The sequence below is a fragment of the Kitasatospora sp. NPDC057692 genome, from assembly GCF_042799475.1.
Taxonomy (GTDB): domain Bacteria; phylum Actinomycetota; class Actinomycetes; order Streptomycetales; family Streptomycetaceae; genus Kitasatospora.
Genome location: NZ_JBHVIV010000006.1, coordinates 106,722 through 159,619 on the forward strand (window position 1 = coordinate 106,722; position 52,898 = coordinate 159,619).

General features: G+C 72.8%; 65 protein-coding genes and 1 pseudogene (1 of these 66 only partly in view). 16 read left to right on the top strand and 50 right to left on the bottom strand.

Annotated features, from left to right (window positions below; genetic code table 11):
- The 5 genes from ACFVFS_RS05655 to ACFVFS_RS05675 all read right to left on the bottom strand — a co-directional run.
- A protein-coding gene (locus tag ACFVFS_RS05655; RefSeq protein WP_380620500.1) for a hypothetical protein crosses the window boundary here: on the bottom strand, nt 1–405 show its 5' portion. The gene continues 51 nt to the left of window position 1, outside the view; 405 of the gene's 456 nt are visible here — the first part of the coding sequence; the start codon lies at nt 403–405; the stop codon falls past the left edge of the window.
- A gap of 366 nt (nt 406–771) precedes the next feature.
- A complete protein-coding gene (locus ACFVFS_RS05660) occupies nt 772–975 on the bottom strand; it encodes a hypothetical protein (RefSeq protein ID WP_380620502.1) in 204 nt (67 codons plus the stop codon).
- Nucleotides 972–1,295: a hypothetical protein gene (locus ACFVFS_RS05665; RefSeq protein ID WP_380620504.1), complete on the bottom strand. Its 324-nt coding sequence runs from the start codon at nt 1,293–1,295 to the stop codon at nt 972–974. The genes ACFVFS_RS05660 and ACFVFS_RS05665 overlap by 4 nt, the downstream gene beginning before the upstream one ends.
- Nucleotides 1,288–1,608, bottom strand: coding sequence for a hypothetical protein (locus ACFVFS_RS05670; RefSeq protein ID WP_380620506.1), 321 nt, complete (start codon nt 1,606–1,608; stop codon nt 1,288–1,290). The genes ACFVFS_RS05665 and ACFVFS_RS05670 overlap by 8 nt, the downstream gene beginning before the upstream one ends.
- Nucleotides 1,605–1,988, bottom strand: a complete 384-nt coding sequence (locus ACFVFS_RS05675) for a holin (RefSeq protein WP_380620508.1) — start codon at nt 1,986–1,988, stop codon at nt 1,605–1,607. Before ACFVFS_RS05675 ends, ACFVFS_RS05670 begins: the two co-directional genes overlap by 4 nt.
- A gap of 53 nt (nt 1,989–2,041) precedes the next feature.
- Between ACFVFS_RS05675 and ACFVFS_RS05680 the strand changes: the two genes are divergently transcribed.
- Entirely contained in the window at nt 2,042–2,362 is a 321-nt protein-coding gene (locus ACFVFS_RS05680; RefSeq protein ID WP_380620510.1) for a hypothetical protein, read from the top strand.
- A 35-nt stretch (nt 2,363–2,397) separates the two neighbouring features.
- Here ACFVFS_RS05680 and ACFVFS_RS05685 read toward each other — a convergent pair whose 3' ends face one another.
- The 30 genes from ACFVFS_RS05685 to ACFVFS_RS05830 all read right to left on the bottom strand — a co-directional run bounded on the left by ACFVFS_RS05685 (nt 2,398) and on the right by ACFVFS_RS05830 (nt 16,857).
- The gene (locus tag ACFVFS_RS05685; protein ID WP_380620511.1) at nt 2,398–2,706 is read right to left on the bottom strand and encodes a hypothetical protein; all 309 of its coding nucleotides are present in this window, start codon (nt 2,704–2,706) and stop codon (nt 2,398–2,400) included.
- Between the two features lie 189 nt (nt 2,707–2,895).
- Nucleotides 2,896–3,102 carry a MerR family transcriptional regulator gene (locus tag ACFVFS_RS05690; RefSeq protein WP_380620512.1) on the bottom strand — a complete coding sequence of 69 codons (207 nt, stop codon included), beginning with the start codon at nt 3,100–3,102 and terminating at the stop codon, nt 2,896–2,898.
- A 431-nt stretch (nt 3,103–3,533) separates the two neighbouring features.
- Nucleotides 3,534–4,133, bottom strand: a complete 600-nt coding sequence (locus tag ACFVFS_RS05695; RefSeq protein ID WP_380620513.1) for a hypothetical protein — start codon at nt 4,131–4,133, stop codon at nt 3,534–3,536.
- A 34-nt stretch (nt 4,134–4,167) separates the two neighbouring features.
- A complete protein-coding gene (locus tag ACFVFS_RS05700; protein ID WP_380620514.1) occupies nt 4,168–4,695 on the bottom strand; it encodes an ATPase in 528 nt (175 codons plus the stop codon).
- Complete coding sequence (locus ACFVFS_RS05705; RefSeq protein WP_380620516.1) at nt 4,692–5,033, bottom strand: hypothetical protein; 342 nt, start codon at nt 5,031–5,033, stop codon at nt 4,692–4,694. The genes ACFVFS_RS05700 and ACFVFS_RS05705 overlap by 4 nt, the downstream gene beginning before the upstream one ends.
- Entirely contained in the window at nt 5,030–5,284 is a 255-nt protein-coding gene (locus ACFVFS_RS05710; protein ID WP_380620517.1) for a hypothetical protein, read from the bottom strand. Before ACFVFS_RS05710 ends, ACFVFS_RS05705 begins: the two co-directional genes overlap by 4 nt.
- A gap of 16 nt (nt 5,285–5,300) precedes the next feature.
- The gene (locus ACFVFS_RS05715) at nt 5,301–5,660 is read right to left on the bottom strand and encodes a hypothetical protein (protein ID WP_380620518.1); all 360 of its coding nucleotides are present in this window, start codon (nt 5,658–5,660) and stop codon (nt 5,301–5,303) included.
- Nucleotides 5,657–5,815, bottom strand: a complete 159-nt coding sequence (locus ACFVFS_RS05720; RefSeq protein ID WP_380620519.1) for a hypothetical protein — start codon at nt 5,813–5,815, stop codon at nt 5,657–5,659. The genes ACFVFS_RS05715 and ACFVFS_RS05720 overlap by 4 nt, the downstream gene beginning before the upstream one ends.
- 11 nt (nt 5,816–5,826) lie before the next feature.
- On the bottom strand, nt 5,827–6,099 hold the full coding sequence (locus ACFVFS_RS05725; RefSeq protein WP_380620520.1) for a hypothetical protein: 273 nt from the start codon (nt 6,097–6,099) through the stop codon (nt 5,827–5,829).
- A gap of 255 nt (nt 6,100–6,354) precedes the next feature.
- Nucleotides 6,355–7,011, bottom strand: coding sequence for a hypothetical protein (locus ACFVFS_RS05730; protein WP_380620521.1), 657 nt, complete (start codon nt 7,009–7,011; stop codon nt 6,355–6,357).
- Nucleotides 7,008–7,319: a hypothetical protein gene (locus tag ACFVFS_RS05735; RefSeq protein ID WP_380620522.1), complete on the bottom strand. Its 312-nt coding sequence runs from the start codon at nt 7,317–7,319 to the stop codon at nt 7,008–7,010. The genes ACFVFS_RS05730 and ACFVFS_RS05735 overlap by 4 nt, the downstream gene beginning before the upstream one ends.
- 130 nt (nt 7,320–7,449) lie before the next feature.
- Nucleotides 7,450–7,818 carry a hypothetical protein gene (locus ACFVFS_RS05740; RefSeq protein WP_380620523.1) on the bottom strand — a complete coding sequence of 123 codons (369 nt, stop codon included), beginning with the start codon at nt 7,816–7,818 and terminating at the stop codon, nt 7,450–7,452.
- 100 nt (nt 7,819–7,918) lie between these two features.
- Nucleotides 7,919–8,074: a hypothetical protein gene (locus tag ACFVFS_RS05745; protein WP_380620525.1), complete on the bottom strand. Its 156-nt coding sequence runs from the start codon at nt 8,072–8,074 to the stop codon at nt 7,919–7,921.
- Nucleotides 8,075–8,363: 289 nt separating this feature from the next.
- On the bottom strand, nt 8,364–9,977 hold the full coding sequence (locus tag ACFVFS_RS05750) for an AAA family ATPase (protein ID WP_380620527.1): 1,614 nt from the start codon (nt 9,975–9,977) through the stop codon (nt 8,364–8,366).
- Nucleotides 9,978–10,069: 92 nt separating this feature from the next.
- Entirely contained in the window at nt 10,070–10,324 is a 255-nt protein-coding gene (locus tag ACFVFS_RS05755; protein WP_380620529.1) for a hypothetical protein, read from the bottom strand.
- A complete protein-coding gene (locus tag ACFVFS_RS05760; RefSeq protein ID WP_380620531.1) occupies nt 10,324–10,677 on the bottom strand; it encodes a hypothetical protein in 354 nt (117 codons plus the stop codon). Before ACFVFS_RS05760 ends, ACFVFS_RS05755 begins: the two co-directional genes overlap by 1 nt.
- Nucleotides 10,674–10,865 (bottom strand): transcription factor WhiB, encoded by a 192-nt coding sequence (locus ACFVFS_RS05765; protein ID WP_380620533.1) that lies wholly within the window; start codon nt 10,863–10,865, stop codon nt 10,674–10,676. The genes ACFVFS_RS05760 and ACFVFS_RS05765 overlap by 4 nt, the downstream gene beginning before the upstream one ends.
- Complete coding sequence (locus tag ACFVFS_RS05770; protein ID WP_380620535.1) at nt 10,862–11,125, bottom strand: WhiB family transcriptional regulator; 264 nt, start codon at nt 11,123–11,125, stop codon at nt 10,862–10,864. The genes ACFVFS_RS05765 and ACFVFS_RS05770 overlap by 4 nt, the downstream gene beginning before the upstream one ends.
- A complete protein-coding gene (locus ACFVFS_RS05775; protein WP_380620537.1) occupies nt 11,122–11,754 on the bottom strand; it encodes a hypothetical protein in 633 nt (210 codons plus the stop codon). The genes ACFVFS_RS05770 and ACFVFS_RS05775 overlap by 4 nt, the downstream gene beginning before the upstream one ends.
- The gene (locus ACFVFS_RS05780; protein WP_380620539.1) at nt 11,754–12,467 is read right to left on the bottom strand and encodes an exonuclease domain-containing protein; all 714 of its coding nucleotides are present in this window, start codon (nt 12,465–12,467) and stop codon (nt 11,754–11,756) included. The genes ACFVFS_RS05775 and ACFVFS_RS05780 overlap by 1 nt, the downstream gene beginning before the upstream one ends.
- On the bottom strand, nt 12,464–13,249 hold the full coding sequence (locus tag ACFVFS_RS05785) for an ERF family protein (protein WP_380620541.1): 786 nt from the start codon (nt 13,247–13,249) through the stop codon (nt 12,464–12,466). Before ACFVFS_RS05785 ends, ACFVFS_RS05780 begins: the two co-directional genes overlap by 4 nt.
- Entirely contained in the window at nt 13,246–14,289 is a 1,044-nt protein-coding gene (locus ACFVFS_RS05790; protein WP_380620543.1) for a YqaJ viral recombinase family protein, read from the bottom strand. The genes ACFVFS_RS05785 and ACFVFS_RS05790 overlap by 4 nt, the downstream gene beginning before the upstream one ends.
- A complete protein-coding gene (locus tag ACFVFS_RS05795; protein WP_380620545.1) occupies nt 14,286–14,612 on the bottom strand; it encodes a hypothetical protein in 327 nt (108 codons plus the stop codon). Before ACFVFS_RS05795 ends, ACFVFS_RS05790 begins: the two co-directional genes overlap by 4 nt.
- 8 nt (nt 14,613–14,620) lie before the next feature.
- On the bottom strand, nt 14,621–15,031 hold the full coding sequence (locus ACFVFS_RS05800; protein ID WP_380620547.1) for a hypothetical protein: 411 nt from the start codon (nt 15,029–15,031) through the stop codon (nt 14,621–14,623).
- Nucleotides 15,031–15,465 carry a hypothetical protein gene (locus ACFVFS_RS05805; RefSeq protein WP_380620549.1) on the bottom strand — a complete coding sequence of 145 codons (435 nt, stop codon included), beginning with the start codon at nt 15,463–15,465 and terminating at the stop codon, nt 15,031–15,033. Before ACFVFS_RS05805 ends, ACFVFS_RS05800 begins: the two co-directional genes overlap by 1 nt.
- The gene (locus ACFVFS_RS05810) at nt 15,462–15,758 is read right to left on the bottom strand and encodes a hypothetical protein (RefSeq protein WP_380620551.1); all 297 of its coding nucleotides are present in this window, start codon (nt 15,756–15,758) and stop codon (nt 15,462–15,464) included. Before ACFVFS_RS05810 ends, ACFVFS_RS05805 begins: the two co-directional genes overlap by 4 nt.
- Entirely contained in the window at nt 15,755–15,931 is a 177-nt protein-coding gene (locus ACFVFS_RS05815; RefSeq protein ID WP_380620553.1) for a hypothetical protein, read from the bottom strand. Before ACFVFS_RS05815 ends, ACFVFS_RS05810 begins: the two co-directional genes overlap by 4 nt.
- Nucleotides 15,928–16,161, bottom strand: coding sequence for a hypothetical protein (locus ACFVFS_RS05820; RefSeq protein WP_380620555.1), 234 nt, complete (start codon nt 16,159–16,161; stop codon nt 15,928–15,930). Before ACFVFS_RS05820 ends, ACFVFS_RS05815 begins: the two co-directional genes overlap by 4 nt.
- Entirely contained in the window at nt 16,161–16,493 is a 333-nt protein-coding gene (locus ACFVFS_RS05825) for a hypothetical protein (RefSeq protein ID WP_380620557.1), read from the bottom strand. Before ACFVFS_RS05825 ends, ACFVFS_RS05820 begins: the two co-directional genes overlap by 1 nt.
- A gap of 112 nt (nt 16,494–16,605) precedes the next feature.
- Nucleotides 16,606–16,857, bottom strand: coding sequence for a hypothetical protein (locus tag ACFVFS_RS05830; protein ID WP_380620559.1), 252 nt, complete (start codon nt 16,855–16,857; stop codon nt 16,606–16,608).
- Nucleotides 16,858–17,346: 489 nt separating this feature from the next.
- Here ACFVFS_RS05830 and ACFVFS_RS05835 point away from each other — a divergent pair, with 489 nt between their 5' ends.
- The 3 genes from ACFVFS_RS05835 to ACFVFS_RS05845 all read left to right on the top strand — a co-directional run bounded on the left by ACFVFS_RS05835 (nt 17,347) and on the right by ACFVFS_RS05845 (nt 19,366).
- The gene (locus tag ACFVFS_RS05835; protein ID WP_380620561.1) at nt 17,347–17,715 is read left to right on the top strand and encodes a helix-turn-helix transcriptional regulator; all 369 of its coding nucleotides are present in this window, start codon (nt 17,347–17,349) and stop codon (nt 17,713–17,715) included.
- A 165-nt stretch (nt 17,716–17,880) separates the two neighbouring features.
- Nucleotides 17,881–18,129, top strand: a complete 249-nt coding sequence (locus ACFVFS_RS05840) for a hypothetical protein (RefSeq protein ID WP_380620563.1) — start codon at nt 17,881–17,883, stop codon at nt 18,127–18,129.
- Between the two features lie 55 nt (nt 18,130–18,184).
- Entirely contained in the window at nt 18,185–19,366 is a 1,182-nt protein-coding gene (locus tag ACFVFS_RS05845) for a tyrosine-type recombinase/integrase (protein WP_380620565.1), read from the top strand.
- A 267-nt stretch (nt 19,367–19,633) separates the two neighbouring features.
- On the opposite strand, the gene ACFVFS_RS05850 is transcribed toward ACFVFS_RS05845, so the two are convergent.
- Entirely contained in the window at nt 19,634–20,434 is an 801-nt protein-coding gene (locus ACFVFS_RS05850; RefSeq protein WP_380620567.1) for a hypothetical protein, read from the bottom strand.
- A gap of 204 nt (nt 20,435–20,638) precedes the next feature.
- Here ACFVFS_RS05850 and ACFVFS_RS05855 point away from each other — a divergent pair, with 204 nt between their 5' ends.
- The 3 genes from ACFVFS_RS05855 to ACFVFS_RS05865 all read left to right on the top strand — a co-directional run bounded on the left by ACFVFS_RS05855 (nt 20,639) and on the right by ACFVFS_RS05865 (nt 22,917).
- The gene (locus ACFVFS_RS05855; protein WP_380620569.1) at nt 20,639–21,970 is read left to right on the top strand and encodes an MFS transporter; all 1,332 of its coding nucleotides are present in this window, start codon (nt 20,639–20,641) and stop codon (nt 21,968–21,970) included.
- Between the two features lie 51 nt (nt 21,971–22,021).
- Nucleotides 22,022–22,258 (top strand): hypothetical protein, encoded by a 237-nt coding sequence (locus ACFVFS_RS05860; RefSeq protein WP_380620571.1) that lies wholly within the window; start codon nt 22,022–22,024, stop codon nt 22,256–22,258.
- Nucleotides 22,259–22,368: 110 nt separating this feature from the next.
- Nucleotides 22,369–22,917 (top strand): methylated-DNA--[protein]-cysteine S-methyltransferase, encoded by a 549-nt coding sequence (locus tag ACFVFS_RS05865; protein ID WP_380620573.1) that lies wholly within the window; start codon nt 22,369–22,371, stop codon nt 22,915–22,917.
- A gap of 19 nt (nt 22,918–22,936) precedes the next feature.
- Here ACFVFS_RS05865 and ACFVFS_RS05870 read toward each other — a convergent pair whose 3' ends face one another.
- Nucleotides 22,937–24,019 carry an ATP-grasp domain-containing protein gene (locus ACFVFS_RS05870; protein ID WP_380620575.1) on the bottom strand — a complete coding sequence of 361 codons (1,083 nt, stop codon included), beginning with the start codon at nt 24,017–24,019 and terminating at the stop codon, nt 22,937–22,939.
- A gap of 351 nt (nt 24,020–24,370) precedes the next feature.
- On the opposite strand from ACFVFS_RS05870, the gene ACFVFS_RS05875 reads away from it, so the two are divergent.
- Complete coding sequence (locus ACFVFS_RS05875) at nt 24,371–25,792, top strand: family 2B encapsulin nanocompartment shell protein (RefSeq protein WP_380620577.1); 1,422 nt, start codon at nt 24,371–24,373, stop codon at nt 25,790–25,792.
- 64 nt (nt 25,793–25,856) lie between these two features.
- Nucleotides 25,857–26,906: a family 2 encapsulin nanocompartment cargo protein polyprenyl transferase gene (locus tag ACFVFS_RS05880; RefSeq protein WP_380620579.1), complete on the top strand. Its 1,050-nt coding sequence runs from the start codon at nt 25,857–25,859 to the stop codon at nt 26,904–26,906.
- Nucleotides 26,907–26,967: 61 nt separating this feature from the next.
- Here the strand turns inward: ACFVFS_RS05880 and ACFVFS_RS05885 are convergent, their stop codons facing one another.
- Complete coding sequence (locus tag ACFVFS_RS05885; protein ID WP_380620581.1) at nt 26,968–28,008, bottom strand: NAD-dependent epimerase/dehydratase family protein; 1,041 nt, start codon at nt 28,006–28,008, stop codon at nt 26,968–26,970.
- A 216-nt stretch (nt 28,009–28,224) separates the two neighbouring features.
- On the opposite strand from ACFVFS_RS05885, the gene ACFVFS_RS05890 reads away from it, so the two are divergent.
- From ACFVFS_RS05890 to ACFVFS_RS05900, 3 genes are all read left to right on the top strand, one after another.
- The gene (locus ACFVFS_RS05890; RefSeq protein WP_380620583.1) at nt 28,225–29,559 is read left to right on the top strand and encodes a DUF1254 domain-containing protein; all 1,335 of its coding nucleotides are present in this window, start codon (nt 28,225–28,227) and stop codon (nt 29,557–29,559) included.
- 44 nt (nt 29,560–29,603) lie between these two features.
- Nucleotides 29,604–30,944, top strand: a complete 1,341-nt coding sequence (locus tag ACFVFS_RS05895; RefSeq protein ID WP_380620585.1) for a DUF1254 domain-containing protein — start codon at nt 29,604–29,606, stop codon at nt 30,942–30,944.
- 159 nt (nt 30,945–31,103) lie between these two features.
- Nucleotides 31,104–31,775: a GAP family protein gene (locus ACFVFS_RS05900; protein WP_380620587.1), complete on the top strand. Its 672-nt coding sequence runs from the start codon at nt 31,104–31,106 to the stop codon at nt 31,773–31,775.
- Between the two features lie 201 nt (nt 31,776–31,976).
- Here the strand turns inward: ACFVFS_RS05900 and ACFVFS_RS05905 are convergent, their stop codons facing one another.
- Nucleotides 31,977–33,872, bottom strand: a complete 1,896-nt coding sequence (locus ACFVFS_RS05905; RefSeq protein WP_380620589.1) for a sigma-70 family RNA polymerase sigma factor — start codon at nt 33,870–33,872, stop codon at nt 31,977–31,979.
- 157 nt (nt 33,873–34,029) lie between these two features.
- Between ACFVFS_RS05905 and radA the strand changes: the two genes are divergently transcribed.
- Nucleotides 34,030–35,529 carry a DNA repair protein RadA gene (gene radA, locus ACFVFS_RS05910; RefSeq protein WP_380620591.1) on the top strand — a complete coding sequence of 500 codons (1,500 nt, stop codon included), beginning with the start codon at nt 34,030–34,032 and terminating at the stop codon, nt 35,527–35,529.
- A 189-nt stretch (nt 35,530–35,718) separates the two neighbouring features.
- Nucleotides 35,719–36,777, top strand: coding sequence for a DNA integrity scanning diadenylate cyclase DisA (gene disA / locus ACFVFS_RS05915; protein WP_344345239.1), 1,059 nt, complete (start codon nt 35,719–35,721; stop codon nt 36,775–36,777).
- 116 nt (nt 36,778–36,893) lie between these two features.
- Here the strand turns inward: disA and ACFVFS_RS05920 are convergent, their stop codons facing one another.
- Nucleotides 36,894–37,793 (bottom strand): hypothetical protein, encoded by a 900-nt coding sequence (locus ACFVFS_RS05920; protein WP_380620593.1) that lies wholly within the window; start codon nt 37,791–37,793, stop codon nt 36,894–36,896.
- 182 nt (nt 37,794–37,975) lie between these two features.
- Between ACFVFS_RS05920 and ACFVFS_RS05925 the strand changes: the two genes are divergently transcribed.
- Complete coding sequence (locus tag ACFVFS_RS05925) at nt 37,976–38,950, top strand: A/G-specific adenine glycosylase (RefSeq protein WP_380620595.1); 975 nt, start codon at nt 37,976–37,978, stop codon at nt 38,948–38,950.
- A gap of 77 nt (nt 38,951–39,027) precedes the next feature.
- Here the strand turns inward: ACFVFS_RS05925 and ACFVFS_RS05930 are convergent, their stop codons facing one another.
- A complete protein-coding gene (locus ACFVFS_RS05930; RefSeq protein WP_380620597.1) occupies nt 39,028–40,647 on the bottom strand; it encodes an MDR family MFS transporter in 1,620 nt (539 codons plus the stop codon).
- A 255-nt stretch (nt 40,648–40,902) separates the two neighbouring features.
- Here ACFVFS_RS05930 and ACFVFS_RS05935 point away from each other — a divergent pair, with 255 nt between their 5' ends.
- Nucleotides 40,903–41,529: a TetR/AcrR family transcriptional regulator gene (locus tag ACFVFS_RS05935; RefSeq protein WP_380620599.1), complete on the top strand. Its 627-nt coding sequence runs from the start codon at nt 40,903–40,905 to the stop codon at nt 41,527–41,529.
- Nucleotides 41,530–41,575: 46 nt separating this feature from the next.
- Here ACFVFS_RS05935 and ACFVFS_RS05940 read toward each other — a convergent pair whose 3' ends face one another.
- From ACFVFS_RS05940 to ACFVFS_RS05980, 9 genes and pseudogenes are all read right to left on the bottom strand, one after another.
- Entirely contained in the window at nt 41,576–42,430 is an 855-nt protein-coding gene (locus ACFVFS_RS05940; protein WP_380620601.1) for a M23 family metallopeptidase, read from the bottom strand.
- 405 nt (nt 42,431–42,835) lie between these two features.
- Nucleotides 42,836–45,184: an immune inhibitor A domain-containing protein gene (locus ACFVFS_RS05945; protein ID WP_380620603.1), complete on the bottom strand. Its 2,349-nt coding sequence runs from the start codon at nt 45,182–45,184 to the stop codon at nt 42,836–42,838.
- 352 nt (nt 45,185–45,536) lie between these two features.
- Entirely contained in the window at nt 45,537–48,056 is a 2,520-nt protein-coding gene (locus ACFVFS_RS05950; protein WP_380620605.1) for an ATP-dependent Clp protease ATP-binding subunit, read from the bottom strand.
- A gap of 605 nt (nt 48,057–48,661) precedes the next feature.
- The gene (locus tag ACFVFS_RS05955; RefSeq protein WP_380620607.1) at nt 48,662–49,012 is read right to left on the bottom strand and encodes an Lsr2 family protein; all 351 of its coding nucleotides are present in this window, start codon (nt 49,010–49,012) and stop codon (nt 48,662–48,664) included.
- 91 nt (nt 49,013–49,103) lie between these two features.
- Nucleotides 49,104–49,640: an amino-acid N-acetyltransferase gene (locus ACFVFS_RS05960; protein ID WP_376086356.1), complete on the bottom strand. Its 537-nt coding sequence runs from the start codon at nt 49,638–49,640 to the stop codon at nt 49,104–49,106.
- Between the two features lie 9 nt (nt 49,641–49,649).
- A complete protein-coding gene (locus ACFVFS_RS05965) occupies nt 49,650–50,111 on the bottom strand; it encodes a BlaI/MecI/CopY family transcriptional regulator (protein WP_380620609.1) in 462 nt (153 codons plus the stop codon).
- A gap of 119 nt (nt 50,112–50,230) precedes the next feature.
- Nucleotides 50,231–50,353 carry a hypothetical protein gene (locus tag ACFVFS_RS05970; protein WP_380620611.1) on the bottom strand — a complete coding sequence of 41 codons (123 nt, stop codon included), beginning with the start codon at nt 50,351–50,353 and terminating at the stop codon, nt 50,231–50,233.
- Between the two features lie 4 nt (nt 50,354–50,357).
- Nucleotides 50,358–51,899: pseudogene (lysX, locus tag ACFVFS_RS05975) on the bottom strand (bifunctional lysylphosphatidylglycerol synthetase/lysine--tRNA ligase LysX); the annotation flags it as partial.
- Between the two features lie 160 nt (nt 51,900–52,059).
- Complete coding sequence (locus ACFVFS_RS05980) at nt 52,060–52,818, bottom strand: hypothetical protein (protein WP_380620613.1); 759 nt, start codon at nt 52,816–52,818, stop codon at nt 52,060–52,062.
- Nucleotides 52,819–52,898 lie beyond the last annotated feature (80 nt).

Here is a 52,898-nt window from a genome sequence, read left to right on the forward strand (position 1 = left end):
CGGGTCGGCGGGCGGCGCCGGGACACGGCGGCGGCGCGTGCGCTCGGACGCGTCCTCGCCGCGGTCGACCTCCCACTGGAGCCGGCGCCGGTCGATGGGCGTCAGCCCGAAGCACTGCCGCTGCAGCCGGATCTCGGAGGCCAGCGACGTCGTGGGGTTCTGCCAGAAGTCGTCGACGAGGACGGCGAGCAGGAACAGGCCGTGGACGTCGGCGCTGCCGACGAACTCGCCGGCCATCGGCGACGCCCACACGTCGTCCCACCAGGCGAGGGTCATGGCGTGCCAGGGCCTGGCCTCGGGCAGCTCGGGCGCGACGAAGTCGGCGGGCAGCTCGGTGAGCAGGCGGGCGGTCGAAGCGCGGTTGCGCCGCTGGCGGGTGGCGGGGCTCTTGGGGAGCGGTGGCATGCGGTCCTCCTGGTCGCCGTTTCGGCGAGCTGACGGCGGGTCCGTTGCGGCCCCGCCAGTTGCTACAGAGGGTCACCATTGGGGGCCGCTCAGGGTCCTGGGATCCGTACAGACAGAAATCCACCTCCCCCGCGGGTCCCGCCGGCCTGGCGGGAGGGGGTCACCCCCCAGGGGGCAGTGACCTTGAGTAGCCGGAGGCCTGCCGGGCTTGGTCACGCACTGTCGCATCGCTCGCCTCTGTGGTCACGCTGGGTGGCTGCTGGTGCTGGTGCGGTGGAAGTGAGCGCTCGCTGCCCGGCCTGGCTGCCACCGAGGGTGAGCGCGGGCCTGCCTGGGCTCGCTGTCCGTAGCCGTCGAGGCCCCGGGTCAGCGCTCCCGCAGGTCGATGGCGTACCGGGAGCCGGCCTCGGCGGCCGGGTCCCAGCGCAGCCGCACGACCACGTCGCCGACGGTGACCTGCTGGTCGTTGTAGCCGCAGACGGTGACGCCGGTTCGGTCGGTCACCTCCTCCAGCGCGGCCAGGGCGTTGGCGAGGGCCTGCAGCTGGGGTGCGGTGAGGAGGTCGGTCATCGGTCTGCGGCCTCTGCCGGCGGGTCGAACACCAGGTGCTGGGTGTGACCGTGGCCCTCGGCGGCGAGGCGGACGTCGTCGGCCAGGCGGCTGAGGCGGGCAGCCCAGAGTGCCGCAGCCACGTGGGCCGGCCGTGCTGCTCGGGGCGGGAGCACGCAGCCGTCCGGGCTGCGGTCCGGGTCGACCAGCACGCCGAGTTGGATGGTGCCGCCCGTGGCGGGCAGGAAGACGCGCATCTGCTCGTTGGTGAGCGTGTGCTCCTCGGCGATCATCGTGCCGCCGTCGGGCAGTCGGTAGAGCTGCACCGTGTGCTCAGCCATCGGTGCCCTGCCCGATAGCTTCCCGCCGCAGCTGTGGCGGGCGTGGTGCCGGGAGGTCCAGCTCGACGAGCAAGCGGTTCTGGAGCTGTACGGTCCAGTGCTGGTTCGGGTTGTCCGGGTCGACGAGGGCGCGGCCATCGATGGTGCGCTTGATCGCCTTCCATCGGATGAGCGTCTCGCCTGCGTAGATCTCGATGGAGATCCACGCGGGGTCGACGTGCTTGGGGTCGATGTGGTTGGCGGTGAGCCAGGCGCAGATCGCCTTGCGGTTGGCCTCGAGTTCCTCGCGGAGTAGGACCCTGATGACGGTCATGTGTTCCATCCTCCTGGCTGGTGCCGGCCGGTCTCGCGGCTGTGGCAGCTGTGGCAGAGGCCGCGTCCGTGGCGGGGGTCGTCGGGGTCGTGGCCGGCGGCGACGAGCTCGCGTCTGCTGAGGGGGTGGTGGTCGGCGTGCTTGCTGGGTTGGCCGCAGGGCTGACCGTGTCCGTGGTCGGGCTCGGTGCAGACGCACTGCGGGTCGCGGGCGAGGACGCCGGGGCGGAAGCGGCGTTGGTGCTGCTGGCCGTAGCCGCGTTGGGTGCGGGTGCCGCGGGCGCGTTCGGCTTCGGCGCGGTGTGCGGGGCAGCGGCCGCCGTCGGTGATCTCGGGGCATCCGGGGGTGGAGCACACGGTGCGCGCTGCACGTCTGGCCACGGTGATCACCTGCCTCTACGCTGGGCGCCTTCTGTTCGATCGAGGGGGTAGTGATGGCGGCATCTCAGGTGACGCAGGGCCTGACGACCGCGGGGTTGATCCTGGCGGCCGGTGGGCTGGCGCTCGGCATGTATCCGGCGGGTGAGGACTGCGGGTCGCCGTGGTCGCCGGAGACGGGGAGCTACTCGCAGGATGTGCCGGCGTCGTGCGCGCTGACGATCTCGGAGCGGCAGCCGATGGCGTGGTTGATGCTGGTCGGCGGGACCGCGGTGCTGTTCGGCGGCCTGGTGGCCCGGCCGAAGCTGGAAACCGCGACCGCGACCGAGGAGGAGCCGAGCCCGCGCGGGGTGGGGCAGGGACCGCTGGTGCCGTAGTCAGCTTTGGTGCTGCTGACCGGGCTGGGCTTCGCTCATGCCCGCTCAGGCCAGTGCCAGGTGCCCCCGGCGGGCGAGGCCTCGGTCCAGCCGCACGCGCAGTAGCGGAAGGGGCTTCCGTGCGTGGCCTGGTCGGGGCAGTCCGGGGTGCCGGGCTGGCCGGATCCGTCGTGGTAGGTGGCTCGGTTGAAGAACATTCCGGTCGGGTTGAGCACAGCCAGGCCGATTACCGCAGGGTCATCGGTCAGCTCGGTGACAATCGCGGCTCGGCACTCCGTGCCGTACTCGCCGCCGGGGGTTCCGAAGCTGGTGTAGTGGACGATCCGGCCGATGGTGGGCTGCACGGTGGCCTCCGGGGGGAAGGGTCGGCCCGCCAGCGGAGCGGACTGGCGGGCCGGGTCTGTGAGAGCTGATCGGCGCCCTGTTGCCTAGGACAGGGCGCCGCCACGGTCCTCGCGGATACCGCATCCCAGCCGCCACCGCGGTCACACAGTCGTGGAGAGCATCGGCGCGTGTCTGGGACATCTGTGGGGTTAGGCGGCGGCCGGGTCGACGGTGCGGCGGGCTCGGGCCCGCGTGGCGGCCTCGGCCCGGGCGACGTCGAGCTGTGAGTACAGCGATCGGCCGCGCTCGTCGAGGCCGGCGGGCGCCAGGATGCCGCGCCGCTTCCACTGCCAGATGGTTGCGACCTGGACGCCGCAGAGGGCGGCGGCCTCGGCGGGGGTCATCAGATCGGACATGACGGCCTCCCAGGAAACGCGGAAGGCCCGACCGTGGTGGTCGGGCCTTCCTGAAGTTGGGCGCACGTGTGGTGCTGTCAGCAGCCTGACACACGTGGCGGATCTTGTGCAAGCGGGCTACGTGGCGTTCCTGAATCGGCGGTAGTAGCGGCCGACGGTGGCCTGACTCACCCCGCATTCGGTGGCGGCTGCCCGGGTGCTGATGCGGCGGCGCCAGCAGCGGTGGAGTGCAACGACGGTCTCGTCCGGGAGAGCGGTCCCGCGAGTCGGGCGAGTCAGGCTCGGCGGGGGTGACTCGGCGGCGAGTTCGGGGCCGCCCTGGGGTGGCATCACCGTCCGCCAGGCATACGGGCTGGCGAGCGCGGTGGCTATGGCGTGAGTCAGGTCGGGTGCGGTGGTCATGGGGTGGTGGCCTCGGGGTGAGTCAGGGGTCAGGCGGCGTGGCGGAGTTCGGCGAGGAGCTGCTTGACGCGGCTGGCGTAGTCGGTGGGGCTGAACTGCTCGCGGCAGTGGAGGCATTCGCGCCAGCCGTCGGTGCGCTCGCAGAGGGCGCGGAGCTGGCAGGCGGGGCAGGGGGTGCGGGTGGGGCGGGCGCTCTTGATGGGGTAGCGGGCGGTCCGGTTGAGGTGGGTGTGGAGGGCGTCGATCTCGGTGGCGAGGTCGGCGGCGTAGGCGCGCCGGGCGGCGAACGGGGCGTGGAAGCGGAGGATCTTGATGGCGACGCTGGCGGGCAGCTCGCCGGGGATGGTGGGCAGCCTCGCCCAGGCCGACCAGTCGTTGGCCCGGGCCCGGTCGTCGAGGACGGCCGCAGCCCAGGCTTCGAGGATGTCGACGCTGGGCGAGGTGGGGTCGGTGAGCGCGTCGAGGGTGTCGAGGTGGACGGGCAGGGGCGGGGTGCGGGTGGCGCCGGAGACGCGGCCGGCGCGGGCGGCGGTGGTGCTGGGCAGGAGCGCGAGGTAGGCGTGGGTGAGGATCTCGGGCAGTTCGGCGAGCTGCCGGTGGAGGCGGGCGGCGGTGGCGGGGTCAAGCATCGCGGTCTCCTGGGTGGCGCAGGGTGGGTGGGGGTCAGCGGTCGATGACGGGCAGGTGCAGGTCGCGGTGGACCAGGTCGACGGTGATGCCGAGGGCGGCCAGGACCTCGGTGATGACGGCGGCGACGGTGGCGGCGCGGTGTCGTCCGCCGGCGCATCCGACGGCGAGCGAGAGCGGCCCGGCGGACGGCCCGGCGAGGTAGGCGAGGGCGGCGCTGACCGTGGCGGCGATGGCCTGGCGGATGCCGGGGGTGCCGAGGACGGCGTGGCGGACGGGCTCGTCGTGGGCGGTCTGGTGGCGGAGGTCCGGGGTGACGTGGGGGTCGCGGAAGTGTGCGCGGAGGTCGAGGGTGATGTGGGCCGGGGGCGGGGTGTCGTGGAGGTAGCCGAACGAGGTGACGGTGACGGTGGTGGCGGACATGGTGGTGGTCTCCGGGTAGTGGGCGAGGTCGGGGATGACGTCGACGATCGGGGGCCGGGTGGGGTGGGTGAGGTCGTAGGACTCGTCGTCGGTGAACAGCTCGCCGTCGTCCGCCTCGTCAAGGTCGTCGGGGCAGGTCACGGCCGGGCCTCGGCAGCGTCGAGGAGCGCGCGAATCCGCTGCGCGGCCTCCCAGTTCGCGTCGGCGTATCCGCCGTAGGCCTCCTCCGCCTCCAGCTCGTCCGCGAGGGCCCGGACGGCGGCGATGCGGGCCTCGGCCTGCTCAGCGCGCTGCACGACCTGCCGGTGGTAGGCACCGGACGAGGCACGGCGGAGCGCGGCACCCGTCCCGGCGAGGGAGGCGCGGAGCTGACGGACGCCGGAGCGAAGGGCGGCGTGCTCGTCGGGGGTGAGCGCCCGGTTCGAGGTGTGGCCGATGAGGTGGTCGAGCTGCTCGGCGGTGGGCGGTGTGGTCTTCACGGCTGCGGCTCCTCGGTCGGCGTGATGTCAAAGCCGCCATCGCGGGCGAACAGTGTCTTCACGTCCGCGAGCGGCATTTCAGCGAGACTGACCCAGCAACCGCACAGTGCGTCAGCTGAGGACATGTCGCCGCAGATCTCGCACTTCCACGGCGGGCACTTGTCGCAGTGAGTCGACGGGTAGACGTCGGTGGGCGAGCCGTCGGGGCCCGGCTTGGTTGCGCCGCACCCGGCGCATGTAGTGATGGCCATGGCCTGGAATCTCCTGTCAGAGTCGGCCTGGGACGTTCGAGATGCCGAGCGGGTTGCGGGTGCCCGCTTCGGCGTCGGCCTCGGCCATGCTCTGGATCTGGAAGTCGATCGGTGTGGGCAAGCCGGCGGTCTTGGCGATCAGGTCGGACAGGGCGATGTTGATCAGCAGCCGCATCGGCTCGGTGAAGATCATCACGTCGTCGTCGGCGAGGATGAGGCGCAGGTCGATGTCCCGATAGCTGGCCGTACGCAGGACCGAGCCGACCAGGTAGACCGGGCGCCCGAACGCAGCGGTGACGGGCCGGCATGCCCAGTCGAGACGGTGGAAGTCGGGCGGGCTCAGGTAACTGGCACGGGCGGGGGGCGTGTTGGTCACAGGGTGCCTCCGGGTCGGGGGATGAGGTTGCTGGTCTCGGCGTGCTGGCGGACGGGGCCGTCGGGCGGCGGGGGCTGGTCGCCGCGGGCCGCGCCGTGGCAGAGGGCGAGGGTGACGAGGGCGCTGCCGGCCAGCAGAAGACCGGCAGCACACACGAGCGGCAGGGTCACTCGGCGGCCATGGTGTTGAGCTGGCGGAGCACCTTCTTGATGGCCGGGTCGCCGACGGTGACCTCGTAGGAGATGACGACCTCGTCGTCGGTGACGGTGACGGTCAGGGTGTCGTCGGGCAGGACCGCGTCGGTCGGCAGGCCGGTCCGGCGGCGGTAGTGGGTTTCGGCGGCGGCGTAGGCCTGGCAGAGGGCGGCGCCGACGGCGGGGACGGGCAGGACGTGGTCGATGCGGCGAACGTCGGTCTCGCGGCGGGTCCAGGTGGTCACGGTGGTCTCCTCGGGTCGGGGGTGGGGCCTGCCGCCCGGGCGGGGGCGGCAGGCGGGCGGGTCAGCGGATGCGGATACGGAGGGCCCTGGCGACAGTCGCGACGCGCACGCTGGCCGGCGCGAGGTCCATAGGTCGGCCGGGGCCGCGTGAGCCGGTGCGGATGTACTCGGCGCGCTGCGCGGGGGTGGCCTGGGCAGCCCAGGCGATGCAGGCCTGGGTGAGGGAGTACACGTGTCGGCCCACCCCCTCGGCGCTCACAGGCTGTTCGCCGGCAGTCGCAGGCCCTGGGCGATGTAGCTGATGCGGAGGGCGACCTGAGCGGGCGCGCCGAGGGTGCCGCCGCAGCCGAGGTTCTGGAGCTGCTCGTTGCTGCCGCCCTCGCGGAGGCTGGCGTACTGCCAGCCGGTCTCCGTCGACCAGGCGACGAGCAGGCCGTGCGGGTGGGTGTCTGCGTCGACGAGCGGGTGCTCGGGCCGCCAGGTGAGGACGGCGCTGGGGACGGTGCTGATGCCGTCGTCGGCGAGCTCGTCGCAGTCGCGGATGTCGACGTCGGTGGGGCGGAGCCCGCCGGCGGTGAGGAAGTCCTCGACGTCGTAGAGGTAGGCCTCGGCCTGGTCCGTGGTCATGGTGGTCATCGGGGTCCTCGGTGGGGTGGGGGCCGCCCGCGGGGTGCGGGCGGCCAGGACGATGCCAGCGGCGGAGGCCAGCAGCGTGCGGCAACGGAGCAGCGCCTCGCCCTGGGCCTGAACCTCTGCGCGGAGGCGGGCGTTCTCGGCGTCGCGGGCGGCCAGGTCGGCCTCGACGACGGCGAGCATCACGTTGACGAGGCCCTGCTTCTCGCCCCTGGGCCGCATGGCGTCGGCGTCGAGAGCGGCGATGAGGCGCTCGCGGAGGTCGGGCGGGGTGGTCACCGGCCCTCCCCGACGGCGGCGAGGCGGCTGAGGTTCTGGATCGTGGCCCGGATCGCGGCCGCGGTGTGCCGGTGCGGCGCCTTCGCGACGGCCTCGGCGATCCGCAGCCACGCGTACTCCGCCTGACCCTCAACGTGAAGCACCGCGGCCCGCAGGCACGTCCGGTCCGCACTGGCGTGGATGTGCCCGCGGATGCCGGGGAGGCAGATGCTGGTCTCGTCGCTGATGGGCTCGTGGCACATGGTGCAGTCGGGCTCGGTGTTGTCGTGGCCCCATGGGATCTCGGGGACGTTGATGGTGATCTGCACGAGGGGCTCCTGGGGGTCGTGGGCGGGTCGTGGCGGGTGTGCGTGGCCGTCGGGCCAGGCGGCTGCTGGGGGCGCGTGTGGGCTGGTTCTGGCGCGCGGCCGGTGCCGGACCGGTCCGCGCGCCAGTCCGTCAGGTAGCGGGCTGATCGGGGATGGTGAGCTGGCCCGCCGCCTCGGCCGCAGCACGTCGGGTGGCAGCGGCGGTCTCGCGGTGGTGGTCGCGGTCGTAGTGGAGGTGGCACCCCTGGCACATAGCGCGGAGGTTGCTCGGGTCGCAGTTCTCGGGGGTGTGGTCGAGGTGGGCAACGGTCAGGACGACGCGGGAGCCGGTGCCGTAGGCGGTTCCGCCGTTGTGGTTGGGGCAGCGGCCGTCATGGGTACCGCGTCCGCACTCGCCGCAGCACTCACACTGGCTGGCGGCGCGGTTGGTGCGGATGTCGAGGCTGATGGCGGGCCAGTTGGCCGGGTATCGGCTGCGGTTCTCGGGGCGGATCGGCATGGCAGCTCAGGCCTTCTGGGCGTTGCGGTAGGTGTCGTGCCGGTCCTGGATGGCGTCACGGTCGAGGGGCTGGGGCTGGTTCATCGGGTGCTCCTGGTGGTCAGTGGGCGTGGGGTTCGACGAGGACGTCGACCTCGAAGCGGTGGCCGCAGCCGGGGCAGGTGGCGTACATGCGGGGGCCGGTCGTGCCGTAGAGGGTGGTGATCTCGATGTGGTCCATCGCGGCGTCGCAGTCGGGGTGGGGGCAGGCGATCACGGCGGGCTCCTGGTGGGTGGTCAGGGTTGGTCGCAGGTGAGGTGGGTGTCGTAGCTGCGGACGGCCTGTACATGTGGGAGGGCCCTCATCTTCTGCATCTTCTGTCTGACCTGCGGTTTTGTGCCCTCACCTTCTCCCCCGCCTTCTCCCCGCCTTCTCCTCACCTTCTCGGGGAGAAGATGAGGGGTGGAGAGAAGATGAGGGAGAAGATGTGGGAGAAGGTGAGGGGGTAAAAGAGCAGGTCAGAGAGAAGATGAGTAGATGCGTGGTGTGTATAGGAGGGGTGGGCCTAGGGCGGTTCCGGAGTGGTGTCATCCGAATCGTCGGTGGGGATCTGCCAGACCCACTGGGCGTTGAGGACCTTGGGCTTGACGCTGCGGATCCGGAGGCGGGTCTTGGCGGAGCGGAGCGCGTTGGGGGTGATGCCGGCCTCGCGCGCGGCCTTCTCGATGTCCCGCGGCGGTGCTTCGCCGCCGCGCTGGGACGACATGAGGTAGTCGCGGAGCCAGGCGGCGGCCTCAGTGAGTTCGGTGCGGTCCGAGCCGGGGATGCCGTCGGCGCGGAGGGCGTCGCGCACTGAGGTGGTGGATTCGCCGCCGAGGACGAACCGGGAGACGTAGCTCGGGCCTTCGTCGGTGTCGACGGTGTACGGCTGGATGCTGTAGGCGTGGGAGGGGAGGCCGATGCGGCCCAGGTTGTTCTTCTCCAGCGACATGACGAACTGCCCGTCGCCTTCGCCGTCATCGTCCTGGTGGGCGAACGCGACGAGGGAGCGGATGAGCTGGCCGAATGCGCCGGATCCGGCGATGCGGCTGACGGGGTCGGCGCCACCCTGCTTGGTGAAGTGCGCGAGGCCGAGGATGGTGAACTTGTACCTGTCCGCGGCCGCAACGAGGGGTTCGAGGGCCTCGCGGACCTCAGCGGCTCGGTAGTCGTTGATGCTCTTGTCGATCATCGACAGGAGCGGGTCAGCGACGAGCAGGGCGACGGAGTGCAGCTCGGCGGCCTGGCCGAGGAGCGAGGTGTCCACGGGCAGGGACAGTCGGGCGTGGGGGCGGCCGTCGTCGTGGACGTCGACCCGGAACACGAGATCCATGTCGGCTCCGGCGGCGATCAGCCGAGGAGCGATGGTGTACGTCCACGAGTCCTCCGTGGCCGCGTAGATGACCCCGCGCGGTTTCCCGTACAGGGCGCCGGGGAGGGTGCCGCGGGTGATCTGCGCGGCCAGCCAGCACGCCCACTGGCTCTTGCCGAGGCCTGGGCCGCCGGCGGCGATTGCGAGGCTGTACATCGGGATGCGGCCGTGGCTGGTGGGGGGCGCGTCGGCGGGGGTGGTGTCCCACAGCCAGCGGACCGGGCGGACACGGATCTGGGAGGCGGGGGTGAGGATGAGGCGCCGGCTGGTGCGCTCGGTGAGGCCGGTGTCCTCGGCGCGCTGCAGGAGCCGACCGGTCTCCTGCTGGGCGTCCTTCAGGGTGCCGAGGAGGTCGTCCTTGCCCTCGTGTAGGCGGTGGATCAGCCGGAGAAGACCGGTCTTCGCCTCCTCGACGATGACCAGCTCGCGAAGCTGTTCGGCGTGCCAGCCGGCCACCGGGAGGGCGTGCGCGGCGATCCGGCCGAACACCCCGGGGCCGCCGATCCGGCCGACCTCGGTGGGGCCGAGGGCTCGCTGCAGCGCGTAGTAGTCGACTGGCTCACCGGCTGGGATCCGGGTGGCCAGGCACTCCCAGACGGCTCGGGTCGGTGCGTGGAGGAGCATCGCAGGGTCGGTGATGACCTCGGCGAGGGCGGCGAACTGCGTGGGATCGACGAGCGCGGTGCCGACGATCGCCAACTCCAGTGCGGTGCGCGGGTCCTGGTCGGCGACCAGCTCGTCGGCGGGCCGGGGGGCGTAGGTGGTCATGAGCGGCCCGCCGTGGTGGTGCCGGCAGCCGTGACGGCGTGCCGGGATGCCCTCGCGGGCTGTGTGCGGCGGACGTTGATCACGCAGTGCTCCTAGAACAGGGTCGGCTGCAGGGCCGGGGCGGGGTTGCAGCCGTAGGGGCCGGGGCGGTGCGGGTGGTGCGCGCGGGGCGGGGCCTGGCCGAGGACGATCGGCAGGACCTGCCGGCCGTCGAGCCGTCCTCCGTCGGGGAGGTGGATCGCGAGGGGGTGCGGCTCGGGGTCGAGTGCGCGGCCGTCGGGGGTGAGCCGGATGGTGGCCCCGCACCGCGGGCATGCGGTGTGCTCCGCGGTGCGGGGCCGGTTCATCAGGCCGCGTCGTCGACGTGCAGGCCGACGCCGTTGCGGAGGATGTCGTCGGCCCGGTAGGTGCCGACCTCGTCGAGGGTTCCGGAGGCGGTGCGGCGCCTGTACATGTCCTGCTGAACAACCCGCAGCCGCTCGTCGGTGAACTCGTCGGCGGCGACCTCGATGCCGACGACGCGGACCTTGACGGACGGGTCCTTCTCCTCGTCGGGGCCGGGCTCGGTGCGCTCGGCGTGGGCCAGCTCGATGACGGCCATCCAGCGGCCAGCCCTGGACTTGAACATGGCGTCGGCGAACGGCTCCAGCGCGGCGGAGACGTCGGCGAGGACCTTGCTGTCGAACTTGATGTCGGTCACGGGGTGGTGCCTTTCGGGTGGAGGGCTGGGCAGGTGGCCCGGTGGGTGAGGGGCAGGTCACGGGCGCCGTAGCGGATGCGGTCGTGGCCGGTGAGTCGCTGGTGGTACCAGCAGTGGGTGCAGAGGTAGTCGGCGGTGGGCGGGCCGGGGCCGGTGCGGATGGTGAGTCCGCCGAGCCAGCCCGTCACGCGGCGATCCGAACGCGCTGGCTCCGGATCCGGGAGCCGGCCTCGGTGCGGTCGACGTCGTCCTCGCCGCCCCAGACCCCGGTGGCGCCGAGGGCACGCCCTCGGTCGCGGCAGGGGACGCGCTCGGGGCAGTGGCGGCAGAGCGCGCGGGCCTGGTCGACGCGGGCGGTGTAGAGCGGGCTGCCGGTGTGCTGGCCGTCGGGGGCGAAGAACAGGTCGGGGTTCGCGCGGCACGGCAGTCGGCTGTCGGTGGTGGTCACGCGTCGTTCCTCTCGGGCCAGGCGACGCCGGCCAGCGCGCGGGTGTGGGTGGGAGGCAGGACAGCGCCCGCGTGGCCGAGGTGCGCGAGGCCCATCTCGGCGAGGATCAGCGCGTCGGCCTGGTCGTAGCGGCCGGGGCCGGTGCACTCGACGCCGTAGCGCTGCTGTGCGGCGTCGCGGACGCGGCCCTTGACCTGCGCGGGGGTCTCCCCGGTCCAGCGGGCCCGGCCGGTGGCGTAGATGGTCCTGTTGTCGGGCGGGACGACCGCGTACGGGATGCTGCGGCGCCACAGGTCGTGGCGGACCATCCAGCGGATTGCGGCGAGCTCGTCGTGTCCGCGCTGCATCGCGCGGGAGTAGGCCGGGCCCTCGATGACGACGAAGTCCGCGCCGCGGTAGTACGACTGCATCTCGCGGAGCTGGTGGGCGAGGCGCTCGTGCCCGTCGAGGCGGCCGGAGCGGATCGCCTCGGCCCAGCCGCGGCCCGCGACGCCGGTGCAGGACAGGGAGACGTCGAGGCCGATGACGAGCGGCGTCGGGGCGGGCGCCCCCGTCCCGGCCGGAGCCGGGACGGAGACGGTGGGCATGGCGAGTGCGAGCCGGGAGAGCGCGAGCTGAATGGCGGCCATCAGGCACCGGCCCTGGGGCGGGGGACCATCGGCCATGCCTGCTCGACGACGGCGGTCGGGTCCTTCTTGCGCAGGTAGGCCTGCAGGTCGATCGCCTGCTCGCGCGCCCACGACACCTGCATCTGGTGCAGCCGGGTCAGCGGGATCTCCTGCACCGCCGGATACCGGGCCGCGATCGCACGGACCACGGCCGCCGCCGCCAGAGCGTCCGCGTCGGCGCTGTGTGCGTCGTCGAGCGTGACGCCGTACACCTGGGCGAGGTCGATCAGCCTGCGCTTGCCCTTGCGGTACCGGGCGGCACGCTTGTCCATGACGAGCGGGTCGAGGGCGAGCGGCTCGGTGCCGGCCTGCTCGACGAGGGAGGGCAGCCCGTACCGGGCCAACTCCCGGTCCAGCAGGGTCAGGTCGAACGGCGCCTTCATCACGACGAGCGGCACCCCGGCAGCGATCTGGTCGGCGAGCACCGCGGCCACCTCGGAGATGACCATCGGTGCGGGTCGGCCCTCGGCGCGGGCCCGGGCGGACGTGATGCCGTGGATGTCGCTCGCGGCCTTCGGGATGTCGATGCCGGGGTCGGCGAGCCAGGTGTGCTTCTCGGGGGGCTGGTCGCCGCCGTCGATCAGCACGGCGGCGGTGACGATGCGGTCCGTCTCCACGTTGGTGCCGGTCGTCTCGGTGTCGAACGAGGCCATACGGCCCAGGTGCCAGCTCACTGGGCACCGCCCGCGATGCGTTCCTGCCCGACCCGGAACAGCAGCGCGCCGAGCTGTTCCTCCTCGCCGTGCTCGTTGGTGACGAGCGTGCCGTACAAGCCGGCCTGCTTCAGCTCGTAGTTGATCTGAGCGAGCCGCTGCCGGCCGGTGGCGGGCTGCAGGATCTCGTCGAGGTAGTCCCGCGCCGACCGGGCCGGAGCCTCACCGCGCTCGATGTACGAGCTGTCCGGGTCGGGGTCGTTGGTGGGGGTCAGGCCGAGCGTCAGTAGCAGCGTCCGCAGGGACACCGACTGGGCCTTGGTGGTGGACTTGTCGGCGGTGTCGAGGGCCTCGCCGCGCGTCTGGACGGTGAAGCTGTCGCCCATCGGGCCCATGATCTGCCAGGTGGTCAGCACGGTGCACTCGCGCATCTTGCTGCCCGACTTGGTGTTCTTCTCCCCGTACTCGGCCTCGACGGTGAGCGGGATGACGTTGATCCCGTGCTTCAGCGTGATCGGCCCGAACACGTTGACCACCGTGTCGACGCCGCGGAAGTTGAACCGGGTGCCGGACTGGTTGTACTGCTCGCCCTTGCCGATGGCGCGGATGTCGCGGCGGACGCGGAGCCACGCGAGGTGGACGGGGATCATGGCCGGGTCGTCGTCGCCGAGGTCGTACTGGCTCATGTCGGGCAGCTGCTCGGCGGCCTTCACGGCGGGGGTGTCGGGCGTGGTGCCGGGTGAGGTGGGTTCGGTCCGGCCGGCCTTCTCGGCGGCCCGCTCAGCGAGCGTGGGCTGGGTCATGCGTTGTGCCTCTTCCGCACGTCGGTGGGGATGCTGATCTGGTCGTACGGCCGGTCCTCGACGCAGTCCGCGTACGCCTCCGGCCAGCGCTCGGCGAGCCGCGCAAGGTCCGCGCCCTGCTTGCTCCGCTGCTCGACCGAGTACGCGGGCCGGTCGCCGAGCACGGCCATCTCGGCGCCGCCGAGCACCTCGTACAGGCGGGCCTGCGCGCGCTTCCTGCGCTGCTCGGCCTCGGCCTTGTCGGACACGGCGTCGAGGTAGTCCGCGAGGGCGTCCTGCGCGTCCCCGTCGCGGTCGATGTGGACCGTCCCGGACCGCTCCGGGTGCAGGCGCCGGTACATCTTCAGGAGCGGGTCCGGGTCGGCGTCCGGGCTGAGGACGGGCGGCCGGCCGTCGACGATGCGCTGCCACAGCTCGGCGGCCGCAGCCCGCAGGTCGAGGACGAGCTGCTGGTGCTCGGCCACGCGGACCGTGAACTGCCGGTAGTCACAACTGCCGATCAGGACACCGACGTGCATGTGCTCGAACCCACACACGTCGGCCTGGTGCAGGGTCTGCGCGAGGACATCGTCCGGACAGCCCCGACGGAACAGCGGCGCCTTCATCTGGTGGCGCTGCTTGATCTCCAGCGCGCACACCGCGCCGGGCTCGATCGGGCAGGCGTTGACGCGCCGGTCGAGGGTGCACATCTGCCACGGTCGGTCGACGTTGGCGACGAGGCCGATACGGCGGACGGAGGTGCGGTTGCTGGCGGCCCAGCGTCGGGCGATGTTCTCCTCGACGCTGCGGCCCCAGTAGGCGGGTTCCGAGTCCTCGTCGTCGAGGGGGAGTTCGCCGCGCTTGTCGTAGTAGACGGTCAGCTCGTTGCCGTAGGCGGAGAGGCCGAGCATGGCGGCGATGTCGCTAGAGCCGATGCCGCGGCGGCGGGCGGTCAGCCAGGCGTCGCGGTCGGCGTCGGCCGGGAGGACGAGCCGGGCGGTCGGGGTGACGCGCCGCCCGGCGGCCGGGGCCGCAGCCCCGGCCGGCGAGACGATCGTCATCGCGTGCTCACCCCCGCGTTGAGCATCGCGATCTCCTCCGCGGTGTAGCCCAGCGCGTGGTCGAGCTGGTTGCACAGGCCGCGGTTGGCGGTGCGGTACTGGTCGACGGCGGCCCGCAGCCGGGCGTTCTCGGCGAGCAGTTCGCGTCGACCGGCCGTCAGCGCGACGGTGGCCCCGGCGACCGCGTTCTCCGCGACGGTCGTACGGCGTGCGAGCCTGCCGTTCGCCCGGCCCTGCTCGGCGACCTCGTCCTCCAGCTCGCGGATGCGGTCCCGGAGGCGGGTCTTGGCGGCGGCCGTCTCAGCGACCGCGCGGCGGGACATCCACGGCATCACGCCACCCCCGCCCGGAACTCGGCCTGCGCGGGGCCGCAACACTGCGGCAGTCCGATCGGCTCGTTCCAGTCCGGCCACAGCTCGGCGTCCTCAGCGGTGAACTCCTCCCAGACCCGGCCGCAGTGCGAGCACTCCTCCCGGGTGTCGCACTCCACCACCGCACGCAGGCCCGGGTACTGGGCTGTCAGGTCCCGGGCGATCTCCTCGCACCGGCGCCGGTAGTCGCCCTCGATGTTGCTGCTGAACATCCGGTCGGGTCCGGACATCCACCCCTGGTCGCCGAGACGTCGGGGGTGCACGACGGCGGCGACGGGCAGCACGATCGGGCGCGCGTTGTCGATCGGCGGGAGTTCGATCCGGCCGTCGACCTTGATCAGGTAGTTGTCGGTGACGATGCGCTTGGCCATCAGCTGGCCCTCCTCTGCTGCTGCGGCAGGGACGGGCCCACGATCGACAGCAGCACCTCGGCCAGCCGCCGGGCGTCCCGCGCCGCGTACCGCGAGTCCGTCCCACCCAGCTGCCGCAGCATGCCCTCGACGAGCGCGTCCTGCCGCGGCCCCGAGGCCTCCGCGATCGCGACCAGCTCGGCCGCCACGTCCTCCGGCGCCTCCGCCGCGTGCGACGCCAGTTCCCGGAGGACCGCGGACATCAGCGGGTGGACGTCGATCGCGACGCCGAGCGCCGTCGGCCGCACCCACAGCGGGTACCCGCCGGTGATCCGCTCGGCCGGGCGCTGGAGCAGGCCGGCCGCGTCGAGCGCGGCAGCGATCTCCTCGGGTGTCCCGCTGGTGTTGCCGATCAAGATGGCCGCGCGGCGGGCGACGGGGTTTTCGGCGCTCACAGGGCACCGCCCTTGAGCCGGGCGATCTCCGCGCGGGCCTCCGCCAACTCGTCCGCCACCGTGCGGTTCCGCTCGACCGTCGCCGCGACGGCGTCCCGCCACTGCCGGATGCCCTCCAGCACCCGGTCCGCGACGGCCAGCATCTGCTCGTCGGTCAGGTTGTCGCGCCGGTAGATGGTGAACTGGTCGCCGGTGATCGAGCCCGGGTAGATGCTCAGGCTCCCGTCCCGGCTCGTGCCGACGTAGTCGACGTGGCCCCGGGCGGACCACTCGGTGTATGACCTGGTACTCATCGGGTCCCCTTCAGGGCGTTGGTGGCGCGGGCGGCACGACGAGCCGTCATCCGCGCGAGGATCTGGGAGTCGGTCGGCCGGTCCCAGGCGTGCCAGCCGGCCGCCTTGATCCACTGCCGGGCGTGATCGCGCTCCGGGAGGCCGCAGTGCCGACAGCCGTTCGGCGCGGTCACCGGACCTCACCCCGCAGCCACCGGGCCCGCAGCTCAGCAACCGCCGCCGCGTACTCCAGCCCGACCTCGGCCGTCCAGTCCTGCGGGTCGTCCCCGTGCTCGGCCATGAACCGGTCGGTCAGCGGCACCTCGGCGTCCATCGGCAGCCGCACCGGCAGACCGGCGGACGTGATCCACTCACGGCCGCCCGTCGCCCGGGCCCGCTGCACCGGCGAGTACTCGACGCCCATCAGGCCACCGCCGCCATCAGCGTGGTGACGCCGTACACGGAGGCCAGCGACCGGAACGACAGCCGGATCCGGACATCCCGCCAGGTGACGGTCATGTCCTCGGACACCATCAGCTGGCCCTGGTGCCGGTAGGACATGGTGATCGCGGACGTGATGCCGAGGATCTGCCGGTACAGCTCGGCCGTGGCGCGGGTGTCGGTGTCCCACAGGTGGCCGTCCAGGATGCCGTCGGGCCGGATCGACCAGTGGATCGCCGGGAGGCCGGGGTTCTCGGAGAGCAGTTGGACGAGCGCGAGCGCGGGGCTCAACTGGGTGGGGGCGGTAGGCTTCATGTGGCCTACCTCCTTTCGTCTTGGGTTGATCGGTGGGCCGCTGGGCCTTCGCGGGCGGCATCCGGGTGCGACCGGGCTGCCGGGCGGAGGCCCGACCCATGTCTGGGGTGGGTCAGGCGGGGCGCTGGGTGAGCGCGTTCTCGGACTGGCGGCGGCGCTGCTCGCGGCCGGCCTCGGACTGCTCGGCCATCCATGCGCGGACCTTGTCGAGGTCGAAGCGGCGGTGGCCGTTGGGCAGGTACTCGACCGGGCATCCCTGGCGACGAATCCAGGAGTTGACGGTCCAGTCCGAGACCCCGAAGTGCTCCTGCAGCTCGCGCTGCTTAAGCAGGGGGAGCGGAAGCGGAAGCGTGGTCACGCTCATGGGGCATTGACCTTTCCGATGTAGAAGTAGAAGCTCTGGGCATGTCGAAGAGCTCCTGGAGTGGCTGGCCGAGGGCGGTGGCGATGAGCCATGCCGTTCGGATCCGGACCACGTCTCGCGTGAAGCTTCCGCGCGAGACGAGGGCGCCGATGATCGAGCGACTGACGCCTCGACCGTCCGGGTCCGCGACCTTGGTGGCCGCAGCGAGCTGGGGGATGGACAGTCCGGCGGAGGTCATGGCCTCGCGGATCGGCCGACCGTTGCTCTTGCGGTGCAGGCGGGACATGGGGACCTCTCTCTGCCGGCAGCTGGTCGCCGCCGACATCCACATTTCTACTGTGGAAGTAGAAGGCAGTCAAGAGGGTGGGAGAGTTTCGGAGAGTTTGGGCGTGCCCGCTGCAATCGAACGCGCGTTCCCATAGGGTGGGAATCGGCCAGCCTTCCACGTTGCGCTTGTATATGTGGAAGGCAATCCGGCATGCTGGCGACATGAACACGGTTGACGAGAGCGGCGAGACGCTCCCGCAGCTGATCCGGCGCGTGCAGGAACAAGATCCCAGCCTCACGCAGAGCGAGATCGCGCGGAGAGCTGGCGTATCCGTCTCCGCAGTCAACACCTGGGTGAACGGGGAGCGCGTCCCGTCGCGGCGGAGCTGCGACAAGCTGGCTGACGCCCTCGGCGAGCCGCGTGAGCGCGTCTTCGCCGCCGCTGGCCGCCGGGCTCCGGGCCCGCTCACTCCGGACGCTGAAGAGCGAGTTCTGGAGCTGTACCGCCGGCTGACCGCTGAAGAGCAGCGGCTGATCGAGCGGCAGCTCGCAGCCCTCGCTGCGGCCGACCAGCACCCCTGGCCCGCCTGAAATCTGGCGCATGCTGCAGGACTTGCGGCACTCAGTGCCGTGCGCCCTCATCTTGCTCGCGCGTGTCGGTGATGCGCCCTATGCTCATGTGCTCCAGCACCGCTGACCGTCCTCCCCCAGCGGCCCGCAGGCAGTTCGCCATGCCCTAAGGGGGAGCACGCGCACATGTGCATCACCGTCCGCCGGAGTACCGCCCCAGTGGTCACCCTCATGCCCTGGGACCCGGCCACCCTCACCATCACCATCCCCGCCGGCCTCAGCGCCGACGCGGCGATCACGGCCGTCCGAGCCGTCCTGACCGAACTGGCTGTTCCCCAGCCCCCCGGCGGCCTTGTCTGCTGCTGCGGCCGGCCCCTGAGGCTGCCGCTCATCCCCACCCAGCGCGTGATCGAAGGGGCCCACATTGCCTCGTAGGGCGCAGAACAATCCCCGTCAGATTCGACACAAGGAGTGCGGCTGCAAGCTGTGCTTGGAGGCGTACCCGGGCGATCGGAAGGCACGCCGCGACTGCATCGGGTCGTGGCAGGCCCGGTACCGCGGTCCGGACGGCAAGCAGAAGGCGAAGAACTTCCCGAAGCAGAAGGAAGCGCTCGCCTTCCTCGACGAGGTCCGGACCACCGTCCGGCAGGGTACCTACCTCGACCCGAAGCGCGGCCAGATCACCGTCACGGAGTGGCACAAGATCTGGTGGAAGAGCCAGGAGAAGAAGGGCCGCCCGACCACGCGCAACCGCAAGGCCGGGATCTGGTCGAAGCACATCGAGCCGCAGTGGGGAACATGGAAGCTCAGCGGGATCGGCTTCCTCGACTTCGACACGTGGCTCCAGAACGAGGTGAAGGGCTACCACACCCGCAAGAAGGTCCTGGAGTTCATGCGGAGGATGATGCAGGCCGCCATCCTCGACAAGCGGATCAGCACCAACCCGACCTTCGGCGTCGAGCTGGAAGCGCCGGCGGCCCGGCACCCCGACGACCTCAGGCCGCCAACCGACGAGCAGTGCGAGCGGATCCTGGCGCACCTGCCCGCCTACTACCACCCGCTCATCGCGATAGCCGACGAGACGGGTATGCGGTGGGGCGAGTACACCGGCCTGCGGCTCTGCCACGTCGACCTGGAGGCGGCCACCGTGCGGGTCGCGGAGATCGTCGCAGCGGACAAGGGCACCCTCTACCGGCAGTCGGCGCCGAAGACGGACGCTGGCTTCCGCACGGTGCCGCTCACCCCCCGCGCCCTGGCCGCCGTCGAGGAGATGGTGGCTCGGTGGCAGCCGAAGGACACGCGCTCGGACACTGATTCCGGGATGCATCCGGAGGAGCTGATCTTCCGGGGCCCGCGCGGCGGGGTGATCAGCCACCACAACTTCCGGCGGGTGTGGATCGAGGCGATCCAGGCCGCCGGGGTCGCCCGGAAGGTCGTCAGCGCGGAGACCGGGCGTACGGAGTGGTGGCCGCGGATGCACGACTTCCGGCACCGCTTTGCGACCAGGCTGAAGGACCAGGGCGTGCCGGAGAAGGAGGCCCAGGCGATCATGGGCCATGACCGGGGCTCGAAGGTCACGTGGCTGTACCAGCATGCCGGGGAGGACGTTGTGGAGTCGGTGCGGGCCGCACTCGTTCAGGCGGGGAAGCCGCAGCTCCGAGCGGTGTCCTGAGTCCACATCCGGTCCACAACACCCACTCCCTCAGTCTCTCCCGCCCTCTCTGGCCCTCTGAGTAGGCGGGGGAGGCTGCGGTAACCCTGGGCTCTCCGGGCCTCTCTGGACCTCTCCGATTTACGGGTCGACCCAGTGGTGTTCTTGTAAAGCGGGGGTCGTCGGTTCGAACCCGACAGGGGGCTCCGCAGGTCCCTCGACAAGGCCCCCCGGCGCGCAGCCGGGGGGCCTTCGTCGTTCCGTCCGAGCCGGCCGTCTCAGTCGTCGTCAGGGGCGTGGCGGGCGGGTGCGGGGGCGGAGTTGGCGCAGGGTGTGGGCCGGGGCGTGGGCGGTGAGGAGTTCGGCGGCGCGGCGGTAGGAGAGCCGGGCGCGGTGGGTGTGCGGGCAGCGGTCGGCGGCGGGGGTGGCGGCGGGGGCGCGGCGGGTGGTGAGGAACAGCGGGCCGGTGGTGCGGCCGGCCAGGAGGAGGGGGAGCAGTCGGGCGGTGGCGGTCTGCCAGGTGAGCGGCGGGGCCGGCGGCCGGGTGCGGCGGTGGGGGAGGTCGAGGTCGTCGGCGTCGAGGGCGAGGACGGTCTCGACGGGGGCGCCGCTCTCGTGCAGGAGGCGCCAGAGGACCTGTTCGCGCAGCGGGACGCGGAGTGCGAACAGGGCGCGGAGCTGCTCGGGGGTGAGCGGCTCGGGCCCGGTGCCGGGGGTCGGGAGGGGGCGGGGCCGCAGGCCCTCGGCGGGGTCGGTGCCGATCCAGCCCCGCGCGCGCCACCAGGCGAGGGCGGCGCGCAGTGTGGAGAGTTCGCGGTTCAGGGTGCGCGGGTCGGTGTCGCGGGAGCGGCGGTCGACGGCGGCCCGCAGACGGGCGGCGGCCTCGGGGTGGTCGAGCAGGGCGAGCGGCAGGACGGGCGGCCGGGCCCGGCGGCGTTCCGGGCCGGTGGGGGCGGGGCGGTCGGTGAGCGCCCAGGCCCAGGTGTGCAGGGCGATCCGGTAGACGCGGCGGGAGCCTTCGCCCAGCCCGGAGGCCGCCAGGTAGCGCTCGACGGCGACCGCGTACTCGACCGGCGGGAGGAGCGTCATCCGATCCTGCTTTCCGCAGTAAATATCATGGGGACAGGCTGGGACAAGAATAGGACTTTGCGCGGTAAATAGCAGGTGGTCGCGGATATCGGCGGGAATTTACTGCGGTAGTAGACGGTCCGGAGAAAATTGATGGGATCGGACTCAGGTTTTTCTCCGGAAAGCCTTGTCGGGGGTTTCCGTCCGTGGGCAGACTGGGCGACCATGACAGGGGAGACGGAGCGGATCCCGGCCCGCCCTCGACGGCTGAGCGGCCGTCTGGCGGTACTGGGCGAACGCGATTTCAGGTGGTTCTTCGTCGGCTACGCGACCTCGCTGGTCGGCTCCTCCATGGCGCCGGTCGCGGTGGCGTTCGCGGTGCTGGACGGCGGGGGCGGCGGGTCGGAGCTCGGCTGGGTGATGGCCGCCCGGATCCTGCCGATCGTGCTGGTGATGGTGGCCGGCGGCGTGGTCGCGGACCGGCTGGGCAGCCGGCGGGTGATGCTGGCGGCGGACGTGCTGCGCTGCGCGGTGCAGGGCGCCTTCGCGGCGCTGCTGGCCACCGGGCACGCGTCGGTCCCGGTGATGGTGGCGCTGGTCGCCGTCTGGGGGCTGGGCGAGGGGGTGTTCCTGCCGGCGCTGGGCGCGCTGGTGCCGGCGCTGGTGCGCCGGGAGGAGCGCCTTCCGGACGCCAACACCCTGCTGGGGCTGGCCCGTTCGGTCTCCACGGTGGCCGGCCCGGCGCTCGCCGGCGTGATCACGGCGGGGTTCGGTCCGGGGGCGGTGCTGCTGATCGACGCGCTGACGTACGGGGTGGGCGCGCTCGCGCTCGCCCGGCTGTCCACGGCGGTGCCGGACGGCGCGGGCGCGGGCGGCGGCGAGGACTCCGTGCTGGCCGACCTCCGGGACGGCTGGGGCGAGTTCCGCTCCCGGCGGTGGCTCTGGGTGACCACCGTCCAGATGGCGCTGTTCAACCTGCTGGTCTGGGCGCCGTTCCTGGTGCTGGGGCCGCTGACCGCGAAGCACGAGCTGGGCGGGGCGCGGGCCTGGGGGCTGGTGATGGGCGTGTACGGGGTGGGCGCGGTGCTGGGCGGGCTGCTGATGCTCGGGCGCCGGCCCGGTCGGCCGCTCGCGGTGGCGACGCTGGCCACCCTCGGCTGGGCGCTGCCCTCGGCGGCGCTCGCGGCCGGGCTGCCGCTGCTCTGGACGGCCGCGGCGGCGCTGGTGGCCGGCGCCGGGTCGGCGGTCTGCGGCTCGCTGTACGAATCGACCCTGCAGAGCTGGGTGCCGAAGGAGGTGCTGGCGCGGGTCACGGCGTTCGGCGCGCTGGGCGCGTTCGTGCTGGGACCGCTGGGCCTGGCGGCCGCCGGTCCGCTGGCCGACCGGGTGGGGGTGGCGGCGGTGCTGGCCTTCGGCGCCGGCTGGCAGCTGCTGGCCGGGGCGGTGGCGCTGGCGGTCCGCGAGGTGCGCGACCGGCGCTGGGAGGACCCGGACGGGGGAGCGGCGCCGGGCGGCGGCGCGGCGCAGCCGTCCCCGACCGCGGCGGGTGCCGGCTGAGCGGGCCGGTCGTACGGTGGAGGGGTGGGGGGCGAACGGAGGAGGCAGGACATGCCCGGTTCTCTCACCATCGGCCACCACGAGGCGGCCGCGACCCTGGACCACACGGACGCGGTGCGGCTCGCCGCCGTCCTGGACGAGCTCGCGTACCTGCTGGGGGTCCCGGGGCCGAACCGGATCAACGACACCCAGCTCGCCGCCCTCTGCGAGGGGCGGTCCCCCGACCGGGCCGAACTGGCCCGCTGGTCCCGGGGGCTCGCCGAGGAGCTGCGGGGCCGGCACCCCTGACCCCGGCCGCCTCGGAGCACCCGCCGGAGCCGCCGTACGATGGCGCGCGGGGCGGGTGGTCCGCGCGCGCCGCCGACGACGCGGGGCAGGCCGAGGACGTGGGGGAAGACGTGGCGGAGCGTACGGCGGCGATGTCCTGGCTGACGGTGGAGACCCCGCTGCCGAGCGGCCCGCTGCACGTCGCGGTGACCGCGCAGGGCGTGGCGGCCGTCGGCTACCTCGGCCGGGAGGGTGAACTCCCGCGCTGCGCCGACCCGTCGAAGATCGACGCGGTCACCGGCCGGGTCGGCGAGTACCTCCTGGGCCGCCGCCGGCGGCTGGACCTGCCGATCGACTGGAGCCTGAGCACCGGCCCGCACCGGGCGGTGCTGCAGACGCTGCTGCGCGAGGTGCCGTTCGGGCGGACCATCACCTACGGCGAACTCGCCGCCCGCAGCGGGGTGTTCGGCGAGGTCGAGGAGCCCGGGCTGGCGGCCAGGACGGTCGGGCAGATGATGGCCGCCAACCCCGTCGCGCTGCTGGTGCCCTGCCACCGGGTGGTGGCGGCGGACGGGATCGGCGGCTTCGGCGGCGGCCGGGTCGGGATCGACGTGAAGCGCTGGCTGCTCACCCTGGAGGGTGTGCTGGAGCCGACGCTGGACTGGAACGGACCGCTCTAGCGGCAGGTGTGACGGCGGGTCAGTGCACCAGCTCGCCCGTCAGGCCGGTCGGGGCGAGCGGCGGCAGCCGGTGCGACAGCACCGGCTGGATCCCGGAGACGAGGGTGTACTCGATGCCCGCCGGGTCCCCGGCCCACTCGGTGTCCGGGCGCTCGCCGAGCGCCAGCTGCACCGCGTTCCAGGGCAGGTTGAGCCCGCACAGGCGCAGCTGGTGCAGCCCGCCGGAGGGCCGGGTGTTGACGTCGATGACCACCGGCTCGCCGTGCAGGTGCCGGAACTGCACGTTGGAGAGGTACGCCATCCCGGTCGCCTCGACCAGGCGGCGGGCGGGTTCGAGGTACCGGGGCGCGGTGGTGAAGCTGCGGCGGCGCCGGTGCTTGCTGCGGCCGACCGCGGCCAGCAGGGTGCCGTCCAGGTCGGCCAGGCAGTCCACGGAGACCTCGGGGCCGTCGAGGAAGGGCATGACCAGCAGCTCGGTGGCGGTGTCCGGGTCCTCGCGGGCCGCCCGGTCGAGCGCGGCGGTCACCTGGTCGACCTGGACCCGGCTGTCCCAGCCGGCCAGCCGGTGGAGCCCGAACGGCTCCCGGGTGAGGATCCGGAAGCCCTCGCCGCCGGCGCCGGCGGCGGGCTTGAGGCAGGCGGTGAGGCCGGCCGACTCGATCCGGTCGACGGCGTCGACCAGGTCCCCGGCGGTGCGCACCAGCCACCACGGCGGGGTGGGCAGTCCGGCGTCGGCGATCGCCGCGTAGCCGTCGGCCTTGCTCGCGAAGGCGGCGATCGCGGTGGCCGGCGGGCAGGCGAGGGCGGTGCCGACGGCCTCGAACTCCTGGCGGTGCAGGGATATCGCGAGCTGGTGCAGCCGGGGCACGAAGACGTCGATCCGGTGGCGGGCGCAGTGGTCGAGGGCGAACGCCACGTAGGCGTCGGGGGTGAGGTCGGCGGGTTCCAGGGCGGCGCTGTCGGCGGCGGCCAGGACGGGGGAGTCGGGGTCGACGTGGGTCGCGTGGATCCGGACCGGTCGCGGGGCCGCGCGCAGCTGTTCGATGAAGAACACGTTCTCGGCGTACGTGCGGTTGAGCCAGACGGTGACGGGGGCGCTCATGGGGCCTCCCAGGGCAGGGGTGAACGAGGGGGAAGGGCTGTCTCGCGGCCGCGCTCGTCCAGTGGCCCGTGGCCCTTTGAGGTGGCACCTTAGCGGTCCGCGGCGCGGGGGCGAACGCGGGGTGGGCCTGGCGCGCACCGGCCGGGCAGGAGAACCGGATCGTCCCATTCCGGAAAAAATTAGATCACCTGATCGAATAAATATCGATCAGACATTCTATTCGTACTATTTTTTCGGTTATTCCGACCACTCGAAAGAGTGATTGCGGCGACCCTTCGCCAGGGCCCACCATGGATTGTTGCAAGTTGCCAGGCGACACTTCATCGGGTACGGGTACGCGAAGGGCTTCCTATGTCGACCGAAACCAACGTCGGTATTCCTGCACCGGGCGGTGAAGCGCAGACCCGGGACCAGCAGAGTCTTGCCACCGCCGCCGCGCGGAACCTCGCGACGACTACCAAGTCCGCGCCGCAGATGCAGGAGATCAGCCCCCGTTGGCTGCTCAGGACGCTCCCCTGGGTCGAGGTCTCGGCCGGCACCTACCGGGTCAACCGCCGGCTGCGGCACGCCGTCGGCCGCGGCCGGGTCGGCTTCGACCGGTCGGGCAGCGAGGCCCGGATCATCGCACCGACCCTGCGCGAGGTGCCGGTGCTGCGGGGCTTCCCGGACGACGCCGTGCTGGAGGAACTGGCCGGGCGCTTCGTCCAACGCGAGTTCTCCGCGGGTGAGGTCCTGGTCGCGGCCGGGGCGCCGATCGACGAGGTCTTCATCATCGCCTACGGCAAGGTCAGCAGGCTCGGAACGGGCAAGTACGGCGAGGAGGCCGTCGTCGGCTCCGCGGCCGACGGCGACCACCTGGGTGACGAGGTGCTCCGGCAGGAGAACGCCACCTGGCCGTACACCGTCCGGGCGGACACCGCCGGCACCGTGCTGTCCCTGCGGTGGTCCGCCTTCCAGGAGCTCGCCGACCGCTCCGAGGCGCTCCAGCTGCAGGTCATGGAGTACGTGGCCGGCTTCCAGCAGCCGCAGAACAAGCACGGCGAGGCGGCGATCGACCTCTCCGCCGGCCACCACGGCGAGTACGGGCTCCCCAGCGCCTTCGTGGACTACGAGCTCAAGCCGCGCGAGTACGAGCTGAGCGTCGCCCAGACGGTCCTCAAGGTGCACACCCGGGTCGCCGACCTCTACAACCAGCCGATGAACCAGACGGAGCACCAGCTGCGGCTGACCGTCGAGGCCCTGCGCGAGCGCCAGGAGCACGAGCTGGTCAACAACCAGGAGTTCGGCCTGCTCGCCAACGCGGACTACGACCAGCGGATCCAGACCCACTCCGGCCCGCCCACCCCGGACGACATGGACGAGCTGCTGAGCCGCCGCCGCAGCACCAAGCTCTTCCTGGCCCACCCGAGGGCCATCGCCGCGTTCGGCCGCGAGTGCAACCGGCGCGGCCTCTACCCGGACACCGTCGAGGTGCAGGGCCGCCGGGTGTTCGGCTGGCGCGGGGTGCCGGTCTTCCCGTGCAACAAGATCCCGGTCGTCAACGGGACCACCACCTCGATCCTCGCCATGCGAACCGGCGAGGACAACCAGGGTGTCATCGGTCTGCACCAGACCGGAATTCCGGATGAAGTCGAGCCGAGCCTTTCGGTGCGGTTCATGGGAATCAACGAGAAGGCCGTCATCTCCTATCTGGTGAGCGCCTACTACTCCGCCGCGATTCTGGTGCCGGACGCCGTCGGCGTGCTGGAGAACGTCGACATCGCGCACCGCTAGGCCTACCGCGGCAGGGCCGGCCCGCTCCCGGGCCGGCCCGTCGCACCACCGAGGGGGAGGACCCATGGGAATGTTCACGCTGGAGCGCGACCATCGCGAGGGCCACGAGGCGCAGGACGTCCTCGCGCGCGCCCGCACCCTGGTCGACCCGGTGCTCCGGGCCGCCGTGGACTCGCTGCCGGGCACCATGCGCCGGGTCGCGGGCTACCACTTCGGCTGGTGGGAGGCGGACGGCTCGCCGTCGACCGCGTCCTCCGGGAAGGCCATCCGGCCCGCCCTGGTGCTCGCCGCCACCCAGGCGCTGGGCGGCGACCCCGCCGCGGCCACCGCCGCCGCGGCCGCCGTCGAGCTGGTGCACAACTTCACGCTGCTGCACGACGACATCATCGATCGGGACGAGACCCGGCGGCACCGCCCCACCGCCTGGCTGGTGTTCGGCACCACCGAGGCGATCCTGGCCGGGGACGCCATGCACGCGCTGGCGCTGCGCCTGCTCGCCGAGGACGGCCACCCGGCCGCGGGCGAGGCCGTGCGCCGGCTGGCCGACTGCGTGGTGGAGCTCTGCGAGGGCCAGCAGATCGACTGCGCCTTCGAGCAGCGCAGCGACGTCTCGCTGACCGAGTGCCTGGCGATGGCCGAGGCCAAGACCGGCGCGCTGCTCGGCGCCGCCTGCGCGATGGGCGCCCAGTACGCGGGCGGCTCGGCGGCGGCGGCCAAGGCGATGGACGGCTTCGGCCGGGAGATCGGCCTGGCGTTCCAGCTGATCGACGACCTGATCGGCATCTGGGGTGACCCGACGGTCACCGGCAAGCCGGTCGGCGCGGACCTCCTGGTCCGCAAGAAGTCGCTGCCGGTGGTCGCGGCGCTGGGCTCCGGGACGCCCGACGGGGCCCGGCTGGCCGAGCTGTACGCGCTGGAACGGCCGCTCACCGGCGAGGAGTTGGCGAGCTGCGCGGCCGCCGTCGAGGGCGCCGGCGGGCGTGCCTGGGCGCAGGGCGAGTCCTGCGACCGGATGGCCGCGGCGATGACCCAGCTGGCCCTCGCGGTGCCCGAGCCGTCGGCCGCCGACGAGCTGCTCGCGCTCGCCGAACTGGTCACCCGCCGCACCCACTGAGCCGGCCCCGCCGGGGGAACGGGGCCCGCGCGCTCCCCGCCGTCGGGACCGGTTCCGGACCTCAGCCCGGCGGGGTCAGCGCTGCCAGCAGCCGCTGCTCCTTGGCCGGCTCGATGCCGTGCAGGATCCGGCCGCGCTTGCGCCCGTCGGCCTCCGTGTCGTCCGCCGGCCCGCGCCGCCGCAGCCACGCCCAGGTGTCCCGGGCGGTCTCGGCGAAGGGCCGGCACCGCAGCCCGGCCGCCTCGGCCCGGCCGGTGTCGGCCAGCCAGGTGCCCGCCGCCTCCGGCACGTCGGGCATCCACAGCGGCAGCTCGCTCCACGGCTGGACGCCGTCCGGTCCCTCGACGGTCAGCCGCGCGTCCGCGACCCAGACCAGCTCGGTGTCCGCGCGGCCGGCCGCCCCGGCGCAGCCCGCCAGGAACTCCCCGTAGGTGAGCCGGCCGGGCGGCGCCGTGGTGAGGAAGCGGCCGGCCGTGCCCGCCGTCAGCAGGTCCAGCCCGAACACCGCGAAGTCCCGGACGTCGATCAGCTGCATCGGCCGCCCCGGCTCCCCGGGCGCCAGCACGCGCCCGCCCCGGGCCATCCGCTCCAGCCACCACGGCAGTCGGCCGCCGTGCTCGTACGGCCCGATCAGCAACCCGCTGTTGAGGACCAGCGTGCGCTCGGCCCCGAAGTGCTCCAGGACGGCGCGCTCGCAGCCGGCCTTGAGCGCGGCGCTGAACTCCTGCCCGGGCGGGGTGTCGGCCGGGCAGTCGTGCAGCGGGGAGGCCTCGTCGACCACCCGGGCGGGCCAGTCGGCGAAGGCGTGGACGGAGGAGACCAGGGTGTAGTGGCCGACGCGCCCGCGCAGCAGCCGGGCGGAGTGCGCGGCCTGGGCGGGCTGCTGGGCGGAGGTGTCGACCACGGCGTCCCAGCGCCGCCCCTCGGCCAGCCGCGCCAGGTCGTCGGCCGAGTCGCGGTCGCCGCGGACCGCCTCCACGCCGGGCAGATCGGCGGCCGTGCGGCCGCGGTTGAAGGTGGTCACCTCGTGGCCCCGGGCGAGGGCTTCGGAGGCGAACGCCCGCCCCAGGAAGGACGAGCCGCCGAGCAGAAGGATCTTCATACCGCCAAGGCTGTCCCGGCCCCTTCCGCCGCATACCGCCGTTCGCCACGGGCGGAGCGCGGCGCCGTCCGGGCGGGTCCGGTCCCGCGGCGGCCGAGATGCCGACCCCCGGAGGCCCGCATAGCATCCGAGCTGTACCGGTACACCCCTCCGACACGTCCGCCGTGCAGCCGCCGCGCCCCGGCAGCGGGGCACGGCGCAGGGAAGAGCGGCACCATGGTCAACCCGGCACTCGTGGACCCGGACACCATCCGCGCGACCGCCGCCGAGGCGTGGGTCCGCGGCTACCCGGTCCTGCTGAACTACCGCACCCTGTACACCCAGGCGCTGGACGACGCCGACCCGCGCCACGTCGGCGGATTCGGCGTCTTCCGGCACTACCCGCACCCCGCCACCCCCGCCGACACCGATGTCGTCACGCCCAACAACGACACCCCGTACTCCTGGGCCTGGCTCGACCTGCGGACCGAACCCTGGGTGCTCTCCGTCCCCGCCACCGACCACTACTACGTCCTGCCGGTGCACGAACTCGACACCGTCTACGCCGGGTTCGTCGGCTCCCGGACCACCGGCCAGGAGGCCGGCGACCACCTGGTGGCCGGCCCCGACTGGCACGGCGAACCCCCGCCCGGCGTCCGGAGCGTCATCCGCGCCACCACCCGGCTGGTCGGCGTCCTCGGCCGCACCCACCTCGGCGGGACGTCCCCCGCGGCCGTCGAGGAGCTCGCCGGGCTCCAGCGGCAGTACCGCCTGCGCCCGCTGCACGCGTACACCGGCACGCCGGAGCCCGAGCCCGCCCCGCAGCCCGTCTGGCCGGTCTGGCGCGACGAGGTGCTCGACACCATCGAGTTCTTCGCCTTCCTCGACTTCCTGCTCGGCTTCGCGCCCGCCGAGGCCGCCCCGCCCGCCGAGGCCGAGCTGCGCGGCCGGCTGGCCGACCTCGGCATCGACGGCCGCGGCGAGTTCGAACCGGCCGTACTGCCCCTCGCGGTGCGCGCCGAGATCGAGCGCGGCATCGTCGACGGCCAGGCCGAACTGGCCTGCGCCGCCGCGCGCACCGAGTCCTCCGTCGGACTCTTCGGCACCCGCGAGCAGCTCGGCACCCGCTACCTCGACCGGGCGGTCGGCGCGCTCACCGGCCTGTACGGGCTGCCCGTCGAGGAGGCCTGGTACGGCGGCTGGCAGGCCGACAGCGAGGGCCACCGACCGCCGGACGCCAGCGAGCGCGACTACCTGCTGCGGTTCCCGCCGGACGCGCTGCCGCCCGCCCGCCACTTCTGGTCGGTGACCCTGTACGCGCTGCCCGGGCTCCACCTGGTCGACAACACCCTGGACCGCTACTCCGTCGGCGACCGCACGCCCGGCCTGGTCCGCGACCCGGACGGCGGGCTCACCGTCCACATCCAGCACAAGCGGCCCGCCAACGCCGAGCACTCCGCCAACTGGCTGCCCGCCCCGGACGGCCCGTTCACCGTCGTCATCCGCCTGTACGGACCGGACGCCTCGGTGCTCGACGGCCGCTGGACACCGCCCCCGCTCACCCCGCGCTGAGCCCGCCGCCCGCCCAGACCCCACGGCACCCGGGAAGGACGCCCATGAACCAGCCCGAGCTGGAGGCCCTGGCCGCCGACGCCTACGTCTACGGCTACCCGCTCGTCGCGGGCCTCACCACGGTCGACCGCTTCGTGCACGGCGGCCTGGGCGTCCTGCCGCCGACCCCGTTCAACCGCTTCGCCCACGCCACCCGGCTGGCGGGCCCGGACGACGACTTCACCTCCGTCAACAACGACGTCCTCTACTCGGTCGCCCAGCTGGACCTCTCCGCGGGCCCGCAGCAGCTGAACGTGCCCGACACCGCCGGTGCCTACCACGTGCTGCAGTTCGTCGACGCGTGGACCGACAACTTCGCCTACCTCGGCAGCCGCGCCACCGGCAGCGCGGCCCGGACCTGGCTGGTCGTCCCGCCCGGATGGCAGGGCACCCCGGCCGACCCGGACCGGGTGATCGCCTCGCCGACCACCGTCGCCACCGTCGTCGGCCGCCTCGCCTGCGCCGGTCCGGACGACCTCCCGCGGGTCCGCGCCCTCCAGGAGGGGCTGCTCCTCGAACCGCTGGAACCGGGCGGAGCCGCCGCCGGGGTCCCCGCCCCGGACCCGGACGTGCCCGAGCGGCTCGCCTTCTTCGAACGGCTCCGGGTCTGGATGGCCGCCTACCCGCCCGCCGAGCCCGACCGCGTCTACCAGCAGCGGTTCGCGCCGCTCGGCCTGCTCGACCCCGGCCCCTCGCCGTACCGGGCCGCCGCCCCCGAATGGACGCTCGCCCTGGCGACCGGACTCGCCGCCGGGCGCGAACGCGTCGAGGACGCCACCCGGCCGCCCGAGGACCACCCGCCCGGCGAGTGGCGCGCCGCCGTCCACCTCTTCGACCACAACACCGCCTTCCTCGGCCCCGGCACCCTCGACGACCCCGAGTGGCGGATCCCCGACCGCCGCGCCGCCTACCTCAGCCGGGCCGCCGCCGCCCGGGCCGGCCTCTGGGGCTGCCACGCCTACGAGGCCCTGCACGCCGCCACCACCGACGACGCCGACGGCCGCCCGCTCGACGGCTCCCGCGCCTACACCCTCCGCTTCCCCCCGGAAGGACTGCCGCCCGCCGAGGAGTTCTGGTCCCTCACCGTGTACGGCCTCCCGGACCGCCGCCTGGTCGCCAACCCGGCCGCCCGCCACTCGATCGGCAGCCGCACCCCCGGCCTGCGCCCCGACCCGGACGGCGGCCTCACCCTCCACCTGCGCCACGAACCCCCCACCGACCCGTCCGAGACGCCGAACTGGCTCCCCACCCCGCCCGGCCCCTTCCGCCCGGTGATGCGCCTCTACCTCCCGGGCCCCACCGCCCTGGACGGCAGCTACCGCCTCCCACCCCTCCAACCGGTCTGAGGCCCGCCGGCCGCACGCCGCCACGGGGGACGCCGCCCCACTCGCGGCGCGGAGGCGCGACGCTTGGGCGGTCCCCGGTCGCGTGCCGTCCGGCGGTCGGGCTCGGGCGACGCCGCCGTTCGCGCGCCGTCGCACCGCCCGAGCAGGAAGGAAGCGTGCATGGGCGACGCCGTCGGCCGGATGCTGGTCTCGGCCGCAGGCATCGCGATCAGCCCGATGGCCCTGATCGCCACCGTCCTGCTGCTCGCCACGCCCAGGGGCCGGGCCAACGGGGCGGCGTTCGCCGTCGGCTGGACGGCCGCGCTGACGGCGGTGGCCGCCGTCGTGGTGCCGCTCGCCTCTCGGCTCGCCGCGGGGGCGGTGGCCCCGGACTGGTCGTGGTGGTTCGAACTGGCGGTGGGCGGCCTGCTCCTGCTGCTCGGCGCGCGCCAGTGGCGGGACCGCCCGCGCGAGGGCCGGGTGCACGGCCCACCGGCCTGGATGCACTCCGTCGACCGCTCCACCCCCGCCCGCTCCGCCGCGCTCGGGGCGACCCTGTTGGCGGCCGACCCGAAGAACCTGCTGCTGGCCGTGGCCGCCGCGGTCGCGATCGGCACCGGTGGCACTCCGGCGTCCGGCAGGGCGGGCGCCACCGCGCTGCTGGTGCTGATCGGCTCCCTCGGTGCCCTCCTGCCCCTGGCCGTCCACCTCCACGGCGGTGCCCGCGCACCCCGCCGCCTGGACGAGTGGAAGGCCTGGGCGGCCACCCACAACAACGCCGTCCTGCTGACCCTCCTGTTCGTCCTCGCCGCCTCCCACCTGGGCACCGCCCTTACCGGGCTGGCCGGCTGACCGCAGGCCACCGCCGCCCGCGCGCGGCCCGCCTCCCGGTGGGGTGTGGGGTGCCCGCGCAGCGCCGACCGCCTACGAGACCATCCCCGCGTGTGCAGGGCCGAGGTGCCGTGGATGCCGTGCAACGCGGCTTCGTCGAGACCATCCCCGCGCCTGCGGGGCCACCCCGGGCCGCCGCCGTCCGGCGTGCCTCCCCGCGCCTCACCGGGGCGCGGGGCTCGCGGAGGCGGAGCCGCCGACAGCCGTGGGGGACGGGCTCGGGGACGCCGTCCCCGTCGGTGCGGGGGTGGGCGTGGCGGTCGCGGTGGGGGAGGGGGCCGGTGTCGTGCTCGGGGTGCCCGTGGGCGTCGGCGTGCCGCCGGTGGGGGTGGCGCTCGGAGCGGGGGTGGCGCTCGGGGTGTCCGCAGGCTCGGTCGGGGACGGCGTGGCGCCGCCCCGGTGCTGCGGGCCGCCCTCCAGGGTGACCACGGCCTGCGAGGGCGGCAGCGCGATCCGGGCGGTCCAGCGGGTCGCGGGGGCGAGGTCCTCGTCGACGCCGGCGATCACCGTGATCCGCTGCCCGGGGGCGAGCGTGCCAGCGTCGCGGCTGAGCCGCAGCCAGGACACGTCCACCACGGCGTGCCAGTGGATCTCGGTGCCGCCCGCATTGGTGAGGGTGAGCACCGTCCGGCTGCCGTACTCGCCCGCCTCGACGGTCAGCAGGCCGGACGACGCGGGCGCCTCCGCGGGCGCCGGGACGGCGGCGGGCGCGGGTGAGGGGGCCGCGACCAGCACGGGGCTGCCCAGTGGCGCCGCCCCGTGCGCCGGGACCGGGATCAGCGGTCCCTGGACTCCAGGCAGCAACGTTTCTGCGGAGAGCGGCCCCGCCGCCGCCAGCTCCATCCCGGCCACCGCCGGACCGGATCCGCGGTAGGCCCCGCCGACCGCCCCGATCACGGCCCCGACCGCGCCGCCGGCCCCTCCGGCGCCGCCCCGGTCCGCCGGGGCACCGGTCGGGGCACCGGCCGGACCGCCCGCCGGACCGCCCCTCGAACGGTCCCCCTCGACCCGGACCGAGGAGACCGCCGCCGTGCCCGGCCCGCCACCGCCCCGGTGCCCCGCCCACAGGGCGACGACCGGTGCGGCCAGGACGGCGGCCAGCACCCCGGTGGTCACCACCCGCCGCCGCACCGTCGGCCCCCGGCCGCCGTCCGGCGCGCGGTGCCGGGGGAACCCGCCCTGGTCGAAGCGGAGCCCGGGCTCGGTCACCGGCGCCGCGGCCCGCCGCCCGGCGCGCCCCCGCGCCGCCGGGGGCAGGAGGACGACGGCTCCGCCCGGTTTCCCGGGGCCGGTGGCCGGGGCGGTGAGCACCGGCAGCCCGGACAGCCCCGCCGTCCCGTCCTCCGGCACCTCGTCCGCGACCCGCTCCGCCGTGCCCCGGCAGGTCGGGCACTCCACCACGTGCCGCACCAGCTCCCGGCGGAGCGCGGGGCCGAGCACCCGGTCCCGCCGGCTCTCCGCCCCCGCGCCACCGGGCCGGTCCAGCTCGGGGCAGCTGCCGACGCCGAGCACCAGCAGGGCGGCCCTGGTCCGGTCGACCTCGGCCCGGGCCGAGGCGAGCAGGCGCCGGACGGTCTCGAACGGCTGCCCCAGGACGGCGGCCACCTCGATCGGGGTGAGCCGGTGCCGGACGGACAGCTCCAGCGCCTCGCGCTGCTCGGAGTCGGTGCCGGCCGCCTCGGGCCAGGCCAGCGAGGCCAGTTCGCGCCGCCGCCGGACCGCCTCCGCCCCGTCACCGCCGTCCGCCCCGGCGGCCGCCCCCGCCCCGCCGTCCGTTCCCGGGTCCGTCCCCGCCCCGGGGACGGACCCGGCGGCCGCCCCGTCCGCCAGCCGCCGCAGGCAGCAGTACCGCGCCAGCGAGAACAGCCAGGCCCGGAGCAGCCCGGGCTCGGCGAGCCGGCCGCCGTACCGGGCCGCCAGCTCGCGCACCTCCCGCAGGGCGGCCGCCGCGGCCTCGTGCTCGCACAGCACCGAGAGGCAGTAGGTGAAGAGGCCGTCGACCTGTCGCTCGTACGCCGCGAGGACGGCGTCGCGCGGCCCTTCGGTACTCGTCGTCACCCGTCCGACGGTAGAGAGCGCACCCGCCCGGGCCGGGGCATTCCGCCCGGTTGTACTTCTTTCGGGTAACAACATCGCCCATTCGTGGACCGGAGCGACGGTCACCGCACCGGGCGGCCGGGCCCGCGCTGTCGTACCCAGGCGCTACGGTGACCGCATGGCTGCCCGTACCAAGACCACCGCCAAGCCGCGCCCGGCCTACCGCTGCACGGAGTGCGGCAACCAGCTGCCCAAGTGGGTCGGCCGCTGCCCGGAGTGCAACGCCTGGGGCACGGTCGAGGAGTACGGCGCGGTGCCGATCCGCACCACCGCGGCCGGCCCGGTCAGCGCGCCCGCCCGTCCGATCGCGCAGGTGGACGGCCAGGTGGCGACGGCGCGGTCCACCGGCGTGCCCGAGCTGGACCGGGTGCTCGGCGGCGGCCTGGTCCCGGGCGCCGTGGTGCTGCTGGCGGGCGAGCCCGGCGTCGGCAAGTCCACCCTGCTGCTGGACGTCGCCGCGAAGGCGGCCTCCGCGCAGCACCGCACCCTCTACGTCACCGGCGAGGAGTCGGCCGGCCAGGTCCGGCTGCGCGCCGACCGGATCAACGCGCTCTCCGAGCACCTCTACCTGGCCGCCGAGTCCGACCTCGGCGCCGTCCTCGGCCACATCGAGGCGGTCAACCCCGGCCTGCTGATCCTGGACTCGGTGCAGACCATCGCCTCCGCCGAGCTGGACGGCGCGCCGGGCGGCCCGGCCCAGGTCCGTGAGGTGGCGGGCGCGCTGATCCGGGCCTCCAAGGAGCGCGGCATGGCCACCCTGCTGGTCGGCCACGTCACCAAGGACGGCCAGATCGCCGGCCCCCGGCTGCTGGAGCACCTGGTGGACGTGGTGCTGAGCTTCGAGGGGGACCGGCACGCCCGGCTGCGGATCATCCGCGGGGTCAAGAACCGGTACGGCGCGACCGACGAGGTCGGCTGCTTCGAGCTGCACGACGAGGGCATCGAGGGCCTGGCCGACCCTTCGGGCCTCTTCCTGACCAGGCGTGACAAGCCCGTACCGGGCACCTGCCTGACCGTGACCCTGGAGGGCAAGCGGCCGCTGGTGGCCGAGGTGCAGGCGCTGATGGTGGATTCGCAGATCCCCTCGCCGCGCCGGACGACCTCCGGCCTGGAGTCGCCCCGGATCGCGATGATCCTGGCCGTGGTCGAGCGTCACGGCGGGGTGAAGCTCGGCAAACAGGACATCTACACCGCCACCGTCGGCGGGGTGAAGCTCTCCGAGCCCTCCGCGGACCTGGCGATCGCCCTCGCGGTGGCCAGCTCCTCCTCCGACACCCCGCTGCCGAGCAACCTGGTCGCGATCGGCGAGGTCGGCCTGGCCGGCGAGGTGCGGCGGGTGACGGGTGTGCAGCGGCGGCTGGCCGAGGCGCACCGGCTGGGCTTCACCCACGCGCTGGTCCCGCCGGACCCGGGCAAGGTCCCGCCGGGCATGAAGGTGGTCGAGGTGGCGGACATCGGGGAGGCGCTGCGGGCGATCCCGGGCCGCCGCCGGGCCGCCGCCAAGCCGAGGAATGAGGCACCGTCGGCCCCGCCGGCGCCCCGCGCGGCCCGGCCGACGGCCCACCCGGAGGAACTCATGGCGGGGTGGGAGCCGCTCGACTCCGACGAACTGCGCTGACCCAAGCCCTGTCGTTGCCGCACGCAGTTAGACTTTCCCCTGTCCCATTGGTGATAGGGCAGTACTAAGCGACAGAGCAACAGACCGCAGGCCGGCGCCCCGCGCGAGGGCACGCGGTACGGGGTCGACCGGAGGAGTCACGTGGCAGCCAGCGACCGGGCGGACAAGTCCTCCCGCGAGGAGGCCCTGCTGCGGGCCTCCCTCACCGCCATCGCCCCCGGCACCGCGCTGCGCGACGGCCTGGAGCGGGTGCTGCGGGCCAACACCGGCGGCCTGATCGTGCTCGGCTTCGACAAGACCGTCGAGTCGCTCTGTACCGGCGGCTTCGTGCTCGACGTCGAGTTCACCGCGACCCGGCTGCGCGAGCTGTGCAAGCTCGACGGCGCGGTGGTGCTGGACAAGGACATCACCAAGATCGTCCGGGCCGGTGTCCACCTGATGCCGGACTCCACCATCCCGACCGACGAGACCGGCACCCGCCACCGCACCGCCGAGCGGGTCAACCGGCAGACCGGCTTCCCGGTGGTCGCGGTCTCGCACTCGATGCGGCTGATCGCCATGTACGTCAACGGCACCCGCCGGGTGCTGGAGGACTCCACCACCGTGCTGTCCCGCGCCAACCAGGCGCTGGCCACCCTGGAGCGCTACAAGCTGCGCCTGGACGAGGTGGCCGGCACGCTCTCCGCCCTGGAGATCGAGGACCTGGTGACGGTCCGGGACGTCACCGCCGTCGCGCAGCGGCTGGAGATGGTGCGGCTGATCGCCACCGAGATCGCCGGCTACGTGCTGGAGCTCGGCATCGACGGCCGACTGCTCTCGCTCCAGCTGGACGAGCTGATCGCGGGCGTGGAGCCGGAGCGCGAGCTGGTCGCCCGGGACTACTTCCCGGAGCGCGCGGCCAAGAAGGGCAGGACCGTCACCGAGGTGCTGGCCGACCTGGAGGCGCTGACCCACGCCGAGCTGCTCGACCTGCAGACGGTGGCCAAGGCGCTCGGCTACTCGGGCTCGCCGGAGTCGCTGGACTCGGCGGTCTCGCCGCGCGGCTACCGGCTGCTGGCCAAGATCCCGCGCCTGCCCAACACGGTGATAGAGCGCCTGGTGGAGCACTTCGGCGGGCTGCAGAAGCTGCTGGCCGCGAGCATCGACGATCTGCAGACGGTCGAGGGCGTCGGCGAGACCCGGGCCCGTTCGGTCCGCGAGGGGCTCTCCCGGCTTGCCGAATCGTCCATCCTGGAGCGCTACGTCTGAGTCGGGCCCGCCCCGCGAACGCCGAGGCCCGCGAACGCCGACGCCCGCGAACGCCGAAGCCCGGACCGCCTGAGCGGTCCGGGCTTCCTGCTGTGACGAGGACCGGTGAGGTCCGCTCAGTTCTCCAGGCGGATCGAGGAGCGGGCCGAGGCCTGGCCGCCGGAGAGGCCGGTGAGGTCGGCGACCACCAGGTAGGTGCCGGCCGGCGCGGGCGCCGGGTCGGCGGTGGCGCACTGCGGCTTGCTGCGAACCCGGTCCCAGCTGAAGGTCTCGGTCAGCCCGCCGTTGGCGGGGAGCTGGACCCAGCTGCTGTTCCGGTCGGCCGGGCAGTCGCCGGAGGACCAGATCCGCTCGCCGTTGCTGGCGGTGACGGTGATCGCCGAGGCGGTCCGGCCCAGGTCCAGCCGGCAGGTGGTGCCGGAGGAGTTGTTGATGGTCAGCGCCAGCTTGGGCTTGTCCTTGGGCTGGTAGGCGTTCTGGGCGCCGGCCAGATTGAGCGTCACCTGCGAGGAGGCGCAGACCGGCAGGGCCATGATCTCGGGGGTGTTCACCGGGGGCGGGCCGCCGGTGCCACCACCGCCGGTACCGCCCGCGCCGCCGCCCGTGCCCCCGCCGGCCGCACCGCCGCCCGCCGCCGCCCCGCCGGTCGCGGGTGCCGGGTTGGCGCCGCCGCCGGTCGTGCCGCCGGTGCTGAGGCTGACGTCGCCGCCGCCGGAGCCGCCCACCGCGCCCCCGGAGCCCCCGGAGCCGCCACTGGAGCCGCTGCCGGGGCGGGAGTTGTTGGCCGGCCCGGTCGGCGAGGCGCCCGGCGTGATCGCCTGGGCGGGCGTCTGGCTCTGCGACTGGGTCGGTACGGCCTGCGCGGCCTTGTCCTTGCCGTCGCCACCTCCGCCCTGATCGGACATCAGCCAGATGACGAGGGCGGCGACCGCGACGACGGCGACGAGCACGACGATGCGCCGACGCCAGTAGATCGAGGCCGGCAGCGGTCCTACGGGTTGACGCAGAGAGGGCACGCCCAAACTCTACGAGACGGTGTGTGCCCCTTGACGCACCAACACCGCACAGTCACCCCTTCCTTCACATGATCCGCCATTTGCGCCGTTCGGGGGAGACTGAATGGGGTGTTTTGCGCCATGTACCGGAGCACCGTGATCCGCTTCGGCTGCCGCCCCGGGCGTGGGAGGATCGAAGGGCCATGGCTGCCAACACCGTCACCCCCGCCCTCCCCGCCCCCGCGACCCCCGCCGGGGCCCCGGCCCCGGCCCCGAATCCCGCCGAGGCCCCGAAGCTCGGGCTGCCGCTGCCCGTGCTGCACGCGACCGTCCTCGACTGGTACGAGGCCAACGCCCGCGACCTCCCCTGGCGCACCCCGGACGCCTCACCGTGGGCCGTGATGGTCAGCGAGTTCATGCTCCAGCAGACCCCGGTCAAGCGGGTCCTGCCCGCCTGGGCGGCCTGGATGGAGCGCTGGCCGACCCCGGCCGACCTGGCCGCCGAGCCGCCCGGCGAGGCCGTCCGGGCGTGGGGCCGGCTGGGCTACCCGCGCCGGGCGCTGCGGTTGCACGGTGCCGCCGTGGCGATCACCGAGGAGCACGGAGGCGAGGTCCCGGAGGACCACGCGACCCTGCTCTCGCTGCCCGGCGTCGGCGAGTACACCGCGGCCGCGGTGGCCTCCTTCGCCTTCCGCCAGCGGCACGTGGTGCTGGACACCAACGTCCGCCGGGTGTTCGCCCGCGCCGTGACCGGTGTGGAGTACCCGGCGCAGGCCACCACGGCGGCCGAGCGGCGCACGGCGACCGCGCTGCTGCCCGACGCCGCCGGGACCGCCGCCACCTGGGCGGTGGCCGTGATGGAGCTGGGCGCGCTGGTCTGCACGGCCCGCGGCCCGGAGTGCGGGGACTGCCCGCTGTTCACCTCCTGCGCCTGGCAGCGGGCCGGCCGCCCGCCGTACGAGGGACCGGCCCGGCGCGGCCAGTCCTACGAGGGCACCGACCGGCAGGTGCGCGGCAAGCTGCTCGCGGTGCTCCGCGAGGCGTTCGGCGAGGTGCCGCAGGCCCGGCTCGACGCGGTCTGGCCGGACGCCGTGCAGCGGGCCCGCGCGCTGGACGGACTGGTCGCCGACGGGCTGGTCGAACCGGTCGCGCAGGGCGTCTACCGGCTGCCCCGGTAGCCCCGGCGCCACCCCCCGGGATGCGCGAGGGCCCCCGTCCGCCGGTGCGGCGAACGGGGGCCCGGTGCGTTCCGGCGTCAGATCGCGACGGCCTCGATGTTGTCGGCCGCGGCGCCCTTCCCGCCCTTGCCGTCCTCGGCCGGCGGGGTGCCGGCCCCGCGCAGCGGCACCTCGCGCATGAAGACCGCGGCGGCGACCGCGATCACCGCGACGGCGGCGCCCCACAGGAAGACGGTGTGCATGCCGTTGGCCACCGCGTGGTGGTAGGCGTCCTGGACCGGCGCTGGCAGCGCCTTCAGCGCGGCCGGGCTCAGCTGCGCCGGGTCCCCGCCCTGCGCGCCGCCCGCCCCGGCGGCCGAACCGAGCCGCTCGTTCATGGTCTCGGTGACCCGGCTGTTGAACAGCGCGCCGAACAGCGCCACGCCGAACGAGCCGCCGATGGTGCGGAACAGGGTGGCGGTGGAGCTGGCCACGCCCATGTCCTTGAGCTCGACGCTGTTCTGCGCGACCAGCATGGTGATCTGCATCAGGAAGCCCATGCCGGCGCCGAGCACCACCATCCAGCAGGCGGAGGCGAAGCCCGAGGTGCCGGTGCCGAGGGTGGAGAGCAGCAGCATGCCGGCGGTCATCACGACGGTGCCGATGATCGGGTAGATCCGGTACTTGCCGGTCTTGGTCACCGCCTGGCCGACCACCAGCGAGATCACCAGCATGCCGAACATCATCGGCATCAGCAGCAGGCCGGAGTTGGTCGCCGAGGCGCCCTGCACGGTCTGCTGGTAGAGCGGCAGGAAGACGGTCGAGCCGAACATCACGAAGCCGACCACGAAGCCGATGATCGAGACCAGGGTGAAGTTGAGGTTCCGGAACAGCGACAGCGGCAGCATCGGCTCCTGGACCCGCTGCTCGACGTAGCAGAAGCCGATCAGGGTGGCCGCGGCCAGCGCGGCCAGGCCGAGGATCTGCTGGGAGCCCCAGGCGTACTCCTGCCCGCCCCAGGTGGTGATCAGGGTGAGCGAGGTGATGCCGGTGGTGAGCAGGATCGCGCCCAGGTAGTCGATCCGGGCCTTGTTGCGGACCTTCGGCAGCTTCAGCGTGACGACCACGACGGCGAGCGCGACGGCGCCCAGCGGCAGGTTGATGTAGAAGGTCCAGCGCCAGTTCAGGTGGTCGGTGATGAAGCCGCCGACCAGCGGACCGCCGATGGTGGCGAGCGCCATCACCGCGGCGAACATGCCCTGGTACTTGCCGCGGTCGCGCGGCGGGACGAGCGCACCCATGATCGACATCACGCCGACCATCAGACCGCCGGCGCCCAGGCCCTGCAGGGCGCGGAAGCCGATCAGCTCGGTCATGTCCCGGGAGAGGCCGGAGAGCGCCGAGCCCGCCAGGAAGATCACGATCGAGGTGAGGAAGGTGCCCTTGCGGCCGTAGAGGTCGCCGAGCTTGCCCCAGATCGGGGTGGAGGCGGCGGTGGCCAGGGTGTACGAGGTGACCACCCACGACAGGTGCTCGGCGCCGCCGAGCTCGCCGACGATGGTCGGCATCGCGGTGCCGACGATCAGGCCGTCGAGCATCGCGAGCAGCATGGTGACCACCAGGCCGATCATGACCAGGCGGATCTCGCGGGCCGAGCGGGGCTGCTCCTCCTCGGCCGGTTGCTTCTCGGGGGTGGTGTCGGCCTTGGGGTGTGACATGGGTGCGCGTCTCCCGGACGGGGTGTCGGGCGACCTGCGCGGCCTGCGACGGCCTCCTTACTTGTCGCCCGGCTAGTTTGTGGACCGTCGGCACGGTAGGTTGTTCACTAGCCGGTCGTCAAGCCAGTTTTTCGGTGGGCACCCCGGGCAGGAAGAATGAGCGCAGGTGCGGTCGCCCCGGAGGCGTCCGCCGCTGCGCCGCGGTGGCCGCCGGCCGCCGCGCAGACCGGACCACGAGGCAGTCAGAGGCAGGCGATGGGCACGACGCATGGCCCCCGTAGCGACACCCGGGCGCGCATCGTCGCGATCGCCCTGGAGCTCTTCTCGGAGCACGGCTACGAGCGCACCTCGCTGCGGGAGATCGCGGACCGCCTCGGCGTCACCAAGGCCGCGCTCTACTACCACTTCAAGACCAAGGAGGACATCGTCCAGGGCATCGTGGCGGCCACCGCCGCCCCGATCGACGAGCTGATCGCCTGGGGGCGCGAGCAGACCTGGACGCCCGAGGTGCGGGACGAGCTGATCCGCCGGTTCGCGGCCGGGATGTCCGAGCGGGCCCCGCTGCTCCGCTTCTTCCAGGAGAACCAGCCCGCGCTGCGCGACCTGCCGGCCGGGCGGGAGTTCCGGGACAGCATGATCGCGCTGGTCCGGCTGGTGCACGGCCCGGAGGCGACCTTCGAGGACCGGCTGCGTGCGGCGATGTCCCTGTTCACCATCAACTCGGCGCTCTTCCTGCTGCACCAGGACAAGGAGCCCCGGACCGGTCGCTACGTCAGCGAGGTGCTGGTCGAGGAGGCCACCCGGGAGGAGGCCGTCGAGGCCGCCCAGCACGTCGCGCTGGAGATCTGCCGGCTGATCGGCAGGCCCGCACCGACGGACTGAGCGGCCTCGACGGCCCGGGCGGCCTCGACGGGATCCGGACGGGGGATCAGAAGTCGGTGACCCCGCGCGCGGACAGGTAGGCGATCGGGTTGATCACCGCGCCGTACTGGTTGGCGGAGCGGATCTCGAAGTGCAGGTGCGGCCCGGTCGAGTTGCCGGTGGTGCCGGAGCGGCCGATCTGCTGCCCGGCCGCGACCCGCTGACCCGCCGACACCGAGAGCGACGACAGGTGGGCGTACTGGGCGTACCGGCCGTCCTGCAGCCGCAGCACGACCTCCTTGCCGTACGCGCCGTCCCAGCCGGCCGACACCACGGTGGCGTTGCCGACCGCGAGCAGCCGGGTGCCGGTGGGGATCGCGAAGTCCACGCCGGTGTGGTACCCGGCCGCGTAGTGGGGGTTGCGCACGCCGTACGGGTTGCTGGTCGGCGCGCCCGGGACGGGGGCGGACCACTCGGGCGCCGGGGCGGGCGCAGGCGCGGGAGCGGGCGCGGGGGCCGGCTCCGGAGCGGGGGCCGGGGCGGGCGCGGGCGCGGGCTCCGGCTGCGGCGCGGGGGCGGGGGCAGGCTCGGCGGCCGGCGTCGGCAGCAGGTTGGCCGCGACCGCCACGTACTCCTGGGCCGAGGCCTGCTCGGACGGCAGCGTGTACGAGCTCGGACCGGCGACCTGGACCAGCGCCGAAGCGGGCGCCGCCCCGTGCGGCGCGGTGAACGCCGAGCTGCCGGGGGTGGTCGGGGCGATCGTCTGCGCCGAGGCGCTGCCCGAGGCGGCGACGAGCAGCGCACCGGTCAGTACGGCCGCGCCGGCCGCGGCGGCGGTGGTGGAGTGGTTGCGGCCGGTCTGCCGGAGGAAGGATTCGGCGAGCCGGCACAGGGCCGGCCCCAGAGGCGGGACGGAAGGCATCGGAGCTCGACCTCACGAACGTACGGGGGCAGCACGCTGAGCCCGTTCGGGCGTGCTGAGCGGGGGACCACTCAGGTGTAACCGTCACCGAGCGGAGTCCCAAACCGTGTGACGTACTACGGCGTGTAGTCATCATCGCCCCGGGAATTCAAACCGACGGAGTAACGATCATGCGGTCGGATCGTCCGTTCATGGGGTGGCGGCCGGAAGGCGCCGCCCGATCGCGCTACTACCCCCGCTCGTACCGGTCCCGCGGGTTGTGAGCAGCACCACCCGGGGGGCGGGTTTGAGGCGCCGGGGACCGGCCGGACGCACAAGGAATCCGGCCCGCCCCCGCGGGTGCGGGAGCGGGCCGGATCGGCTCAGCGGTGCCTGGTCAGGGACCCGGCGTCAGAGCGCGGTCGATCAGTTGTCGACCGGACGGACGCGGATCCAGGTCTCCAGGTAGTTCGAGGACTCGTTCTCGACCTCGATGCTGGTGCCCGTCTTCGGGACGATGACGGAGCTGTACGGGTTGTCCTTCGACCAGTAGGACTTCAGGTCGGAGAACTCGTCGACGCCCTTGGCCTTCGGGACGACCGTCTCGACGCCGGCCCGGTGCAGGGTCAGGCTGTCGGTCTTGCGCGAGCCGAAGGTGGAGTCGTAGCCGTTGATGCGCGGGCGCATCAGCGTGCCGTCCTTCCACTTCAGCGGGGTCGGGTGCGAGTCGACCGGCAGGATCAGGCCCTGGCCCGGGTGGTTGGTGACGTTGTTGTCACTCTGCGACTCGTCCCAGTACCAGATCAGCAGACCGGGCTGGTACGGGTAGTGCTCGACCCAGAGCGGCTTGTCGGCGAAGCCGAAGTTGTACGGGCCGACCTTGAGGGTGCGGTCGTACGAGACGTACTGGCGGTTCTCGGCGATGTAGTACTGGTTGTAGTCGTTCGTGAAGCTGCCGGTCGTCCGCGAGAAGCCCTTGGCGGTCCAGCCGTTGTCGCCGTTCTCGGCACCGTCGGTGAAGACGGAGGAGCCGTCGGCGGTGATCGCCAGGTCGTCCAGGGCGAGGCCCTTGAGGTGCAGGCCGCCGTCGGTGACGTAGCGGAAGCGGACCTTGACGGCCTTGCCGGCGTAGGCGTCCAGCGGGAGGACGAGGTCGCCCCACTTGTCGCCCGAGTTGCCGGTCAGCGAGGCGTTGCCGGAGGGGTCCTTCGGCAGCGCGACACCGTTGAAGGTGCCGCCGAGGGCGGTCCAGTTGTTGCCGCCGTCGGTGGAGACCTCGGCGTAGCCGTAGTCGAAGTCCTGCTCGATGTCGTACCAGGCCTTGGCCGCCAGGGTGGCCGAGGTCTTGCCGGTCAGGTCGACGTCACGGGTCAGCGAGACGTTCAGGTCGTCCGCGCTGCCGCTCCACCACTCGTTGGCGCCCGCGTAGGGCTTGTTGATGGTGGTGGTGACGGCCTTCTTCGGAAGGTCGACGACCAGCGCCTGCGGGAGCTTGCTGTTGTACTCCGCCGGGCCGATGTGGTGGGTCGACTCGGTGCCGGCCTTGGCCTTGTCGAACTTCAGCCAGCCGAGCTTGAGCTTGCTCCAGGCGTCGAGGTCGTTCGGCATGTCGCCGATCGAGTTCTTGCCCTCGCCCAGCCAGGAGCCGGACGACATCAGCGACCAGAAGCCGACCGAGTTGTCGATGCCGCTGCCGGAGGTGTCGTACAGGTCCGGCAGGCCCAGGTCGTGGCCGTACTCGTGGGCGAAGACACCGAGGCCGCCGTTCTCGGGCTGCATGGTGTAGTCGCCGACCCAGGTGCCGGTGCCGCCGACCGGGGTGCCGCCCAGCTTGTTGCCGGCCGGGCCGGTCGAGCCGGCGCCGGTGCCGTAGACGTACGAGCGGTGGGCCCACAGGGCGTCAGTGCCCTGCTTGCCGCCGCCGGCCGACTGGTCCTCACCGGCGTGCACGATCTGGAAGTGGTCGATGTAACCGTCCGGCTCGTTGAAGTTGCCGTTGTGGTTGTAGTCGTACCGGTCCCACTGGTCGTACTGCGCGATGGCGGCCTTGATCTGCTCGTCCGTCTGGCCCTTGGCCTTCTGGTCGGCGACCCAGGTGTCGATCGCGTCGCGGATCAGGTCCTGCGCGTTGGCGCAGACGTGCTGGCCGCAGTAGTCCGAGCCGTAGCGGGCCTCGTTGTACTTGACCTTGACCCAGTCGGTGACCTGGCCGTCCACCGAGTAGCGGCCCGAGGACTGCTTCTCGTAGTAGGTCTTCAGCGAGTCACCGGACTTGCTGAAGTACAGGTCCTGGTAGTGCTGCTGGTTGTAGTCGGCCTGCCAGAGCGTCGAGTTGTTGGTCGCCGCGTCGGGCTTCTCGATCTGGTTGCGCTGCGGACCCGGGGTGCCGCCGTACTTGATCCGGCCGTCCGGCGTCTTGGTGGTGTTGTCGACCTCGTCACCGAACTCCACCAGGATGGTGAAGATCTTGTCCGTGCGCTCACGGGCGAGCTCGACGTACTTGTCCTTGCCCAGTTTGATGCTGGTGCCGCCGCCGTGCTGCTCGACCTTGGCGGTGCCGTCGAGGAGCTGCTGGGTGGCGGCCTTCTGCTCGGCCTCGACCTTCTCGGTCAGCGGGCCCGGCAGGTTGTGCTCAGTGCTGGTCTGGACGGCGTCGGCCGGGTCCTGCGGCACGGGGGCGGAGCCGGCGGCGACGGCCGTGCCCGGCAGCAGCCCCGCGCCGAGCGCGGCTATGACCGCTACGGCCGAGGCGACCGAAGCGGCTTTCCTGGTCATCTTCAACGTTGTGACGTCCTCCCCAAACCGGTCCGGCTCTTGGCCTTCCGGTAAACCAATGAAAGACAGGTGGACGTCATTTGATCCAAGCGTGGACGGAAAAGATAGACCTTGACCGTGACATGGCCACAGCGCTATGCTCCGCGACTTCGTATCAGCTGACGCACCGTCAACAACATTGACATTAAAGATGACAGCGGCTTTGGTCGCACCCGCACCGACCCCCCATTCGGCCTCCGGCCTGCCCGTTCGTGGGCCGCGTCACAGCTTCGGCACCGGTGCGGAAAACGGTTAGGGCCCCCGGCGCGAACGCCGGGGGCCCTAACCGTTTGCTGTTATCTGTTAAATGTTGCTACTTCGTCAGGTCGGGACCCGACGAGGCAACAGCGGCCGGGGTGTCCGCGACCGCGGACTTCTCCTCGCCGCGGAAGGTGAACTTCGCGTCCTTGCCCTCGCCCTCGACGCCGACGACCACGATGTGGCCGGCCCGCAGCTCGCCGAAGAGGATCTTCTCGGAGAGGTGGTCCTCGATCTCGCGCTGGATGGTCCGGCGCAGCGGCCGGGCGCCCAGGATCGGGTCGTAGCCGCGCTTGGCCAGCAGCTTCTTGGCCTCGACGCTGAGCTCCAGGCCCATGTCCTTGTCCTTGAGCCGCTCGTCCACCTTGTCGATCATGAGGTCGACGATCTGGATGATGTCGTCCTCGGACAGCTGGTGGAAGACGACGATGTCGTCGACACGGTTCAGGAACTCGGGGCGGAAGTGCTGCTTGAGCTCCTCGCCGACCTTCGCCTTCATCCGCTCGTAGCCGGTCTGGCTGTCGCCCTGGGCCGCGAAGCCCAGGTTGAAGCCCTTGGAGATGTCCCGGGTGCCGAGGTTGGTCGTCATGATGATGACGGTGTTCTTGAAGTCGACCACGCGGCCCTGGGAGTCGGTCAGGCGACCGTCCTCCAGGATCTGCAGCAGCGAGTTGAAGATGTCCGGGTGGGCCTTCTCCACCTCGTCGAAGAGGACGACGGAGAACGGCTTGCGGCGGACCTTCTCGGTCAGCTGGCCGCCCTCCTCGTAGCCCACGTAGCCGGGGGGCGAACCGAAGAGCCGGGAGACGGTGTGCTTCTCCGAGAACTCCGACATGTCCAGCGCGATCAGCGCGTCCTCGTCGCCGAAGAGGAACTCGGCGAGCGTCTTGGACAGCTCGGTCTTACCGACGCCGGACGGGCCGGCGAAGATGAACGAGCCGCCGGGGCGCTTCGGGTCCTTGAGGCCCGCACGGGTGCGCCGGATGGCCTGGGAGAGCGCCTTGATGGCGTCCTTCTGGCCGATGACGCGCTTGTGCAGCTCGTCCTCCATGCGCAGCAGCCGGGAGGTCTCCTCCTCGGTGAGCTTGAAGACCGGGATGCCGGTGGCGGTGGCCAGGACCTCGGCGATGAGCTCCTCGTCCACCTCCGCGACGACGTCCATGTCGCCGGCCTTCCACTCCTTCTCGCGCTTGGCCTTGGCCTGCAGGAGCTGCTTCTCGTCGTCGCGCAGGGACGCGGCCTTCTCGAAGTCCTGCGCGTCGATCGCGCTCTCCTTCTCGCGGCGCACGTCGGCGATCTTCTCGTCGAACTCGCGGAGGTCCGGCGGCGCGGTCATCCGGCGGATGCGCATCCGGGAGCCGGCCTCGTCGATGAGGTCGATCGCCTTGTCCGGCAGGAAGCGGTCCGAGATGTACCGGTCGGCCAGGGTGGCGGCGGCGACCAGGGCGGCGTCCGTGATGGAGACCCGGTGGTGGGCCTCGTAGCGGTCGCGCAGACCCTTGAGGATCTCGATGGTGTGCGGCAGCGACGGCTCGGCGACCTGGATCGGCTGGAAGCGGCGCTCCAGCGCGGCGTCCTTCTCCAGGTGCTTGCGGTACTCGTCGAGCGTGGTGGCACCGATGGTCTGCAGCTCGCCGCGGGCCAGCATCGGCTTGAGGATCGAGGCCGCGTCGATGGCGCCCTCGGCGGCGCCCGCGCCGACCAGGGTGTGCAGCTCGTCGATGAACAGGATGATGTCGCCGCGGGTGCGGATCTCCTTGAGGACCTTCTTCAGGCGCTCCTCGAAGTCACCGCGGTAGCGGGAGCCGGCCACCAGGGCGCCCAGGTCCAGCGTGTAGAGCTGCTTGTCCTTGAGCGTCTCCGGGACCTCGCCCTTGACGATCGCCTGGGCCAGGCCCTCGACGACGGCGGTCTTGCCGACGCCGGGCTCACCGATCAGCACCGGGTTGTTCTTGGTGCGGCGGGACAGCACCTGCATGACCCGCTCGATCTCCTTCTCGCGCCCGATGACCGGGTCGAGCTTGGCCTCGCGGGCGGCCTGGGTCAGGTTGCGGCCGAACTGGTCCAGGACCAGCGAGGTCGACGGGGTGCCCTCGGCGGGCCCGCCGGCCGTGGCCGACTCCTTGCCGCCGGGGGTCTGGTAGCCGGAGAGCAGCTGGATGACCTGCTGGCGGACCCGGTTGAGGTCGGCGCCCAGCTTCACCAGGACCTGGGCGGCGACGCCCTCGCCCTCGCGGATCAGGCCGAGCAGGATGTGCTCGGTGCCGATGTAGTTGTGGCCGAGCTGCAGGGCCTCCCGGAGCGACAGCTCCAGGACCTTCTTCGCCCGGGGGGTGAAGGGAATGTGACCGGACGGGGCCTGCTGGCCCTGGCCGATGATCTCCTCGACCTGCTGGCGAACGGCCTCAAGAGAAATCCCGAGGCTCTCCAGGGCCTTAGCGGCGACACCCTCACCCTCGTGGATCAGACCCAGGAGGATGTGCTCGGTGCCGATGTAGTTGTGGTTGAGCATCCGGGCTTCTTCCTGAGCCAGGACGACAACCCGCCGCGCGCGGTCGGTGAACCTCTCGAACATCGTTTATCGCTCCTCAGAGCGGTCGGGCAGTTCGGGGTCCGTCCCCGCCCTGTCCTTCCGCATGCTAGTCCCGCTCAGCGGCGCGGCCCACGGATTCACTCCCTCGAAGGGGAGCGAGATGCTGCGCGACCAGCCGACACCAATCCCAACCCGATGCTGGAAGACGGTGTTCCCGCACGCGGGCCGGATGCACCGGATACCGCTACGCCATCGGCGAACAACCTCCGCCGCGACGCTGCCGGTGGGTGTCCGACCGGTCACGCGTCCTGCCCCGGGCGGAGTCCCGGACCCCGTCCCCCTGCATTCATACCCGGTATCGGGGTGGTTCTCGCGCAGTTTCCACGGTGGCGGTGTTCGCCCGGCGAGAAGTCGGGCCGCCGCTGACGGTGGATCAGCCGCGGCCGGACGGCCGGTGCGCCGTCCCGGTGGCGTCCGCGTTGCCGCTTCGTCCTTACAGCGTTTCGTCCTTACAGCGTTGCACAGGCCGTGACGGTGTGCGCCGCGGGGCGCGGGGGGGACCCCTCCGCGCCCCGCGGCTGTGCCGAGGACGCCTCACGCGGCGCCCGGAACCCCGCACCCGTCCGGGCCGCCGGGCGTCGCCCGGTTCAGGACGCGTTGGCCTTCTCGTAGGCCTCGCGCACGTTGCTGGGAACACGGCCGCGGTCGTTGACCTCCAGGCCCTGCTCCTTGGCCCACGCGCGGATCTTGGCGGTGTCCGGGACGCTGCCGGACGGGCGCGGGGCGGTGCCGCGGCCCGCGCGGCGGGTGCCGGCGAGGCGGCCGCTCTGCTTGCGCCCCTTCTCCACGTACGGCGCCAGCAGACCGCGGAGCTTGTCCGCGTTGGCGCTCTTCAGGTCGATCTCGTAGGCAACGCCGTCGAGCGCGAACGTGACCGTCTCGTCCGCCGACCCGCCGTCGAGATCGTCTTCAAGAATGACCTGCACCCTCTGTGCCACGGGCTTCCCTTTCCGCTAAACGACCCATTGCCTAAGGAAAGGAAAGCGCCTTTCCCCGGAAAACACAAACCCCTGGCCGTCCGGGGGCGGCTCACAGGTGCAGCAGCATGCGCGAGTTGCCCAGTGTGTTGGGCTTCACCCGCTCCAGGTCGAGGAACTCGGCGACACCTTCATCGTACGAGCGGAGAAGTTCTTCATAGACATCCGTAGCGATCGCCGCCGGGTCTGTCGTACCATCATCGGTTTCCTGGAGCTCTCCGATCTCCACGAAACCGTGTTTCGCGAAGAAGGCGACCTCGAACGTCAAGCAGAAAATCCGACGGACGCCGAGCCAGCGGGCGGTCTGCAGCAGCTTCTCCAGCAGCAGGTGTCCGACGCCGTGACCTCGGCAGGACCGGTCGACGGCGAGGGTGCGGACCTCGGCGAGGTCCTCCCACATCACGTGCAGCGCGCCGCAGGCGACCACGGTCCCGTCGTCGTCGCGTTCCGCGACCCAGAACTCCTGCACCGATTCGAACAGTGTGACGGTGGGCTTGTCGAGCAGAATCCCGTCGCGCGAGTAGGCGTCGATGAGCCCGCGCACTGCCCGCACGTCCGTGGTCCGCGCCCGGCGGATGGTGACCTCCATGGCGGGACGTTATCGCGCCGGTCCCGATCGGGTCTCCCCGGTATCCGCTCCGCTCTCCGGCGGGTCCTGCGGCCCGGTCTCCGGGGAATCCGGGGCGGCCGGATCGGACGGGGACAGAGCGGCCACCCGCAAGGCGTCCCGCAGCGCCTCCCGCTGCTCGGGCGACATCAGGCCGAAGAAGTGCACCAGGGCCGCAGCGGGATTGTCGCTCGTGGCCCATGCGTCGTTCATGAGGGCCGCCGTGTACGCCTCACGCGAGGAGACCGGTTCATATCGATAGGCGCGCCCCGCGCGGTCCCGGCGGAGCCAGCCCTTTCTGTGCAGCTTGTCCAGGACGGTCATCACCGTGGTGTACGCGATTTCCCGTTCCGACCGCAGATCCAGGAGAACCTCGCGAACCGTGACCGGTCGGTTCCACTGCCACACCCGGGTCATGATGGCGTTCTCAAGTTCGCCGAGTTGCCGGACCATAGTCCGGCCAGGATAGGGAGTGAATGGGGCAAATCTTGTGAAGTGCCGCCAAACCGGCGCGCCGCCACCCCCGGAATCCGGGAATGGCGGCGCGGCGTGCTCGCGGACGGCCGACGGGGTCAGTCGGCCAGGTCCTCCTTGGACTTCTGGGCCCCGCCCTGGCTGCGGATGATGGCCCGCACCAGGAAACCGAAGCCGATCGCCATGACCAGCGGCGGGACGATCGCGCTGACGTAGTCCATCAGGTCACTCCTCCTCGGTCTTCTCCGCCGCACCGGCGGACGCCTTGGGCTCCGGCTTCACCAGCGGGAAGAGCACGGTCTCCCGGATGTTCTTGCCGGTGAGCAGCATGATCAGGCGGTCCACCCCGAGGCCGAGGCCGCCGGTGGGCGGCATCGCGTACTCCAGGGCCCGCAGGAAGTCCTCGTCGACCTGCATCGCCTCGACGTCGCCGCCGGCCGCGAGCAGGGACTGCGCGGTGAGGCGGGCGCGCTGCTCGACCGGGTCGACCAGCTCGGAGTAGGCGGTGCCGATCTCGGTGCCGAAGATCACCAGGTCCCACTTCTCGGCCACGCCCGGGATCGAGCGGTGCTGGCGGGTGAGCGGGGAGACCTCGGTCGGGTAGTCCTTGATGAAGGTCGGCCGGACGGCGTTCTCCTCCAGCAGGCGCTCGACCATCTCCAGCACGATCTGGCCGTGGCCCCACTCCTTCTCGAAGGGGATGCCGTGCTCGGCGGCCAGCCTGCGCAGCTCCTCGACGCCGGTCTCCGGGGTGACCTCGGTGCCCAGGTGCTCGGAGATGCCCGGGTAGACGCCGACCTCGGCCCACGGCTCGGCCAGGTCGATCTCGTGCTCCACGCCGTGCGGGTCCAGGCCCTTGATCACCGTGGTGCCCAGGGCGTCCCGGGCGGCGTTGATGATGGTGGCCCGGATCAGCTCGGCCTGGGTGTCGTAGTCGCCGTAGGCCTCGTACGACTCCAGCGAGGTGAACTCGGGGTTGTGGGTGGAGTCCGCGCCCTCGTTGCGGAAGTTGCGGTTGATCTCGAAGACCTTCTCCGCGCCGCCGACCACCAGCCGCTTGAGGTACAGCTCGGGGGCGATCCGCATGTAGAGGTCGATGTCGTACGCGTTGATGTGCGTCTTGAACGGCCGCGCGTTGGCGCCGCCGTGCACCGGCTGCAGCATCGGGGTCTCGACCTCGATGTAGCCGCGCTCCTCGTAGGTGCGGCGGATCGAGCGGACCACCTTGGACCGCAGGTGGAGGATCTCGCGGGCCTCGGGGTTGACGATCAGGTCGACGTACCGCTGGCGGACCCGGGCCTCCGGGTCGGTCAGGCCCTTGTGCTTGTCCGGCAGCGGGCGCAGGCACTTGGCGGTGAGCTCCCAGCGGTCCACCATCACCGACAGCTCGCCGCGCCGGGAGGTGATCACCTCGCCCTCGACGCCGACCTGGTCGCCGAGGTCGATGTCGGACTTCCAGGCCGACAGCCGCTCCTCGCCCAGCTTGTCCAGGGAGAGCATCACCTGGAGGTCGCCCGACCCGTCGCGCAGGGTGGCGAAGCAGAGCTTGCCGCCGGTGCGGGAGAGGATCACCCGGCCGGTGATGCCGGCCCGCTCGCCGGTCGCGGTGTCCGGGGCGAGGTCCGGGTGCTTGGCCCGGAGGTCGGCGATGGTGCTGGTGCGGGGGAATCCGACCGGGTAGGGGTCGACACCGGCGGCCCGGAGCCGGTCCAGCTTCTCGCGCCGGACGCGCATCTGCTCGGGAAGGTCGTCGGTCGCGGGGATAGGGCTCTGATCGCTCACCCCACCAGAGTAGCCAGCCCCGACCGGTGCTCCGCCACGGGATTGCCGTGCCGCGCGGTGCGGCGGGGCCGCCGGAAACGGAACCGGGGAGGCCGTGCCGGACGGATCCGGCGCGGCCTCCCCGGAGGGCGGTGGCGGGGCGGGTTCAGCCGGTGCCGGTGGCCAGCTCCGCGTCCTCGGGCGCGGGCGGCGCGGCCGGGCGGGCCGGCGGCTTGGGCCGGCGGCCGAACAGTTCCGCGGGGGTGGGCATCCGGTGCGGCCCGGCGGGCCGGCGGTCCTGGGGCGCGCGGGGGTCGGCGGACTGCTCGACGGGGGGCTCGGTGCTGCTCATCGGGATCCGTCCTCCAACAGGGGTGCCAACAGGGGAGAGGGGGGTGCTCGGGGGTGCGGCGGGGCTCGGTACGGCGACGAGGTGGCGCTGGCCGGTGCTGAGGGCGAGCCGCTCCCGGACGGCGGCCTCGGCCAGCGCGTGGCAGCGCCCGGCCAGCCGGGAGCGGCGGGAGCGCTCGCCGTGGCCGCAGGGCTGGCGGGTGAGCCCGCGCAGCGCGGTGAGGTCCTCCGGCCCGGGCAGGTAGCCGTCGGTCACCGCCTCCTCCAGCCGTTCCAGGTAGCCGGTGACGCTGCCGGGCAGGGCGGCTCGGTACCGGGCGAGGTCGGCGAGGAGGAAGGCGCGCAGCCGGCCGCCCTCCTGGACGGCCTCGTCGATCGCCTCGGTCAGGCGCAGCGCGTCCTGGACGTCCTCGGCCCACAGCGCGGCGCCCGCGTCGGCGTGCGCCGGGCGGCCGGGGAACTGGAGGTGGACGGGGACGGCGGGGTGCAGGGCTTGGGCGAGGGCGCGGCGCAGCACGCGGACTTCGTCGGCGCTGAAGGCCATGCCGCCGCGCGATCCGTGTGGCGTAGGCATGGGCTGACACTACGTGAGGAATATCCGATTTGTCGGTAGTGTCGCGCCGATGCCTCACGTTTGTCCCCGGATGTCCCCGG

Excerpts from the sequence above, each read along its gene's own strand:
- ACFVFS_RS05830 (WP_380620559.1), bottom strand. The coding sequence starts at position 16,857 with ATGAGCGTGACCACGCTTCCGCTTCCGCTCCCCCTGCTTAAGCAGCGC.
- ACFVFS_RS05825 (WP_380620557.1), bottom strand. The coding sequence starts at position 16,493 with ATGAAGCCTACCGCCCCCACCCAGTTGAGCCCCGCGCTCGCGCTCGTC.
- ACFVFS_RS05980 (WP_380620613.1), bottom strand. The coding sequence starts at position 52,818 with ATGCCTACGCCACACGGATCGCGCGGCGGCATGGCCTTCAGCGCCGAC.
- ACFVFS_RS05935 (WP_380620599.1), top strand. The coding sequence starts at position 40,903 with ATGGGCACGACGCATGGCCCCCGTAGCGACACCCGGGCGCGCATCGTC.
- ACFVFS_RS05660 (WP_380620502.1), bottom strand. The coding sequence starts at position 975 with ATGACCGACCTCCTCACCGCACCCCAGCTGCAGGCCCTCGCCAACGCC.
- ACFVFS_RS05680 (WP_380620510.1), top strand. The coding sequence starts at position 2,042 with ATGGCGGCATCTCAGGTGACGCAGGGCCTGACGACCGCGGGGTTGATC.
- ACFVFS_RS05960 (WP_376086356.1), bottom strand. The coding sequence starts at position 49,640 with ATGGAGGTCACCATCCGCCGGGCGCGGACCACGGACGTGCGGGCAGTG.
- ACFVFS_RS05860 (WP_380620571.1), top strand. The coding sequence starts at position 22,022 with ATGCCCGGTTCTCTCACCATCGGCCACCACGAGGCGGCCGCGACCCTG.
- ACFVFS_RS05930 (WP_380620597.1), bottom strand. The coding sequence starts at position 40,647 with ATGTCACACCCCAAGGCCGACACCACCCCCGAGAAGCAACCGGCCGAG.
- ACFVFS_RS05820 (WP_380620555.1), bottom strand. The coding sequence starts at position 16,161 with ATGGGCGTCGAGTACTCGCCGGTGCAGCGGGCCCGGGCGACGGGCGGC.
- ACFVFS_RS05870 (WP_380620575.1), bottom strand. The coding sequence starts at position 24,019 with ATGAGCGCCCCCGTCACCGTCTGGCTCAACCGCACGTACGCCGAGAAC.
- ACFVFS_RS05755 (WP_380620529.1), bottom strand. The coding sequence starts at position 10,324 with ATGAACCGGCCCCGCACCGCGGAGCACACCGCATGCCCGCGGTGCGGG.
- ACFVFS_RS05875 (WP_380620577.1), top strand. The coding sequence starts at position 24,371 with ATGTCGACCGAAACCAACGTCGGTATTCCTGCACCGGGCGGTGAAGCG.
- ACFVFS_RS05695 (WP_380620513.1), bottom strand. The coding sequence starts at position 4,133 with ATGCTTGACCCCGCCACCGCCGCCCGCCTCCACCGGCAGCTCGCCGAA.
- ACFVFS_RS05890 (WP_380620583.1), top strand. The coding sequence starts at position 28,225 with ATGGTCAACCCGGCACTCGTGGACCCGGACACCATCCGCGCGACCGCC.
- ACFVFS_RS05855 (WP_380620569.1), top strand. The coding sequence starts at position 20,639 with ATGACAGGGGAGACGGAGCGGATCCCGGCCCGCCCTCGACGGCTGAGC.
- ACFVFS_RS05840 (WP_380620563.1), top strand. The coding sequence starts at position 17,881 with ATGTGCATCACCGTCCGCCGGAGTACCGCCCCAGTGGTCACCCTCATG.
- radA (WP_380620591.1), top strand. The coding sequence starts at position 34,030 with ATGGCTGCCCGTACCAAGACCACCGCCAAGCCGCGCCCGGCCTACCGC.
- ACFVFS_RS05835 (WP_380620561.1), top strand. The coding sequence starts at position 17,347 with ATGAACACGGTTGACGAGAGCGGCGAGACGCTCCCGCAGCTGATCCGG.
- ACFVFS_RS05710 (WP_380620517.1), bottom strand. The coding sequence starts at position 5,284 with ATGGCCATCACTACATGCGCCGGGTGCGGCGCAACCAAGCCGGGCCCC.
- ACFVFS_RS05790 (WP_380620543.1), bottom strand. The coding sequence starts at position 14,289 with ATGACGATCGTCTCGCCGGCCGGGGCTGCGGCCCCGGCCGCCGGGCGG.
- ACFVFS_RS05970 (WP_380620611.1), bottom strand. The coding sequence starts at position 50,353 with ATGGACTACGTCAGCGCGATCGTCCCGCCGCTGGTCATGGCGATCGGC.
- ACFVFS_RS05810 (WP_380620551.1), bottom strand. The coding sequence starts at position 15,758 with ATGAGTACCAGGTCATACACCGAGTGGTCCGCCCGGGGCCACGTCGAC.
- ACFVFS_RS05690 (WP_380620512.1), bottom strand. The coding sequence starts at position 3,102 with ATGTCCGATCTGATGACCCCCGCCGAGGCCGCCGCCCTCTGCGGCGTC.
- ACFVFS_RS05925 (WP_380620595.1), top strand. The coding sequence starts at position 37,976 with ATGGCTGCCAACACCGTCACCCCCGCCCTCCCCGCCCCCGCGACCCCC.
- ACFVFS_RS05850 (WP_380620567.1), bottom strand. The coding sequence starts at position 20,434 with ATGACGCTCCTCCCGCCGGTCGAGTACGCGGTCGCCGTCGAGCGCTAC.
- ACFVFS_RS05950 (WP_380620605.1), bottom strand. The coding sequence starts at position 48,056 with ATGTTCGAGAGGTTCACCGACCGCGCGCGGCGGGTTGTCGTCCTGGCT.
- ACFVFS_RS05775 (WP_380620537.1), bottom strand. The coding sequence starts at position 11,754 with ATGGCCGCCATTCAGCTCGCGCTCTCCCGGCTCGCACTCGCCATGCCC.
- ACFVFS_RS05670 (WP_380620506.1), bottom strand. The coding sequence starts at position 1,608 with ATGACCGTCATCAGGGTCCTACTCCGCGAGGAACTCGAGGCCAACCGC.
- ACFVFS_RS05945 (WP_380620603.1), bottom strand. The coding sequence starts at position 45,184 with ATGACCAGGAAAGCCGCTTCGGTCGCCTCGGCCGTAGCGGTCATAGCC.
- ACFVFS_RS05940 (WP_380620601.1), bottom strand. The coding sequence starts at position 42,430 with ATGCCTTCCGTCCCGCCTCTGGGGCCGGCCCTGTGCCGGCTCGCCGAA.
- ACFVFS_RS05785 (WP_380620541.1), bottom strand. The coding sequence starts at position 13,249 with ATGACCCAGCCCACGCTCGCTGAGCGGGCCGCCGAGAAGGCCGGCCGG.
- ACFVFS_RS05880 (WP_380620579.1), top strand. The coding sequence starts at position 25,857 with ATGGGAATGTTCACGCTGGAGCGCGACCATCGCGAGGGCCACGAGGCG.
- ACFVFS_RS05800 (WP_380620547.1), bottom strand. The coding sequence starts at position 15,031 with ATGGCCAAGCGCATCGTCACCGACAACTACCTGATCAAGGTCGACGGC.
- ACFVFS_RS05965 (WP_380620609.1), bottom strand. The coding sequence starts at position 50,111 with ATGGTCCGGCAACTCGGCGAACTTGAGAACGCCATCATGACCCGGGTG.
- ACFVFS_RS05900 (WP_380620587.1), top strand. The coding sequence starts at position 31,104 with ATGGGCGACGCCGTCGGCCGGATGCTGGTCTCGGCCGCAGGCATCGCG.
- ACFVFS_RS05885 (WP_380620581.1), bottom strand. The coding sequence starts at position 28,008 with ATGAAGATCCTTCTGCTCGGCGGCTCGTCCTTCCTGGGGCGGGCGTTC.
- ACFVFS_RS05740 (WP_380620523.1), bottom strand. The coding sequence starts at position 7,818 with ATGCCGATCCGCCCCGAGAACCGCAGCCGATACCCGGCCAACTGGCCC.
- ACFVFS_RS05795 (WP_380620545.1), bottom strand. The coding sequence starts at position 14,612 with ATGTCCCGCCGCGCGGTCGCTGAGACGGCCGCCGCCAAGACCCGCCTC.
- ACFVFS_RS05750 (WP_380620527.1), bottom strand. The coding sequence starts at position 9,977 with ATGACCACCTACGCCCCCCGGCCCGCCGACGAGCTGGTCGCCGACCAG.
- ACFVFS_RS05665 (WP_380620504.1), bottom strand. The coding sequence starts at position 1,295 with ATGGCTGAGCACACGGTGCAGCTCTACCGACTGCCCGACGGCGGCACG.
- ACFVFS_RS05895 (WP_380620585.1), top strand. The coding sequence starts at position 29,604 with ATGAACCAGCCCGAGCTGGAGGCCCTGGCCGCCGACGCCTACGTCTAC.